Below are 54,006 nucleotides of genomic sequence, written 5' to 3' on the forward strand. Positions count from 1 at the left end.
AAAAATGGCGGTCCTTGCATAAGGACCGCCATTTTTGCTTTGTTACGTCTATTCTGTGCTGTGTCGGGTTTGGGTGTGCTTCTATAAAAGAAAAAGCCGGAAAACGCGAAATACTGCGTCTGCCGGCCTTAAACGTGATGAGTTTGGCGGAGGTACATGGGAATCGAACCCACCGAGGAGATTTCTCATCCCCTCCACCGGTTTTGAAGACCGGGCGGCCCACCAGCGACCGACGTACCTCCGTACGGAAAACGGGTCAGGAAGCATAACATCCTGACCCGTTTGTGTATGGCGCGCTTGGAGAGATTCGAACTCCCGACACCCAGATTCGTAGTCTGGTACTCTATCCAGCTGAGCTACAAGCGCATGGTGCAACAGTAAAACATATGGCGGAGAGAGAGGGATTCGAACCCTCGATACCGGTTGTCCCAGTATACTCGCTTAGCAGGCGAGCGCCTTCGGCCTCTCGGCCATCTCTCCTCTCTCTGAGCGAGGATTTTTATCTATACACAGTTTTAGTACTAAAAGCAAGCATTGTTTAGCGACGTCAATGTTGCCACGTCTCTGGCTAATATTAGTTAAGATTACTTGCCTTTTTTAAGGTCTACCAGGATAAGCTTGGCCACAGCCTTGAGTGTTTCAAATACGCCTTCGCCGGTTGAGGCGCAGGCCTCAAAATCAGGCACGTTGGTGGGGTTTAACTCTTTGCGAAGCTCATCAACAGAAACCGCATTGGGCAAATCTCGCTTGTTGTACTGTACGACGTAGGGAAGCTTGTCCAGGTCGTAGCCTTGTTCTTTAAGGTTATGCCTGAGGTTTTCAAGGGATTCGACGTTGGCATCCATCCGCTCTTCCTGGGAGTCGGCGACAAACACGATGCCGTCGACGCCCTTCAGGATGAGCTTGCGTGATGCGTCATAAAAGACCTGGCCCGGTACCGTGTAGAGGTGAAAGCGGGTCTTGAAACCGCGTATCTCGCCCAGGGCCAGTGGCAGGAAGTCGAAAAACAGGGTGCGCTCGGTTTCGGTTGCCAAGCTGATCATCTTGCCTTTGGCCTCAGGAGCCGTCTTGGAGTAAACATGCTGCAGGTTGGTCGTCTTGCCGCACAGTCCGGGGCCGTAGTACACAATCTTGCAGTTTATTTCACGGGATGCATAGTTGATGAAAGACATGCTGCGTACCTCGAGGGGGCTGGCTAACTGAACAGGTTATCGATGTCGTCATCGGTAATTTCGGCAAACGGGAACGACGAGTTGCCGGACTTGGCCTGTTCTTCTGACTTTTTCATCAGCTTTTCGAAGATGGTAGACAGTTCCTCGGAGGATTTTTTGACCCGTAAGCGAACCAGCCCCAGTGAGGAGCGGTTGTCAAACAGTACGACCAGGATGACGCGGCCGCCGACGATGGAGATATGCAGATTGTCCTTCTCGCCCTCGTGAAAGAGGATTGAAAATTCTTTTTCACCGATCAGTTTGGCAAGGCCGCCAGTGGCGGCAATGTTGCCTGCGGTCAGTGATGCCAGTGAAGTGGTGTCGAAACGCTCGGTTTCGCCAACGCCGGAGATCAGTTGGCCGTTTTTATCAACCAGAAAGATTACCTTTGAGTTTGAATCTTTGAGGAGCCGTTCAATGACGGCGTTAATTTCTTGAAACTCCTCATCATACATGACCATCTGGGATGTGGACATGCCATATCTCCTTGTTGTGGGGCCGCTTTTTCGGCAGGCTGCTTACTAATGCTTGTCTATAACAGAACCAGGCTGCAGATTCAAGCTGATTCATCCGCTGTGTGGTCCTCCAGTGCGGATATAGCCTTGAGTTTTAGGCTTGTTTCGCTTACGATACCGCTACTTGAGTTGGTACAGCTTTCAGGAGTTTTCATGACAACAGAGTATCTGCCGAAGTGGATCGCCTGGGAAACCACCCAGCGATGCAACTTGCGCTGTGTGCATTGCCGCTGTTCATCTGAGCTGACCTCGTCAGAAGGTGATTTTGCTACGCAGGAAGGTAAGGATCTGCTGGACGAGATTGCGGCCTTTTCCAAGCCTGTGGTGGTGCTTTCCGGTGGGGAGCCGCTGATGCGTCCCGACATCTTTGAATTGGCCCGCTACGGCACCTCGCTGGGGCTGCGGATGTGTATGGCTACCAATGGATCACTGGTAACGGATGAGGTCTGCGAGCAGATGAAGGCCGCCGATATCAAGATGGTCTCGCTGTCGCTTGACGGATCGACTGCCGCCATTCATGACAACTTCAGGCAGTGTCCCGGCGCCTTTGAGGGGGTTATACGGGCTGCCGAGCTGTTTCGTAAACATGGCCAGAAGTTTTTGATCAACTCGTCTTTTACCAAGCGTAATCAGCACGACATAGCGGCCACCTTCAAGCTGGCAAAATCGCTGGGGGCTACTGCCTGGTATATGTTCATGATTGTTCCCACTGGCCGTGGCGAGGAGATCATGAACGAACTGATCTCCAAGGAGGATTACGAGGAGATTCTGGATTGGCACTATCAGCAGGAAAAGCTGGAAGACGAGATCCTGATGCGGCCGACCTGTGCGCCGCACTATTATCGCATCGTGCCCCAGAAAGCCAAGGCTGAAGGGGTTGCGTTTCAGCGGCGCTCGCTGACCTTTTCGACAGGAGGCGGCAAAGGCTGTATCGCTGCCCAGAGCATCTGTCTGATCGACTGCTTTGGCAATGTCAAGCCATGCTCATACTTCCATCGGGTTGCGGGAAATGTTAAGCAGACGCCGTTTCGTGAGATCTGGGAGCATTCGGAGATATTTAAAGACCTGCGCAACTTCAAGGCCTATAAAGGCAAGTGCGGACAGTGTGAATACATCAATGTCTGCGGTGGTTGTCGTGCTCGGGCGGATGCGGTGCATGGTGACTACATGGCCGAAGAGCCGTTCTGCAACTATATCCCGATCAAGGCGGCCTAAGTGCTTTTTCGTGTTGACAGCAGGCAACAAGCTGTATATAAACAAAAGCTCTTCGCCCGGATAGCTCAGTTGGTAGAGCAGTGGACTGAAAATCCACGTGTCGCTGGTTCGACTCCGGCTCCGGGCACCATCTAACTTTAACAAGGCATCTGTCCGCTGGGCAGGTGCCTTTTGTGTCTCAAAGGGGGGGCTGATGATGAAGATCGTACTACTGGTTGCTGCTTTGCTGGCCTTTGGACTGCCTTCGGTCTGTCTGGCTGAGGAAGATCCCAAAAAACAGGCAGAGCTGTTGGAAAAGATCGAAAAGCTGGAGCGGCAGATCAACGAGTTGCGGGCGCTTAAGCTGCTTAAGCAGTCGCTGCCGGTTAAGCGCGATCAATGCATGAAGGTGGTCGGAGTGGAAGGCTACTGCACCTGCGTGGTTGAAAAGCTGCCTGCCAATGTTGATTATCGACAGTTTGTGCAGATCTTGCTGACCCCGGCCGCAGAGTTGGGGTATGACAAGATGAGCGGTGAGCAAAAGAAGGATGTGGATGATGCCTTGGTGGCGTGGGCCAAGTGTGTCGACTATAAAGCACCCAAGCCAGAAGGCGGCTTTGATAAGATCTTGCAGCGCGATACCTTGTTTTAGAAATCTCTGCCCATGAAAAAGCCGGCACGCTTAACCAGCGCACCGGCTTTTTTGCATTAAAAGGGGAGGTTACTTCTGGAAGCCCAGCTTGGCTGAGATCTCTTCGGCTGCACGGATCACCAGCGGGGTCAGCTCTTTTTTGATCCGCTCATCAGAGAAACGCATTGAGGGGCCGGAGATGCTGACTGCACCGATAATGCGGCGGGTGTAATCGCGAATCGGAGCGCCGACGCAGCGGACGCCCTCGTCCAGCTCCTCGTTGTCAATGGCGAATCCCTGCTCTGCAATGACACGCAGTTCCTTTTTCAGTGTCTCGCGGTCAGTGATGGTGTTAGCGGTGAACTGGTCCAGCTCGCGCTGTGGCATGAAGTGATCCAGCTCTTCATCGCTCATGTAGGCGATCTGGACCTTGCCGGCTGCTGTGCAGTAGGCCGGCAGGCGGGAGCCTACCCGTGGTACAACCCGCACCGTCATGTTGGTTTCTTCCGCATCCAGGTAGATGATGTGAAAGTCCTTGAGGATCGCCACATAGGTGGTTTCATTACATTCTTTCACCAGGGATTCCAACACCGGCTTCGACTGGCGCAGCAGACCCATCTGCTTGATGAAGGTCTGGCCCAGCTCCAAGGTTTTAAGCCCCAGCCGGTAGTTTTCGGTTACTTTGTTCTGCTCGATATAATCACGGGATTCAAGGGTGGCCAGCAGGCGGAAGACGTTGTTTTTGTGCAGCTTCAGCCGTTTTGAGAGTTCGGTTACGCCCAGTTCGTCGACCTCGTCGTGGAACTGCTCCAGCAGGTCGAGGGCGTGAGATACTGCTTGAATCAGATATTCTGATTTTTCTTTTTTGGCCATGAGTTCGGAATCCTGAAAAGCGGTGATATGGGTATGCCGACCTGAGAGTCGACAGTGCGATGAATATAGAAAAATGTTTTATAATTGTCAAGTGTGAACGATTGCATTATATTTTATGACGCATGCTGACCAATTTTTGTTCAGAAAATCAAAAAAATAAAACATCCTGGAGCGGTCATGCTGAATCTGAGAAAAAAGATACTGGTGGCCATAGATGGTTCCCCCTACTCGGATAAGGCTGCCGAAGAGGCGGTGCGGATGGCGGCCGGTAACCGCAGTCAGTTCAAGAGCAAGATTTATGCACTGTTGGTGGTGCCCAACGCCCAGAGTTCATCCTACTCTGACTTCGTACCGGTCAAGCCGTTGACTGAAAGCGAACAGTGGGAGGATATTCGCAAACGGATCTTTTATATCATCGAGAAGAGTGCTGCCGAGTATGACATCCCCTTGGAAATGATTGTCGAGGCTGGCGAGCCGGCCGAAAAGTTGGTGGAGTTTGCCAAGGAGGAAGGGGTTGACGTGATCGTGATCGGCAGCTCCGGCAAAGGTTTTCTCCAGCGCCGTCTCAAGGGAAGTGTCTCGCATCGGGTGGCAGAGCTGGCGCCCTGCTCGGTCTATCTGGTGCGAGCCTGATACGTCTTTTTACCTGAAAGGTCTGGTTTGATGTCACGTTTTGTTGCTGTGTTGTCCCTGGTGATCTCGCTGTGCTGCTCCTCGGTTGGGTTTGCCGCCGTTCCCCATGATGTCTCGGTACCGATCCTGCTCTACCACCGCTTTGGTGCCACTGTGGCCGATGGCATGACCGTCAAGACCTCGGTCTTTGAAGCCCAGATGAAGTACCTGCATGATAACGGTTACAAGGTGATTCCGTTGCGCCAGCTGGTGTTGTGGTACCAGGGCAAAGGAGCTGCCCCGGCCCCGAAGTCGGTGGTGATCGTGGAGGACGATGCCCACCGGTCGGTTTACAGCGATATGTTGCCTATTATACGCAGATACCGTTTTCCGGTTACGGTCTTTGTCTATCCTTCGGCCATCTCAAACGCCAAGTACGCCATGACCTGGGATCAGCTGCGTGAATTGAAAAAGACCGGCCTGTTCGATTTTCAATCCCATACCTACTGGCATCCCAACTTCAAACGGGAACGCAGAAAACTGCAGCCGGCCGCCTTGGACAAGCTGGTGATGGAACAATTGACCAAGTCGAAACGCAAGATCGAGCAGGAGTTGGGCGGATCGGTGGATCTGCTGGCCTGGCCCTTTGGCATCTATGATGATTATCTGTTGCGGCAGGCCCGGTCAGCCGGGTATGTCGGCACCTTTTCTATTGAGCGACGTCATGCCAACAGAAGCGAAAAACTGCAGATACTGCCGCGTTATCTGCTGGTGAATGCCGACCAGGGCAAAGCCTTTGAACAGTTGTTGACCGGCAATGCGGTCAAAAGGAATGTGGCATATTGAGCGATGCGAGTCCCCCCAAGAAGCACCCCTGTCCTGACTGCAGCTTTTGTCAGTGGTGCTCCGATGACCGTTGTCACCTCTGTCTCAAGAGGGGGTGTTGCAAGCGGCAGTTGTCGCAGGCTGAGCAGATCGCCTTGTACGAACAGCTGAACAGCAAACAGGGGACATGACAAAGCGGGTGCAGCCAAGGGGCTGCACCCGCTTTCACGTTGCTGAGGTTGTTCTGTTGCTACAGCAGTTTGATGCCGGCCAGTTCCTTGGATCGTTTAACTGCCGCATCCACCGCGTCCATGATCAGGCCGTGGAAGCGGCCATTTTCAAGGGCATGCAGGGCGGCGATGGTGGTGCCACCCGGCGAGCTGACCCGGTCGCGCAGCACCGCCGGATGCTCGCCACTCTCCTGCACCAGGCGTGCGGCCCCCAAAACGGTCTGCACGGCCAGTCCAACCGACACTTCCCGCGTCAGTCCGTTCTTGACACCGGCGTCTGCCAGCGCCTCGATGAAGGTAAAGGCGTAGGCCGGTCCACTGCCGGAAACCCCGGTTACGGCATCCATCTGTTTTTCAGCGACCTGATAGACGGTCCCCACCAGATGAAACAGTTCGCGAGCCGTCTCTATATCTTCGGCAGTTGCCCGCCGCCCGCCGCAGATGGCGGTGGCTCCGGTTTGTACCAGGGCGGGGGTGTTGGGCATGGCGCGAACGACGCGGCAGCCATTCAGGAGTGACTCTTCGATAAAGGTGGTGGAGATGCCGGCCATGATCGAGACCACCAGTTTTTGAGGCGTGACTGCCCCCTCGAGCGATGACAACACACTGGCCGCCAACTGCGGTTTGATGGCCAGCACGATCAGATCGGCCTCTTTGGCCACCTCGCTGTTGTCGTCGCTGGTGCGCACCTGCAGGCTGGTGGCCAGGTGGGCGCGGCGATCCAGCACCGGGTCGGAGACCACAATGTTGCGCGGCGCCATGCCGCCGGCCACCAGTCCTTTGATGATCGCCTCGGCCATGTTGCCGCCGCCGATGAAGCCGATGGTGTTGTTCTGAAGCATGCGTTATCCCCTTGTCTCTGATTCACTGCTGCTGACAGTCGCCAGCTCGGTTGCTGTTTGCTTGGTGTCGGCGCTGCTTTTGGTGATCAGCATCACCCCGATACAGACCAGGATGATGCCGGCCCAGCGTAGCGGTGAGACCTGTTCGTGCAGTAGATACTTGGCCAACAGTGCCACCAGTACGTAGTTGAGGGCCTGTAGCGGCAGTGCCACCGACAGATCTTCCCAGGAGAGCACCGCCAACCACAGAAAGAAGAACAGTGCCAGCATGGCGGTGCCCACCACGATCTTCCATTCAGTCATGGCCCGTAGCGCCACCTCCATGATGCCGCGCAGGTTCATGGTGGAGAGGTCGCCCAACTCCTTCATCCCCTTGGCCAGCAACAGGTCACCCACGGTGCCGGCGGTCACCGCCATCAGCATCAGTACGATGGTCTTAAGCATAGCTTTTTTCGTCTCCCCGATAGTTGCATAAGCGGATGTCCCGCTCTATAAGGCGCTGTTTGGCAGCCGGTGACAGCAGGGCCGACAGCTCCTGCTCATGCTGGTAGTCGGGCATGCGGCGGCTGATCTCGTCATCCGGCAGGCAGCCGGGGTGCAGGTAGAGCTCGGTGGTGCCGGAGCTCAGTTCGTCCAGCAGCGCCAGCAGGTACCCTTCCGTGATGTGGCCCGAATTGAGTATCCCTTTGACCTCGGCGGCATGCACGATGCCGTGCCACGTGAGGCTGGGGACAGCATGGGCGGACAGGGCGCCAAAGATCAGGCGCTCCATTGTCTTGCCGACGATCCGGGAACGGTCGTGCCGCAGGTTTCTCAACAGGCGTTCGCGGGTAATCCGGAAGCTGGTAATACCGTGCAGCGGCATCAGCTCGATCAAGAGGGCAAACACCGTGGGGTGCATCTGGATGTTGAGGTGGCCGTCGATATGGGAGAGCGGGATGCCGGCCTGTTTGATCTTGTTGATCTGGGCCTCGATCTCGGCCCGCAGTTGCAACCGTAGCGTCGGGTCAAAGAACAGCTTCATGCCAGCCGTCACCGGGTTGTCGGGAAAACAGCCGTTCGTTTCCACCAGGCCGGGAATCTGTTCCGGCGGCAGCACCGGCCGACCCTGCACCAGGGTCAGGTGCAGCCCCACCTGCAGGCCGGGGTTGCGTCTGGCGATCTCTACCGCCTCATCAAAGGCTGTGCCGCCCGCCATCAGCGAGGTCTGGGTCAGGATGCCCTGTTGCCAGGCCAGCTCTACGGCGCGGTTAACGACGCTTGACAGGCCGAAATCGTCGGCAGTGACGATCAGCCGTCTCAACAGTGCCCCGCACGGCGTTTCTGCATGTAGTTCAGATACTGCCGGCCTTCTTTGAGCAGCTTGTTACGTTCTTCGCTGTCCACGATCATCCTGCCGATACTGCGCAGGATGTAGCTGGGCCTGAAGTAGAACTTGTTGTAGAACTCCTCCACCGAGTTGAAGATTTCGGCGTTGGTCAGGTTGGGGTAGTTAATCACGCATTTCTGGTGGCCGGTGCTGTCGATGAAATCATCCGAAGTGATCCAGCCCTGCTCCTTGGCCAGGCGGTAAAACTCGGTGCCGGGGTAGGGCGAGGCCAGCGAGGCCTGGATCGAGTTCAGGTCCAGCTGTTTGGCAAATTCGATGGTCTCGCGGATCGTCTCGCGGCCCTCGCCCGGCAGGCCCATGATGAAGGCGCCATGGATCGATAGCCCCAGTTTCTTGCAGTCCTTGGTGAACTGGATCGCCTGCTCTTTGGTGATCCCCTTCTTGATGTTCTTCAGAATCTGCTCGTTACCGGTCTCATAGCCCACCACCACATGGCGCAGACCTGCCTCGCGCATGATCTTCAGGGTCTCATAGTCGCAGTTGGCGCGGGCGTTGATGGTCCAGGAGATGCCCAGCGGCTTGAGCAGGCCGGCAATCTCGCGGGCGTGTTGGCGATTGGCGGTGAAGGTGTCGTCGTCAAAGGACAGCTCCCGCATCTCCGGGATGTTGTCCACGATCCATTTGACCTCTTCAAAGACGTTCTGCGGCGAACGGGTGCGCATCCGCTGGCCGGAAAAGGTCTGGGGCCAGAGGCAGTAGATGCACCTGGACGGGCAGCCGCGGCTGGAGTAGATCGAGACGTAGGGGCTTTTGAAGTGGGGGATGACGTAGTCCTTGATCGGCAGATCGCGCTTATAGACCGGCGCCACAAAAGGCAGGGCGTCGAGGTCCTCGATCAGCGGGCGGTCCGGGGTGTGGATGGTTACTCCGTCCTTGATGAAGCTGATGCCGTCGACCTTTGCCCAGTCGCGCCCCTCGCACAACTCCTTGGTGGAGTAGTCGAACTCACCACGGCAGACGATGTCGATGGCCCCTTGGCCTGCCTTGAGCGATTCCTCCGGCAGGATGGTGACATGGGGGCCGGTCAGTACGGTGACGATGTCCGGCTTGACCTCCTTGATCCGTCGCGCGGTCTCGATATCGATCGCCAGGGTGGGGGTGGAGGTGTACAGCACCACCATATCGAACTCTTTGGCGATGTTAAGGCAGTCGTCTAGGCTGAGTTTTTGAACCGGGGCGTCCACCACCCGGCTACCGGCAATCATGCCGGCCGGGAAACAGAGCCAGGTGGGATACCAGAATGAGGTCACCTCGCGGGAGGCCTGATAGCGTGCGCCGGCGCCGCCATCAAAATCCTCAAAGGTGGGGGGGTTCAAAAAAAGCGGCTTCATTGCAACTCCCTGATAGTTCGTAGGAAATACACACAATAGGGGCCAGCTGGCGTAAAGTCAAGCAGACAAAAAGGGCAGCCGAGTGGCTGCCCTTACAGGTCAAATGGTGGCTTTTAAAGCGGACGCGGCGTCTATTTTTTCTTCGGGGCAGGCTGCTTGGCGATGAGGTGGTCTTTCACCTGATCGTAGGCCGGACCGGGCAGGATGTTGCGCGATTTGAGCTGATCCTTCTTGGCATAAGGACGGCCGGCAACGATCTTGGCGGCGTAGGCTTCGCCAATGCCGGGTATCGCCTTCAGCTCGGCCTCGCTGGCGTTGTTGATGTCGACCTGGGTCAGGCTGGCAGCCTTGGTCTTGGCAGCTGCTTTGGTATCTGCAGTCTTGGCTTTTGCGGCTGCCTTGGTGTCGCTTGCGCTGGCCTTGACAGCGTCTTTGGTTGCCGTCGCCTTGGCTGCTTCAGCCTTGGCAGCGGATTTTGATTCAGCTATTCGCGCCTTTGCCGCATCTTTAGGGTTCGGCAGCATCGGCTCAACAGCAAAGGCGCAGGTGGCGAACATGGTCAGTGTGATCAGCAGGCAAAGTGTCTTGGTCCAGAGTTGGTGCATGGTGTGAACCTCCTTGGGGTGACTGCTTGAGTGTAAAATGCTGCATCCGTTTGTAGCAGGGGGGGGAAAGGGTGTCAAGGATCGGGCTTGCCGAGCAAGACCTTGCCAGCAGAGTGGGGGATGTGCTATAGCAACAGGGCTTTTTGATAAAAAACGGAGAGGAATCAAGATCAATGAGTCATCAGCGCAAACCGGAGATCAACTTCAACTACATCTTTAACTACACCTACAACCCGACCTACACCAACGGCGTACAGGGCGGTTTCACCCCCCGTGGTGAGTTGGTCATGCATTTTTATCAGGAGCGTCCGGCCCTGCCCAAGGAAGTAACCCACGAGATCACCCCCGAAGGTGGCATCGGCGCCATGACCGAGGCCGACCCCAAAAACCTGAACGGCACCATGGTCCGTTTCATTGAGACCGGGGTCACCATGAACTTCCAGACCGCAGCCATGATTCACGCCTGGCTGGGTGAGCAGCTGGGCCAGATGCAGGCCGTGCTCAAGGCTCAGGCCGAGTTTATGCAGGGCGGTGCGCCTGAAACGGCCGCTGAAGGCCAGTAGTTCGATTGCTAGATAGCTTGAAGTATAAACGGCCTGCGGAAATCTCCGCAGGCCGTTTTGGTGTGTAGCATGCCGTCACGGCGCTAGCCGTTGAGCAGCTTCACCGTGGCCCGTCCGTCCGGATAGTAATCGATGATATTCAGGCAGCCGTAGTTTTGTTCAATGTTGAACATATTGGCCAACGGCGCACCGATGGCGTTCAGCAGGATGATCCGGTTCAGGCCGCCGTGACCCACCAGCAGTATCTCCTGGCCCTGGTGCCGTTCCAGCACTTCCTGTACCACCGGCATGGCCCGGTTGTGCAGATCCAGCAGGTTTTCCCCTTGCGGCACCCGATAGTTGACCAGATCGTTGAGGCGGGCCTGCCATTCCTCTGGCCAGCGGCCCTGAATCTCCTGCCAAGTCAGACTCTCCCAGATGCCGATGTTCAGTTCGCGCAGTTCGCTGCGATGCACCGGCTGAATGCCAAACTGCTGGCAGATGATGTCGGCGCCGATCCGGCAACGGGTTAGGTCGCTGGAGTAACAGGCCGAGATCCGTTTATCGGACAGGCGGTCCTTCAGTTGGTGGTACTGTTCGACCCCCAGGTCGGTCAGGGCCACATCATGGTGGCCGTTGTAACGGCGTTGTTCATGGCCAACCACTTGGCCGTGGCGGATCAGATAGATGCGGGTGAATGCGGTCATAAGTGGCTCAAATCCTGGTTAGAATGGCCGTTGTGGCAACAACGGCAAGCAGTGCAAGCAGTTCGGCTAGTTCAGAGGCGCAGCCAACGATGTCGCCGCTGATGCCCCCCAGACGGCGGGTGAAATACCAGCGGGTCAGCAGCGCCCACAGCGTTACGACCAGCCAGGCCACCAGTCCGGTAAACTGGAGGCTGAGCCAGGCCAGTGGCAGGATGGTGGCCGTTGCCAGCAGCAGCTGGTTGGGACCCAGCCCAGCTAAAAAGGCATTTCCCAGGCCGTCCGGACGGGCCGACCGGCTGCCGGCCAGCACCACCAGCTGGGCAAAGCGCGCCAGTGCCGGCACTGCCAGCAGGGCCGGCCGTTTAAGGTCCATCGGCACCGCCAGCAGGGCTGCGTACTTGACGAGCAATCCCAGCACCAACCCGGTCACGCCGATGGCGCCGACCCGCGAATCCTTCATGACCTCCAGGAAGCGCTGCTTGTCGCCCCGGGCTGCCAGGCCGTCGCAGACATCGGCCAGGCCGTCCAGGTGCAGACCGCCGGTGATCAGGGCCAGCAAGGTCACCAGCAGGGCATCGGTCAGCTGGCGCGGAAAGAGCGGGGTCAGGGCCAGGTCGGCCAGCCAGAGTAGCCCGCCAATCAAAAATCCGGCCAGCGGAAACCAGGCTGTGGAACGGCCTAGGTCGCCTGCCTCGCAACGCTTGGGCGATGGCAACGGCAGGATGGTCAGGAACTGCAGGGCGATCAAGAGGTGGCGCATGATGACCTTCAGTGTCCGGCCACGCCGGCCTGTTCAAAGGTGGCCATCTCAGCCAGGATCTTGACGCCGGCCTCGATCAGGGTCATGGCCAGCGCCCCGCCGGTCCCTTCACCCAGGCGTAGCCCAAGATCAAGGATCGGTTTCACGCCGATCCGTTCCAGCATGAAACGGTGCCCCACCTCCACTGATTCGTGGGCGGCAAACAGGTGATCACGCAGGTTGGGATGCAGCTCCGCAGCGATCAGGGCGCCGGCAGTGGAGATAAAGCCATCCATCACGACCGGGATCTTGTTGGCGGCGCAGCCCAGCACCAACCCGGCAATGGCGGCGATCTCCAGGCCACCTACCTTCTGCAGCACGTCCAGCGGGTCGCGGGGGTCGGGCTTGTTGATTGCCAGCCCCCTGGTGATGGCGGCCAGCTTGAGGGCCAACGCCTGGTCGCCAATGCCGGTGCCGCGGTGGGTAACCTGTTCCACCGAAAGGCCACTCAAGGCGGCGATGATGGCCGAGGAGGGGCTGGTGTTGCCGATCCCCATCTCGCCGGTGCCCACCAGGCCGACCCCTTCTGCCTTGCACTGATCGGCCAGCTCGATGCCCACCATAAGTGCCGCCAGCATCTGGTCGCGGCTCATGGCCGGTCCCTGGGCGAAGTTGGCGCTACCGCGGGCAACCTTCCGGTGAATCAGGCCGGGGCAGCCTCCGAAATCATGGTCTACCCCCACATCCACCACCCGAACCTCGGCCCCGGCATGGCGGGCCAAGACGTTTACACCGGCGCCGCCCTGCAGGAAATTAAAGACCATCTGGGCGGTCACCGCTTTGGGGTAGAGCGAGACCCCCTCCTCGGTGATGCCGTGGTCAGCGGCAAAGGTGAAGATCACCTTCTTTGTCAGGTCGGGTTGCTGCTGGCCACTGATGGCCACCAGCCGGCAGGCAAACTCTTCCAGTCTGCCCAGTGAGCCCAATGGCTTGGTCTTGCAGTCCAGTCGCGCCTGGGTGGCAGCCAGCAGGCCGGCATCGAGCGGGGTGATCCGGTTCAGAACGGTTTCGAGACGTTGCATGGAGTTCGGTTCCTTGGGTTATTTGAGCTTGAGCGGCAGGCCGCAGATCAGGGTGTAGACCTCGTCGCAGCTGGCGGCCAGAATCTGGTTGGTCTGACCGGCCAGGTCGCGGAACAGGCGGCCCAACCGGTGCTCCGGTACGATGCCCATGCCCACCTCGTTGGTCACCAGAATCACCGGTGTTTGCATGGCGCGCAGGGTGGTGGCCAGACGGTGGACAGTACCGACAATCTGTTCGTTACGTTCGGTGTCGTTCTGATCGCGGGCCAACAGCAGGTTGGTCAGCCAGAGGGTGACACAGTCAACCAGAATGGCGCCGTAGGTGCCGTCCAGCCGGGCCAGGGTCTGGGGCAAGGCCAGCGGCTCCTCCACGGTTTGCCAGTCGGCACCGCGCCGGGCCCGGTGCTGGGCGATCCGTTCCTCCATCTCGTCGTCGAGGGCCTGGGCGGTGGCCAGGTAGCAGAGCGGCGGTTGATAGCGCAGGGTCTGCTGCTCGGCAAAGCGGCTCTTGCCGCTGCGAACGCCGCCGGTAATCAGGGTGGTGGGTGCCATGGCCGCCTTTCAGAAACAAAAAAACCTGTCCGTTGGGGGACAGGTGGTGCGTCGCGCGTAAGCCGGCTTGGGTGCCTCTCTCCCCGGAGGCAGTTCAAGCAGGTGGCTGGCAGGTATTCTGGCTCCAGGGACAGGCCCTGTTACAGTTGCGGGACAGCGGGGGAGTCGCACCCCCTTCCCCTGATCCAGTCACACGAGCAATTTTTGTAACAGAACGCAGACCGCAATGTCAAACGGGATTACGGGTGGCTAGCAACCACGGGCGCAACGATCCGCCCGCCGCCCAGCACCTGGTCGTCCTGGTAGAAAACCACAAACTGCCCCGGCGTGACCGACTTCTGCTGGTGATCGAACAGCACCTTGCAGCGACCGTCGGCCTCAAGCGTAACCTGGCAGGGCACCGGCTGGTGACGGTAGCGTATCTTGCAGCTGGTTGCGAAGGTCGTCGCTTGCGGCGGGATGATCCAGCTCATCGCCTCCGCCAGCAGGCCGGCGGTCAGGACATGGGGCTGCTCACCCACCACCACCCGGTTGCTGGCGGCATCGATGGCAATCACATACAACGGTTCGCTCCAGCCGATCCCCAGCCCCTTGCGCTGGCCGATGGTGTAGCGGTGGGTGCCCTGGTGGCGGCCCAGCACCGTGCCGTCAACATGGACGATCTCCCCGCGGTGCGCCTTAACTCCATGGCCTTCCAGAAATGCAACGTAGTCATCACCGGGGATGAAGCAGACCTCCTGGCTGTCCCCTTTGTGGGCCACGTCCAGGCCGAATTGCTCAGCCAGCCGACGCACCTCGTCCTTGCTCTCGATAGCGCCCAGCGGAAAGAGCACCCGGGCCAGCTGCTGCTGGGTAAGGGTGTAGAGGAAGTAGGACTGGTCCTTGGCCCGGTTGGCGGCAACCCGCAGGTGGTAGGTGCCATCCGGGTCAACGGTTTTTTGCGCATAGTGCCCGGTGGCCAGCAGGTCGGCCCCCAGCGCGCGGGCCCTGTCCAGCAGCAGACCGAACTTGATCGAGCGGTTGCAGCAGACGCACGGGTTGGGAGTCTGTCCCTGACGGTACTGGCTGATAAAGTCGTCAATCACCTGCTCTTTGAACGGCAGTTCGAAGTCGGCAACATGGTGTTCGATACCCAACTGTTGCGCCACCCGCGCCGCATCGTCAACCGCTGAGTCAGCCCCGCAGCTTTGGGGCTCAAACAGGTGCATGGTGATGCCGATCAGTTCATGCCCCTGCTGTTTCAGCAGGGCGGCGGTGACCGATGAATCAACCCCGCCGCTCATGGCGACCGCAATCCGGCTCATAGTTCTTCCCCCAGGATCAGGCGCACCGCCTGGTTGGCCTGCTGGCAGGCGGCGATGCCGACCCGCGGCGCCATCAGCCCGTTGCCCGGCGCTGCCTCGGAGCTGCCATCCCCCACCAGGTAGAGCCGCCGGTTCAGGCGGCGGGTCTGGATGCTGTTGTTGCTGCCGTAGCCGGCCACCCCTGAGGCGGCGATGACGGTAACACCCGGCAGTCTTTCCATCGCCGTGTCCACCAGCATGGCCTTCATCTCGGCCCGGTCAAAGGCCTCGATCAGCACACTGCAGGGGGAGAAAATAAGGGGCAGGTTGCCCGGATCGAGTACGACGCAGTGGCTGGTCAGCTGCAGGTAGGGATTGATGCGACGCAGCGTCTCGACCAGGGCCTCCACCTTGGGCATCCCCAGCTGATCCACAAAGTACTGCTGGCGGTTCAGGTTGGAGGGCTCCACCAGGTCGAAATCAGCCAGTACCAGGTGCCCGACGCCGATCCGCGCCAGGGCTACGGCCACGGCGGAACCCAGGCCGCCCACCCCGGCAATGCCGACGCAGGCCGCCTTCAGGCGGGCATGGATACCAGGGGTGTGGCGGGCCGCCATCAGATACTCCAATTCATCCGCTGGTGGCATCTCGCCCCGCTTGATCAGAAACAGCTCGTCGTCCGGCGACAGCATGGTCTCCGCTGAGGCGGGGAAGCCGTTCAGGATCAGTACATCGGCCCCTGGCCGGTGTTGCTGCGCCAGCTGGCCGACGGTCAGCCCGCCGTCGATGGTGATTACCTGTTCATTGAGCCGGATCTGCATGCCGGCACTATACCTGAAAAAGGTCACTGATCGCAAAGCAGATTCATTGCTGCGTGCTTCTGGTTGACAAGCGGCTGGTGCTTTGACAAGCTCCACTGCGAGGAGTGTGTTGCAATGCACCACGGTGGTCTGCACGAAGATGCCATAGCCGGCAAGGCCTACGACAGCCGTCTGTTGGCCCGGTTCATGCGTTATGTCATGCCCTATCGGCTGAGCGTGGCGGGAATACTGCTGCTGCTGCCGCTGTTGGCGTTGTGTCGTCTGGCACAGCCGCTGATCCTGAAGCATGCCATTGACCGGGTGATCGTTCCGGGGCGGCTCGATCTGCTGCCTGGCCCGGCGGCCCTCTTTGTGGCCGTGCTGGCGCTGGAGGCGCTGTTGGTCTGGCTTGAGGTCTACGGTCTGCAATCGATCGGACAGCGGGTGATGCACGATCTGCGCACGGCGTTGTTCAGCCATGTGCTGCGGCTGCCGACCCGCTGGTTCGACCGCACCGCCACCGGGGCCACGGTGACCCGCCTGACCAGCGACGTGGAGGCGTTGGGGGAGATGTTTGCCGCCGGCATCATCACCATCGTTGGTGATCTGCTGCTTTTGGCCGGCATCATTGCGGCTATGCTCTGGATGGCGCCACAGCTGTCGCTGGTGACCTTCACGGTGTTGCCGCCGTTGATCTTCGTGGCCTGGTTGTTCCGACGCAATATGCGCCAGGCCTTTCGCGAGGTGCGGGCACGTCTGGGCAGGATGAACGGACACCTGGCCGAGGTGATCGGCGGCATGGCGGTGGTACAGTCCTATGGTCGCGAACAGGACGAGGCGAGCCGTTTTTCCGAGTTGAATGCGGCCCACCGTGATGCCAACCTGCCGGTGATCAGCTGGGATGCGTCGTTGTACGCCATCGTTGAGATGTTTTCCGCTCTGGCCATCGCCCTGATCGTCTGGTATGGCGGTGGGCAGATTGTGCAGGGGGCGCTGACCTTCGGTACCCTGGTGGCCTTTATCCAATACATCGAGAAATTCTTCGGTCCGATTCGAGATCTGTCGGCCAAGTATGGCGTGATGCAGGGGGCCATGGCAGCCCTTGAGCGGATATTTGCGGTGCTGGATGAGCCGGAAGAGTGTCCGGTGGGAGAGGTCCCGGCCCGGCAGGCCGATCGGTCTTTGACGCTGCCGGCCATGGTGGCGTTTCGTGATGTTTCCTTCGCCTACCGTCAAGGAGAACCATCACTCACGGCTATCAACCTGTCCGTGCAGCGGGGAGAGCGGGTGGCCCTGGTGGGGGGGAGCGGTGGCGGCAAGACTACGCTGGTGCGCCTTTTGGGGCGACAGTACGAGATCGACAGCGGCAGCATCCAGCTGGACGGCATCGACATCAGGACGATCCCGTTGACTGAGCTGCGGCAGCGGATGGCGGTGGTGCAGCAGGAACCGGTGATCTTCGCCGGTACGGTCGGCTTTAACATCGGCCTCGGTGACCCGGAGGCAGAAAAGCGGGTGCGGACTGCCGCTGCCACCGTGGGGGCCGACCGCTTCATTGAGCGGCTGCCCCAGGGCTATGAAACGGAGTTGGCCGAACGGGGCAGTGACCTCTCGCTGGGGGAGCGGCAATTGATCTCCTTTGCGCGGGCCGTGGCCTTTGATCCCGAATTGCTGATTCTGGATGAGGCCACCGCCAGTGTGGACAGCACCAGCGAAGAGTTGATCCAGGAAGGGGTACACCGTCTGCTGGTGGGGCGCACCGCCCTGGTGATCGCCCACCGTCTGTCCACCGTGCGGGATGCGGATCGAATCGTGGTCATCAGCCAGGGCAGGGTCGTGGAGCAGGGCAGCCATGACCAGCTGCTGGCCCAGGGGGGCGAATATGCCCGCCTGTACTGCCTGCAGTTTGATTGCGGGGCTGGTTGACACTCTGCTAGCCCGCTGCGCCGAGTATCACGCATAAAACGCAGTATGCATAAGGAGCCTGCTATGTGCACCACTTGTGGCTGCAGCCCCGCAGCCGCCCATCACCATGGGCACGATCATGACCACCAGCATGATGAGTCGCAGCGTACTACGCGGATCAGCATCGAAGAGGATGTGCTGGCCAAGAACAATCGGCTGGCAGCCTTCAACCGTTCGCTGTTCAAGGAAAAGCAGATCCTGGTACTGAATCTGGTTTCCTCTCCCGGTTCCGGCAAGACCAGCCTGCTGGAGCGAACCCTACGCGATCTGTCCGGCCGTTACCGCTGCGCCGTGATCGAGGGCGACCAGCAGACCGACAACGACGCCCGTCGCATCGCCGCCACCGGCGTGCCGGTCAGGCAGATCAACACCGGGGCCGGCTGCCATCTGGATGCCCATATGGTGATGCATGCCACAGAAGCATTCGATCTGGACAATCTTGACCTCCTGTTCATCGAAAACGTCGGTAACCTGGTCTGCCCGGCCGCCTTCGATCTGGGGGAGGCCCACAAGGTGGTGGTGCTCTCGGTGACCGAAGGCGAGGACAAGCCGCTCAAGTACCCGCAGATGTTCCACAACTCCGGCCTGATGCTGCTGAATAAGGTGGACCTGCTGCCGCACCTCTCCTTTGATCTGGCCCAGTGCAAGGAATACGCAGCACGGGTGAGCCACCAGCTGGCCATTCTTGAGGTGTCCGCCAGCACCGGTCAGGGGCTGGGAGCCTGGTACGAGTGGCTGGCCAAGGAGCTGGGGCGATAGCCCGCCAGGCATATCAGATCAGCGGTACGGTCCAGGGGGTGGGGTTCCGCCCCTTTGTCTACCGGCTGGCAACAGAACTGAATCTTTCCGGCTGGGTGCGTAATACCCCCGCTGGGGTGGAATTGGAGCTGCAGGGGACTCCGGCGGCGTTGGAGCTGTTTGGCCGGCGTCTGCCGGCTGAAGTGCCACCACTGGCGGTTATCAATGGGCTCGAGCAGCGTGACTTGGCTGAGCAGCCCGAAGAGAACGAATTTAGCATCCTGCCCAGCGGTGATGGCCGGCGTGAGGTGCAGATTGCGCCGGATACGGCCCTCTGTCCTGACTGCCGACGGGAACTGTTCGACCCTGCTGACCGTCGTTTTCGTCATCCCTTCATCAGCTGCACCAACTGCGGTCCCCGTTTTACCATCGTGACCGCTACCCCCTACGACCGTCCCCTGACCACCATGGCCGGGTTCCCGCTCTGCCCGGCCTGTCAGGCTGAGTACGACAATCCGGCTGATCGCCGCTTCCACGCCCAGCCGATCGCCTGTCCGGACTGCGGTCCCCGCCTGTCCCTGATCCCCGATGATCCGCAGCCGGTGTCCCGCGCAGCGGCACTGCTGCTGCAGGGATTGATCGTGGCCGTGAAAGGGCTGGGCGGTTTTCACCTGGCGGTAGATGCGGCCAGCAACGATGCGGTTGCCCGGCTGCGGCAGCGTAAGCAGCGCGACGAAAAGCCGTTTGCCGTGATGGTGCCCGATCTGGCCACTGCCCGCATGCTGGCACAACTGTCACCGATGGAGGAACGGCTGCTGAGCGGACCGGAGGCCCCGATCGTGATTGTGCGCCGTCGTCCCGATACTGCCGTATCGCCGCTGGTGGCACCGGGTAGCCAATGGATCGGCCTGGTGCTAGCCTATACGCCGCTGCACCAGTTGCTGTTTGCCGAAACGAAACTGGCTGCGCTGGTGATGACCAGCGCCAACCCTGCTGATCAGCCGATGATCTCTGACGATGAAACGGCGGTTCAGCAATTGGCCGGCATTGCCGATGCCCTGTTGACCCATGATCGGCCGATCCAGACCCGCACCGATGATTCGGTGCTGCGGGCCTTTCGGGATATGCCGCTCTTTTACCGTCGTTCACGGGGCTATGTGCCCCGGCCGGTGCCGCTCTGCTTCGATGCCGGGCAGCTACTGGCGGTGGGGGCGGAGCTGAAGAACACCATCTGTGTCAGCCGGGGTGATCAGGCCTTGCTCAGCCAGCATATCGGCGACCTCAAAAACGAGCAGACCTTCGATACCTTCCGTCAGACCATCGACCAGCTGCGGGATATCCTGGCGCTACAGCCGACCATGGTGGTTTGCGACCTGCATCCCGATTATCTCTCCACCCGGTATGCGCAGTCCTGCGGCCTGCCGCTGCAGACCGTCCAGCACCATCATGCCCATCTGGCTGCCTGTATGGCTGAAAACGGGCTTGGAGGAGAGCTGATTGGCGTGATCTTCGACGGCACCGGCCTGGGTGACGACGGCTCGGTCTGGGGGGGCGAGTTTCTGGTGGGGGGCTACGCAACGGTGCGACGGGCCGGGCATCTCAAATCGGTGCGGTTGCCTGGCGGCGATGCTGCCGCCCGAGAACCGTGGCGGATGGCGGTGGCCTGGCTGTATGAGCGGCTTGGTGATCAGGTCTGGCGGTTGCCCGGGATGCCGCTGCTGGCTACAAGTGAGCGGCAGGTACTGCTGGCGATGCTGTCCCGCGGGGTTAGCGCGCCGCTTACTTCTAGCATGGGCCGCCTGTTCGATGCCGCTGCCGTAGTGGTGGGAGCCGCTGATCGTAACCGTTTTGACGGACAGGCGGCAATGGCCCTTGAGGCGCTGGCCGAGCAGGCGGCTGACGCTGCCCCCCTGCCTGGGCTCGATCTGTGTGATCACGGGAATGAGCCGTTTCAGCTGGACGCCGTCCGGTTACTGCTGGCCCTGAGCGATGGCTGTCGTATGGGCGTTGCCGCTGCTGAGCTGGCATTGGGCTTTCACCGTGCCCTGGCAGAAGCGGTGTTGGCAGGCTGTATCCGGCTGCGGGCAAGCACTGGCCTTGAGCGGGTGGTGCTGTCGGGCGGCGTGTTTCAGAATCGCCTTTTGTCTGAGATGGTGTATACTCGCCTGGCCCAGGCAGGCTTTGCCGTCTTTATGCATCGCCTGACGCCTCCCAATGACGGTGGCATCGCCTTGGGGCAGGTGGCGGTGGCCGCGCATCGCAGGGACCTGTCGGGCATACTGTAAATTGTTTTGTAAACTCAATTTGTGTGTGATGGTGACGTGTCAGAAGGGGCAGGCTATGTGCCTTGGTGTGCCGATGCAGGTAGTCAGTGTGGGAGATGATTCCGCCATTGCTGAAATTGATGGTGTGCGTCGTGAGGCCAGCCTTTTGATGCTGTCCGAACCGGTGGCAGTGGGAGAATACCTGCTGGTGCATGCCGGCTTTGCGATTGCCCGGATCGATGCGGATGAGGCCGAGGAGACACTGCGCCTGATGCGGGAGGCCTTTGACAGTGGGGATACTGCCTAGTGCGGTTTCAGCAGGAATACTGCGCCCCTGATCTGGTGCAGGGGTTGGCTGCGGCACTTGATCGTGAGGCTGGTGGCCTGACCGCGCCGCTCCGCTTGATGGAGGTTTGCGGCACCCACACCATGGCCATCGCACGTTTTGGCCTCAAAAGCCTGTTGCCGCCGCAGATCAGGTTGGTATCCGGCCCTGGCTGCCCGGTCTGTGTGACGCCGGTGGGCTATCTGGACCACGCCCTGGCCCTGGCTGCAGATCCTGACCATCTGGTGGCCACCTTCGGTGACCTGCTGCGGGTGCCCGGTTCTGCCTCGTCACTGATGGAACAGCGGGCCCATGGTGCCGATGTGCGGGTGGTCTGGTCGGCGCTCGATGCGGTTGCGCTGGCCGCCCGACACCCTGAGCGGCGGGTGATTTTTCTGGGTGTCGGTTTCGAGACCACGGCTCCCACGGTGGCGGCTGCCATCCTGCAGGCAGAACAACAGGGGCTACAGAATTTCTTTGTGCTGTGTGGCCACAAGACCATGCCGCAGGCGATGGCGCTGCTCTCTGCCGATCCTGAATTGCCGATCGATGGCTATCTCTGCCCGGCCCATGTCAGTACGGTGGTCGGCGCTAGGGTCTATCAGCCGCTGGCTGAGCAGTACGGCATTCCTTGCGTGGTGACCGGTTTTGAGGCGGCCGATCTGTTGCAGGGCATCCTGCTGCTGGTGCGGCAGCACCTGGAGCGGCAAGCCCGGGTTGAGATTCAGTATCGTCGCGCTGTCAGCTGGCAGGGCAACCAGCGGGCCCAGCTGCTGCTGAGCCAGGTCTTCGAACCGTGCGATGCCGAGTGGCGCGGTCTGGGAACGATTGCCGGCAGTGGTTTGCAGCTCCAAGAGCGGTATAGCTGTTTTGACGCGGCTCGTCAGCTTTCGGTTGCGGTGCCGGCGCCCCGTGAGCCGGATGGTTGCTGCTGCGGCAAAGTGCTGACCGGCCGGATAGAGCCGCAGGACTGTCCGCTGTTTGGAACTGCCTGTCAACCAGAGACCCCGGTGGGGGCCTGCATGGTCTCCGGCGAGGGAAGTTGCGCCGCAGCCTGGCGTTACGGCATACAGTATTAGGCATCAGGAGGTATGGCGAGTATGGCAAATTCGATGGATGTGCTGAAACGGCATTATTTTTTTAGCGAAGCCGATGAGCAGCGGTTGCAGGAACTGTTGCCCCTGGCGGAACAACACCAGCAGCAGATGGTGGACCAGTTTTACGACTATATCGTCTCTCAGCCGGAGACGGCCAGCATCCTGGCCAAACAGTCCACCCGCGAGAAGATGAGCCATTATCACCGCCTGTGGTTCCTGTCCCTGTTCCAGGGCAGCTATGATGAGCTCTATCTGCAAAATCTGAAACGGATCGGTCATGCCCATGTGCGGGTGGGGCTGCCGGTCAATTTCGTCAACGCCGCCATGCACCGGGTACGCCACTTTCTGCATCACCTGATCCATGACAGCTTCACTGACCGCGATCAGCGGCGTAATTATCGCGAGGCAGCCGACAAGATCCTGGATATGAATCTCTCGGTGATGACCTCCTCCTATCGCGATGAAGAGATGAAGAAGGTCTTTGTGTCGCGGCGTCTTGAGTCGGGTCTGATCAAGCTTGCCGAACGCTTCACCTACGGTCTTAATCTGGTGCTGGTGTTGGCCCTGGCCGGGCTTTCGATCGGTGTGGTGGGCTTGTTCATAAACGACCTGACGCTGTTCTTTATCGGCGGTAACCCGGAAAAGGCCATTTTTTCGGCCTTGGGTGAGATGCTGATCCTTTGGATGATGATTGAGCTGCTGGACAATGAGATCAAGAACCTCAAAGGGGGCAGTTTCAACATCCTGGTGTTTATTGGCGTGATCGTGGTTGCCATGGTGCGTGAGATCCTGATCTCGACCCTGCGCCATGACGATCTGAAGACCCAGGCCTTTCTGACGGTGACCCTGCTGGTGCTGGGGGTGGTCTATTATCTGGTCAGCAAGGCCCAGAAGGTACGGGAGTAACGGTGCATCACATCCTGCTGGGCATGGTGGAGGGCTGGCGGCAACGCCGCGCATTGCGTTTGTTGCTGGGGCAGACGCCTGCGACCGCCCGTCTGCTCGACCTGTCGCCCGCCGAGTTCAGCAGGCAGGGCATTGCCGCCCTGGCACTTGACTTCGACGGTGTGCTGGCGCCCCACGGTGCCGACCGGCCGCTGCCGGAGGTGGAGGCCTGGCTGCGACAGGCAGTGGCGGTCTGCGGGGCAGAACGGGTCGTTGTGCTTTCCAACCGTCCCTATGGCCCACGTGTCGATTGGTTTCATGACCAGCTGCCGGGGGTGCGGTTCATCAGTGGTGTCCGCAAGAAACCGTATTGCGATGGTCTGCACAAAACAGGGGAACTGGCTTCAGTTCCCCTGTCTGCAATCCTGATGGCCGACGACCGGCTGCTGACCGGCTGTTTGGCTGCCATCCGCGCCGGCTGCATGCCGTTTTACGTCCGCTCGCCCTATGTGGCGCTGCGTTCCAGCCCCCGCAAGGAACTGTTTTTCATGCTGCTGCGCTGGGCAGAACGCCAGGCAGTACGTCTGCTGCCCTAGTCCGCATCCAGCAGTACGCTGACCATCAGCCATTCCTCATCCAGGTCGAACAAAAGGTTCAGCGAACCGGCCTCCTTGCAACTGATCAGGTACTCGTGGCCGGTCACCACCGATGGCGTTGACAGGCGGATGTCGCTGCCTCCTTTGGATAGATGTTGCTTGAAGTTGCCGGCCACCATGTTAGCCACCTCGCCCAGGGCGTCCAGGATGTCCTGATCCCCCTCTTCCAGGTCCGTATCCAACATGACACTGGCCAGTCTGGTGCCCAGCGAGATCGGCTGGTGTACCGAAACCAGACCGTTATAGGTGCCGGCCAGCCCCACCATGGCTGAGATACAGTCGGTGAAGTGCTTAAGCGGGTCGACTTCCAGCGGCAGATGCATCAGCTCCAGCCCCAGCATGGTTGAAAAGACGGAGCGGGTGTCGTCGATCAGGTTTTTTACCAGCGCCTCTTGGGTCGTGTTGAGGCTGGCCAGGATGGTAGGGTTGATGCCCATAGTGGTCACCTTTGGTGTATAAAATGTAAACTGATTTACAGTTTTTCCAGCGCCTGTTCGATCCGGTTGCAGACGGTCTTCAGTATCTTGATACGCGCGTAGTTTTTGTCATTGGCCTCCACCAGTGTCCAGGGAGCGATCTCGGTGCTGGTGCGGTCGATCATGTCGCAGACTGCCTGTTCGTACAGATCCCATTTGTCGCGGTTGCGCCAGTCTTCTTCCGTGATCTTAAAGCGTTTGAAACCGATCTTTTCCCGCTCCTTAAACCGCTTGAGCTGTTCCTGTTTTGAGATGGCCAGCCAGAATTTGACCACCACCGTGCGGTTACGTACCAACTGTTCTTCGAAGTCGTTGATCTCACCATAGGCGCGCATCCAGTAGGCGTGGGAGCAGTAGCCTTCCACCCGCTCCACCAGGACCCGGCCATACCAGGAACGATCAAAGATCGCCACCCGTCCGCGACGGGGCAGGTGGCGCCAGAACCGCCACATGTAGGGCTGGGCCCGTTCCTCCTCGGTGGGGGCTGCCACCGGAATGATCCGGTACGAACGGGCATCCAGGGCCTGGGTGATGCGGCGGATGCTGCCGCCCTTGCCGGCTGCGTCATTGCCTTCAAATAATGCCACCACCGAGAGCTTGTTGAAGTTCTTGTGGCGTGAAAGCTGGTTAAGCCGTCCCTGCAACGCTGCCAGCTCGGCCTTGTAGTTCTGCTTGGAGAGTTTGTGGGTTAAATCGAGCGTCTGCAAGATATGCAGGCCATCAATGGAGGTTAGCATTGGCGGCAGCGGTTCTTCTTGCTTGGGGGGCTCAGGGGCATCGAGCCGGTTGCGTATCGCCTCCAGCAGCACCTTGCCGATGGTCAGGGAGCGGTAACGCTCGTCGGCCCCTTCCACGATGGTCCAGGGGGCCTCGGGGGTGCTGGTGGTACGCAGCATCCGTTCCGACACGGTCCGAAAGCGATCGTAAAGCTTGAAGTTTTTCCAGTCGCTTTCCTTGATGCGCCAGCGGGTCTTGGGGTCTGACTCCAGTTTTTTAAGCCGCTTTTTCTGCTGTTTTTCCGAAAGGTGCAGCCAGAATTTGAGGATCAACGCCCCTTCATTGCAGAGCATGGTCTCAAAGCGGATGATACGATCCAGTTGTTGATCCAGCTCGGCATTTTTGGTTGTTCCGTAGACGTTGTCCACCAGAGGGGCGGAATACCATGAGCCGATGAAGATGCCGATCTTGCCCTGAGGCGGCAGGTCGCGCCAGTAGCGCCACATCGGTGGACGCTCCCGTTCCTCGTCGGTCAGTTCCCGCAGTGCGTGGGATTCTATGTGGCGCGGGTCCATCCATTCATGCAGCAGGTTCATGGTTTCACCCTTGCCGGCACAATCAACACCGGCGAGCAGGATGATCACCGGGAATTTTTTGGACTGCAGTAGGTCCAGCTGAGCATCAAGCAAGGCCTCGCGCAGGGGTGGTACCTCACGTTTGTAGACCTCTTTGGCAATGTTATGCCCCAATTCGGCTGATTCAAACATGGTCTGCCTCCTGCTGCTGGACTGGTTAACGTCTTTCAGAGGGGTATACCACAAAATAGCCGCCTGACAATCTTGGTAGCCGGTAAGCGACGTTTTGCTTTGTCTTGTCTTGTTATGGGCAGGTGTGGTAGCTTACGAACATTACTTTTTTACACAAATGAGGAGGAAACAGGTGAAAACAACAGTTGTTGCGATGATGATTGCTGCTTTGGCCCTGGCAGGTTGCCAGGACAAACCAAAGACCGAAGCCCCCACCAACCAACAGACGGCTGGTGCCCTGCCGGCTGGCCATCCCCCGGTGGGTGGTATGCCTGCTGCTGACGGTAAAGCTGCCATGCCGTCTGATGCTGCCAAGGGTGACCCCCATGCCGGTCTGAAACCGATGGCAATTCCGGCAGGCGTGCCCACCAAGAGCGGCAAGGTGCTGGAGATGCTGGACGGCGGTCAGTACATCTATATGGAAGTGCAGCATGACGACGGCAAGAAGGTCTGGGTGGCTGCCCTGCCGATGAAGGTGGCTAAGGGCGACAAGGTCAAGTATGCCGATGCTCCGGCCCTGCCCAATTTTCCCAGCAAGACCCTGAACCGCACCTTTGATGCCCTGGTGTTGACCTCGGCAGTTGAGGTGGTCAAGTAGTTCCCTGGTACAGAGGTGTCCACAAAAAGGCGGCAACCATCAGGTTGTCGTCTTTTTTTATTCAATCTAGTCAGCAAGGGCCTTGAGCGATTGACGGTGGCGCGGCATCAGCTGAACAACTTTGTGGTAGCAAGAGCGGGCTTGCGTCTGGTGGCCGGTCTGGTCGTACAGCTCCGCCAGCAGCAGCCAGCCCCAGGGGTGCTCGGGTTCATGAGCGGTAATCTCTCGATATTCCTGTTCGGCGTGCTGCCAGTCGCCCCGTTGCAGATGATAATCGCCCGCCTGCAGACAGGTTACGGCACAGTAGCCCATTCGTTCTTTCTGTTGCTTGATGGTGCGCATCGTTGTCGTTGGAGCCAGGCCACTTCCAACACGAAGCAGTCGCGCTGCCCACTGGTTACCGTCCGGCAGCGCCAGCAGGGCGTCACTCTGCCGACGTTCAAACAGATCGGGCCCAACCTGCTGGTGACGTAAAGCGTCGCTATAGAGTGACGTGCCTGGGTAATAGGCCAGCGGGGCCACCTGCAGGTCGTGGGGTTTGATCCGCTGTAAAAGCTGTCGGGTCGCCTGCCGGTCCTGGTCCGTCTCACCAGGTACGCCGGCGATCAGGTAGACCGATAACTGTAGTCCCACACGATGCACCGCGTCGCAAGCCGCCACCACCTGCTGCGGAGTGATCCGCTTGCCAAGTTGCTGCAGGATGCGGGGCGAGCCTGACTCGACCCCCAGTTGAACACACTCGCAGCCCGCCCGCTTCATCCAGCTTAATACCTCTTCATCCACCGCCTCAACCCTGGTCTGACAGTTCCAGAACATGCCTGCCTTCCGTTCAAGCAGCAGTTGGCAGAGCTCAATGGTGCGCCGGCGGTCGGCCGTGAAGGTGTCGTCGCGCAGCGAGAGGTACAGCATGCCAAACCGGTCTTTCAGGAACAGAAACTCATCCACCACTGAGGCCGGTGAGCGGGTGCGGACAGCCCGTCCCCAGAAGCTTGGTGAGGCGCAGAAGTGGCAGGCTGAAGGGCAGCCCCGTGAGGTGCTGATGAATTGCGGCTGCAGGTCGAGATCCACCCCGATCGCCTCATGCAGATAGCGACTGGGGTAGGGCAGGCTGTCCAGGTCCCTGATGCGGCTACGGGGCGCTGTCCTGATAACCGTCTGTCCATGCCGTAGTACCAGGCCGGGTATCTCGCTGAGTGGGCGTCCGGAGTCCCGGGCCTCAATCAGTTCCAGCAGGGTTGTTTCACCTTCCCCGGCCACAATCAGATCCAGTTCAGGATGTGACGCCAACAGTAATTCGGCCTGATGGGTGGCATGACCGCCGCCTGCAATCACCAGCGATTGCGGATGGCGTTGCTTCGCCAGCCGGGCCAGCTGCAGCGTGGTGTGACGATTATGGGTCCACTGGGAGAAGCCGAACAGATCCGGGGATAGTCGTTTGAATAGCTCGGTTATCTGCGCCTCGTCCATGCCTGATAGATTGGCCAGATGGGCATCTATGCCCTTGTCGCGCAGCACGGCATGCAGTGAGCAAAGACCGATCGGCAGCAGATCGGTGAAGGTGGTTGATTCATCCGCTAAGGTGGTTCCGGAGCTATAGGCGAGCAGGATTCACATGGTGGTGGGCAAAAAAAATCCGGGCTCGTACAGGAGCCCGGACGGGTTAGGGGCGAAACATGCGGTTAGTTAAGGCGCGCTGCCGGCAGGCCCACGCCCAGGTGGTCGTTGGTCAGGGAATCGGCATCCAGCTCTTCGTCAGCTTCCAGGATCAGGCTGTCGAGGTCCAGGCTTGCCGGTGACACTTTGTCAAAACGACGGGCACCCAGGTAACGCGACAGGTAATAGGGCGTATCCATGGAAGAGATCACGACACGGCGGTGGCTGGAGGAGGCGTGGATCATCTTGCGATTGCCCAGGTAGATGCCAACATGGGAGGCGTAACGGGCGTACGTCCTGAAAAAGACCAAGTCGCCGCGCCGCAGATCGCCCTGACCCACCTCGTCACCAACCCGGAACTGTTCGCGGGCGGTGCGCGGCAGGTTAATGTCCTGTAGACGGAATACCTGTTGGGTGAAGCTGGAGCAGTCCAGGGCCGTCGGGCTGTTGCCGCCGAAGCGGTAGCGGGCGCCCAGAAAGCTGAAGGCTGATTTTTGCAGATCGGCGAAGGCCTGTGAGCTTTCCAGGTTTTTGGCCAGATCCACCGGCTGATCGGTGTCGATATCCGTCAGTTCTGCTAGGGTGTCTGATAGTTCTTGGTCGTTGAGCAGATCTTTGTTAATCAGGCGTAGACGCTGTGCAGAGGCAGTTTTGGTGGGCAGTTCGCACTGATTGCTGTCGTCGGTGACACCCAGGGCCAGAATCTGTCCCGGCTTGATCCGGTTGCCCTTCAGGCGGTTAGTCTTGCGTAGTACGGCTACTTTAACACCGGTCTTGCGAGCAATGGAAAACAGGGTGTCGCCCTTGGCCACCTTGTAGGTGCTGCAGTTTTCGATGGGCTTGGAGACGGTAGCGGCCTGAGTGGGTATAATCAGGCTGTCGCCCTTACGCAGTTTGCTGCTGCTCAGGGAGTTGACTGATTTCAGTTCATTGACCGAGACGTGATATTTGCGAGCAATGCTCTGCAACGTTTCGCCGGAGCGGGTGACAACGTGGGTCTTCGAGGCGAACGCAGCGAGCGGAAGAGTCAGGTTTAGCAGGCATACAGCGACTATCAGGCGTACAGTATGCTTCATTGTTCCTCCTTTCCGTCTTGCGTTTTTTTAAAACAACAGTTTGTCTAATACAACAATATGCGGTTATGGGTCAAGCAAAAAACAGGCTTTCTGTAAGCACTAAATGTGCCAATATTAATAAATTTTATTTTTTCTTGGGGGCGGAGCGGATAGTCACCCTGACGCTGGAGGGTTCGACGCCTACTACGGCCACGCCGGATGGCGCACGGACCTGGGCAACGGTGAGCCGTAGCGTATTGTTCCCAACTGCAACGTCGGAAAGGTCCAGGTCGGCGGTCAGGTCCAGTTGTCGGGGGGAGGGCGCCAGCCCTGAGCTGGAACGGACGCGGACGGTTACTTCTTCGGGGTGGGAACGGACCAGCGCCATGCCGTCCGGCAGGCCATGGAAGGTGAGCGTGGCGGGTACGATGGCCACTTCTCCCGGCCGTGCGGCAAGTACCAGCCAGATGGCGGTGACCCCCAGCAGGGTGACAGTTTTTGGCACCAGGTCGCCGAACAGGCGCCTGCCAAGCGGAATCCGCTGGCGCGCGGACTGGGGAGTCAAAAGCTGCTCAAGGCGTTTTTTTAGGACTTCGGGGCTGCGTATCGGTTGCAACTGATCGCCGATGGCCAGCGAAACCTGGCCCCGCTCTTCAGACACTACCAGCACGAGGGCATCGCTCCGTTCAGTCACCCCCAGGGCCGCACGATGGCGCGTGCCGTACTGCTGAGGCAGGTTGGAGGAGTCAGACAGCGGCAGTAGGCAGGCGGCCTGCACGATCCGTTCGTCACGGATCAGCACGGCGCCGTCGTGGAGCGGGCTGCCGTTGTGGAACAGGTTGCGCAGCAGCGGCACTGAGATTTGTGCATCAAGGGTTGTGCCGTGCAGCAGATGCTCGTCCAGTCGGTCCTGACGTTCGAAGACCAGCAGAGCGCCGGTCCGTGCTGCGGCGAGTTCAAAGACCGCTTCGCTGATCAGGGCGGGGCTGCTGCTGGGGGGCTGGGTGCTGTTACCGAGCAGCTCCCGTAACAGGCTGAAGCGGTACAGTGCCTGGCGGATCTCGTTTTGGAATACCACCACCACAAGCACAATCATCACCGTTTCCAGCTGCTGCAGTACCCAGCTGGTCATCTGGAGGCCGGTCTGGCGCGTCACAAAAAAGAAGGCGATCACTACACCGAGGCCGGCCAGTACCTGAATGGCACGGCTACGTCGGAACCAGCTGTAGAGCTGGTAGACCAGGACGCTCATGATCAGGATGTCGAGTATGTCTTTGAGGCCGATTGAGGGCATGGCAGCTGGAATTCTGTTGGCGTGACGCAGGATCTGTGCTAGGAAAACAAGGCTGATTATATAGCAGTAATTCATGTTCAAGGATAGTGAAAAACCATGTTCAGACTTTCCGAAAAGGGCGAGCAGATTCAGCAGATGTTCGGCGCCATTGCGCCGCGGTACGATTTTCTCAACCACCTGCTGAGTCTCGGCATAGATAAGCGCTGGCGTAAGGCCGCTGTCCGGCTGATCAAAGCAACGGAAAACGGGCGGGTGCTGGATGTGGCCACCGGCACCGGCGACCTGGCGCTGGAGATTGCCAAGGCAACCCCTGCCTCGGTCAGGATCACCGGCGCCGATTTCAGCCCCGAGATGGTGCGGCTGGGCGAAGAGAAGGTGGCTGCCTCCCCCTTCAACAAGCGGATTGACCTGCGGGTGGCCCCCTGCGAAGACCTGCCGTTTCCCTCCGACACCTTCGATTCGGTAACCATCGCCTTTGGTATTCGTAATGTCGTTGACCGTCGTTTGGGGCTGGCCGAGATGTGGCGGGTGCTGAAGCCGGCTGGCCGGATGGTGATCCTTGAGTTTTCCGTACCCCGCTCGGCCCTGTTCCGCGCCCTGTATCATTTTTACTTCCTGCGGGTGCTGCCGGTGATCGGTGGCCTGTTTTCCAAGTACAACGCCTATAAGTACCTGCCTGATTCAGTGCTGGAGTTTCCTTCCAGCGAAGAGTTTTGCCGCACCATGACCGAGATCGGCTTGAAAAACGTACGCTGCCAGCCGCTGACCTTCGGTATCGCCTCCATCTACACCGGAACCAAGGACTAGTGCAGCAGGCCGACCTTGAGCAGATACAGGCCTGGTTTGATGGGTATCTGAACGGTTACCTCGATCTGGACCCGGAAGGATTGAAGAATATCCGCCTCAAGCAGGAACACACCGCCAAGGTGGTGGAGGTGATGGGGCTGCTGGCCGTTGGTGAGCGGTTGACAGCATCCGAGACCTGTCTGGCCCGTGCCGTAGCGCTCTTGCACGACGTTGGCCGCTTTCCCCAGTACCGCCGTTGGCGCACCTTCCGCGACAGCGAGTCAGATAATCACGCCCGCCTGGGGTTGGAAGTGATCCGCCAACAGCAGGTGTTACAAAGGCTTGGCCCTGAAGATCAGCTGTTGATTGAAGAGGCGGTTCGCTTTCACAATCTGCTGGCTGTGCCGTCGCAGTTCAAATCGCCCACCGACCGTTACATCCGTCTGATTCGTGACGCCGATAAGCTCGACATCTGGCGGGTTTTTGAGGAGTATTTCCAGCAGCCACCGGCTGAGCGGGCCTCTGCGGTTGGCTTGGGCTTGCCGGATCAGGCTGATGAGATTACCGCCGAGTGCCTGGCCGCCCTGCAGGCCGGCGAGGTGGTACGACTGGATACGGTACGCGTTCTGAACGACTTCATTCTTTTGCAGATATCCTGGGCTTATGACCTGAACGTCCCCAGCGCCTTCCGCCTGCTGCAGCAGCGGTGCTATCTGACCAAGCTCGCGGCACTGCTGCCTCCCGCTGCCGGTCTCGACGAGGCGATCCATCGCGCTGTACAACATGTCAGGCTGATGGCCGAGCGATAGCCATTCCCTGACCGTAGATTCTGTGGTAAGGTTTGCCCTCCATGCTCCGAGCCATCTCACCACTTGGTATTCCGAGTCTCATCCTGGTAGCCGCCTGGTGGCTGCTGCCACGCGCCCCTTTGCTGACGCCAACCCGTCAGGACCTGCTGATGCTGTCCCCCTATCTGTTGACAGCGGGCGGCCTGCTGCTCAGTTTTCACTTCCGCCGTGGCCGTATCTGTCTGCTGTTGTTGCTGACTGCCCTCAGCTACTACCTGCTGACCACCTATCTGGACGGTGCCGCCGATACCCCGCAGGCCTACCTGGTAACCAGCGCCCTGGCGGTACTACTGCCGTTTAACCTGCTGCTGGTGGTCTTGATGCGGGAAAAGGGGATCTTCAGTAACGCCAGCAGGATGCGTTTTTTCTTCCTGGGGGTGCAGCTGTTTGTGCTCTGGCTGACCCTGAAGGAACAGAGTCAGACCCTTTGGCTGGAGCTGACCCGGCCGCTGGTAAGCTGGCCGCTGCACGACTATCTGGCCGTTCCCCAGGCCAGCCTGCTGCTGCTGCTGGCAGCCACCCTGCTGTCATGCATTCGTGGCATCACACGCCGGTCGCCGATTGAGGGGGGGCTGTTTGGCGTTGGAGTGGCCTTCTTTGTGCTGCTCAACTGGTCCGGGGCGCCCTATGTGCCGGCCCTGTTCAGCGGGGCAGCGCTGTTGATCATGCAGCTGGCGGTAGTGCAGGAGTCCCATAACATGGCCTTCCGTGACGATCTGACCGGTCTGCCGTCCCGTCGTGCCCTGAACGAGCAACTGCCCGGTCTGGGTAGCCGTTATGCCATCGCCATGGTTGATGTTGACCATTTTAAGCGTTTCAACGACACCTACGGTCACGATGTGGGCGACCAGGTGCTGAAGATGGTGGCCCAGCGTATGATGTACGTCACCGGAGGCGGTCGTTCGTTTCGCTATGGCGGTGAAGAGTTCACCGTGTTGTTTCCCGGCAAAACCGCCAAGGATGCCGCTCCCCACCTGGAGCGGCTGCGGCAGAACATTGCCGACTACGTGATGAGCCTGCGCGGCGATGATCGTCCCAAAAACGACCAGGCAGGAGAGGGCCGTCGCAGCAATGTCCGCTCGCAACGTGATGTATCGGTCACGGTCAGCATCGGCGTGGCGGAGTCAAGCCCCAACCTCAGCACGCCGACCGAGGTGATCAAGGCAGCCGACCAGGCACTCTACAAGGCCAAGAACAGTGGCCGCAACCAGGTCAGCTTGCATGGCCGACGCTAGCGTGACGGCTGCTGCTTGATACATGAGACGTTTACGATAGTAGCTACGACCCAAGGAGGGGCCATGCCCGTACACCACGAGTGCCGGCTAGCGGTTGAAAAACTACGCTGGAGCTGTGATCCGAAACAGTTCACCTTCAAGACCACCAAGGAACTGCCGGACTTGGTGGACGCGGTGGGGCAGGAGCGTGCACTGCGGTCGATCGAATTTGGTCTGGGGGTACAGGAAACCGGCTTCAACCTCTATATCTCCGGACAGACCGGCACCGGTCGCACCTCCACCATCCGGAACCTGCTCAGGCAGCGGGCCAAACATGAGGCAACGCCCTGCGATTGGGTCTATGTCTTTAACTTCAAGGATGCCGACGCCCCGCTGTCATTGTCCCTGCCAGCCGGCCAGGGCGCTGAACTGGCTGCCGACATGCAGGAGTTGGTGGAGGCCTTTCGCAAGGATATACCCAAGGCGTTGGAGAGCCGCGAGTACGAGACCCGGCGCAGCGAAATCCTGGAGCAGTACCAGATCAATAACAATGACCTGTTTCAGGGGCTGGAAAAGGATGCCGAGGAGAAGGGCTTTGCCCTGCAGCGGACCGTTTCCGGCCTGGTGATCGTGCCCCAGAAGGACGACCACAACTTTTCCCAGGAAGAGTACGAGGCCCTTGCCGAGGAAGAGCGGGAAAAGATCGAGGAGTTGGGCAAACAGCTGACCGAGCGCCTCAATGAGGTGCTGCGTCAGGTGCGCGAGAACGAAAAGGCCACCAAGGACGCCCTCTCCCAGGCTGACCGCGACCTGGGAATGTCTTGCTTGGGGCATCGCCTGGACCCGCTGCGGGAGAAATACGCCGGACAGTCCAAGGTGCTGGAGTACCTTGATGCGGTGCAGGAGGATATCCTCAAGAATCTTGAGGATTTCAAACCTCAGCCAGTACAGCCCCAGATCCCCGGCCTGCGCATCCCTCGCCAGGAGCCCAGCTTCGAGCGGTACCAGGTCAATCTGCTGGTGGACAATAAAGAGACCGCCGGCGCACCAATCGTCTTTGAGCCCAACCCCACCTACAACAACCTGTTTGGCCGGATCGAGCATGTCATGCAGTATGGTGGTGTGGCTGCCACTGATTTCACTATGATCAAGGCCGGCGCCCTGCACCGGGCCAATGGCGGCTACCTAGTGATCGACGCCCGCGAGGTGCTGATCAATCCCTTTGTCTGGGACGCGCTGAAACGCTGCATCCGCACCGCCGAGATCCGGATCGAGGATGTGCTGGAGCAGTACCGTTTCATGACCATGGTCACCCAAAAGCCCGAGCCGGTGCCGCTCTCGGCCAAGATCGTCCTGGTGGGCACTCCCTGGATCTACTACCTGCTCTACTACCAGGACCCGGATTATCGCAAGTTCTTTAAGGTCAAGGCTGAGTTCGACAGTCGGGTGGCCCGCACGCCGGAGGTAATGCACGAGTACGCCCTGTTTGTGGCCACCCTCTGCCGTGACAAAAAACTGCTGCACTTCGACCGCAGCGCCGTGGCCTGTCTGCTGGAATACACCGCCCGCATGGTGGACGATCAGGAGAAGCTCTCCTCCCGCTTCATGGAGATCGCCGATTTCGTGCAGGAAGCCAGCTTCTGGGCCAAGCGGGATGGCCACAAGGTGGTTAAATGCGCTGATGTGCGGCGAGCCGCCGAGGAACAGCTCTACCGGGTCAACCGGATTGAGGAACGGATGCAGGAGCTGTTCGACGACGGCACGATCATGGTGGACACCGACGGCGCCGTGGTGGGCCAGATCAATGGTCTGTCGGTGATTTCGCTGGGGGATCACACCTTTGGCCGCCCGTCACGGATCACGGCCCGTACCTACCTGGGGCAGGCCGGCATGGTCAATATCGAGCGCGAGGTCAAGCTGTCTGGCCCGATCCACGACAAAGGGGTCATGATTCTGACCGGCTGGCTGGGGGGGCTCTTCGCCCAGCAGCACCCGCTGTCACTCTCTGCGTCGATCTGTTTCGAGCAGAATTACGAGGGGGTCGAGGGGGACAGCGCCTCCTCCACCGAGCTGTATGCCCTGCTGTCGGCCCTGTCCGGGGTGCCGATCCGCCAGGGGATCGCCGTCACCGGCAGCGTCAACCAGCGTGGTAGGATCCAGCCGATCGGTGGGGTGAATCATAAGATTGAGGGCTTCTACGCCGTCTGCAAGGCCAAAGGGCTGACCGGCACCCAGGGGGTGATGATCCCCAAGGCCAACGAGCGCCACCTGATGCTGAAGGAAGAGGTGCTGGAGGCGGTAAAAAAAGGTCAGTTCCATGTCTGGAGCATCGAAACCATTGAGCAGGGGATCGAGTTGCTGACCGGCATGCCGGCTGGTGAGCCGGACAAGAACGGGCGCTTCCCCAAGGGAACGGTCTACCACCAGGTGGCCCAGGCGCTGCGTAAGATGTTCAGTCGCATGCACCGTGATGAGGAAAAGCAGGACGCCAAGCACAAAAAAGGCGCTGCCAAGCAAAAGGGCGGCAAGCCGGGGAGAAAACAGGATGAGTATTAGTTGGCGCGAAGAGTTGGCTATCGGCAATCAGCGGATTGATGAACAGCATCGCGAGCTTTTGCAACGTTTCGACACCCTGCTGGCCGCCTGCCGGCGCGGCGAGGGGCGGGCCGAGCTGGCGCGGCTGCTCGATTTTTTGGATGAGTATGTGGTCAAACATTTCGGCGATGAAGAACAGTTGCAGCAGACCAGTGGCTTTCCCGATTTTCAGAGCCATCAGCTGCTGCACCTCGGTTTTGTCAAGCGGCTGGCCGATCTGAAAGCTTCGATCCGGGCTGAGGGAGAGGTGCAACTGGACCATGTGCTCACCACCAACAAGCTCTTGCTGGATTGGCTGGTGCAGCATATCTCCACCCGTGACCGCGAGGTGGGGCGGTTCTTAAACGAAAAGGGGATACACTGACCAACGTGGTGTCAGTGTTGTCTGCTACATGGTAATGGCCCGCTGACAGAGTCGGCGGGCCATTTGTTTGTAGAACCTCTGAACACGAGGTGCCGGTAGAGTAATCATTCACAGTCATCGCGCCAGCAACAATCGAGCTGGCCACATTGCTCCACCTGACCGGTATCGTAGCAGGGCAGGTTGCCCTCGGCCTGCTGGATGGCCCTGATCAGGTCCGCCTTGCGCTGCTTGCCTGGTTTAATGCCATGCTGCTCCGCTATTTTTTTGACCTCGTCGAGTTTCATGGGAGACTCCTTTGTGCGCTAAAATGCTAGAAATTAACTATAGCGCATGATCGGTTGCAGTCAAATGGCAGCCACGAAAAAATCCCGCCGATATGCCGGCGGGATTTTTAGTGCTGGAACACAGACTGCTAGAGGCTGATACCGGCCAGGCGGAACAGCGCCTCCTTATACTTCTCGCCGGTCTTGCGCACGATCTCCTCCGGCAGGGGCGGCGCCGGAGCGGTCTTGCCCCAATCCAGGGTCTCCAGGTAATCCCGCAGGAACTGCTTGTCGAAGCTGGGCTGGGGACCGCCGGGCTGGTACTGGTCGGCAGGCCAGAAACGGCTTGAATCAGGGGTCAGGCACTCGTCGATGATGATCAGCTTGCCCTCAAACACGCCGAACTCGAACTTGGTGTCGGCGATGATGATCCCCTTCTGGGCAGCGATGTCGCGGGCCCGGCAGTAGATCTTGATGGTGGCCTCGCGAGCCTGCTCAGCCAGCTCCTTGCCGCAGATCGTGGCCATCTCGTCAAAGGAGATGTTTTCGTCGTGGGTCCCCAGTTCGGCCTTGGTGGAAGGGGTGAAGATCGGCTCTGCCAGGCGGTCCGATTCCTTCAGCCCTTCCGGCAACTTGATGCCGCAGATGGAACCGGTAGCCTTGTAATCTTTCCAGCCCGAGCCGGAGACATAGCCGCGCACGATGCACTCGGCGGCCAAGGGTTGAGCCTTCTTGACCCACATCGAGCGACCGGCCAGCACGTCGGCGTAGGGTTGGCACTCAGCTGGGTAGTCGGCCACATCGGTGGAGATGATATGGTTGGGGATGATGTCTTCCATCTGTGCGAACCAGAACTTGGAGATCTGGGTCAGCACCGCACCCTTGTCAGGGATCGGCTCGTTCATGATCACGTCAAAGGCAGAGATCCGGTCGGAGGTGACCATCAACAGGGTCTCTCCCAGATCATAGATGTCACGTACCTTGCCGCGGCTGATCAGTTTCAGGCCAGGGAAATCGGTCTGCTTTACGGGTTGTGTCATGGCGCTTCTCCTTAACAAGACAATAAACGTGGTCTGAAAATCTAAGTAGGTGAATTACTGCTCCAGCAGGGCCTGGTTTATGACGATCTTGGCCTTGTCGCGACGCTCTTTTAGCCAGCTCTTGAGTGCCTCTTCCTGGCGCTGGGGCAGCATGCGCTGTTTGAGGGCCTCCTTCTGGGCGGCGAAATCAGCTTCAGGCGCAGCAATACGCTGCTTAAGCCGCACCGCGTACCAGCGGTTGCCGATCAGCATCGGCTCGCTCAAGGCCGGAGCGGCTGTGGTCAGTTTAAAGGCATCTTCCATCAGTGTTTGTGAGGTGCCGATACCGGGCAGATCGCCCTTGGCGTTGTAACCGAAGGCCGTTGTGGATTGTAGCTTCAGGCCGGAAAGGTTGCTGGTGGCCAGTTGCTTCTGGGCATCCACCGCCTTTTGCTTGGCTAGCTCAGCCGCCTTGGCGGCACGCACCTGCTGCTCCACCGTGCCGCGCACCTGGGACAGCGGCAGCAGCGCAGCCGGTTGTTTTTCCTTTACCTTGAAGATGTAGATCCCTTTGGCGGTTTCCAGCGGTCCGCCCAGTTCGCCGGCCTTCAGTTCAAAGGCCTTCTGCAGCAGCGCCTGTTCTCCGGCCAGGGCCTGGGGTGGTGCAGCGGCGGTGAACAGGCCGGTATCGCGGGTCGTGGTGCCCAGTTTGCTGGCCACCAGCTGCAGATCAGCGCTCTTGATGTTCTGGAAAAGGGTGTCGGCCGCCTTTTCAAAGGTCGCCTTGCTGGCCTTGCTGCGCTTGGCGTCGGCCAGTACGCGCTGCTTGACCTGTTCAAAGGGGATCGGGCTGTTGTCGTTGCCCAGGTAGCGATCCAGGTTCTTGCGGTAGAAGCTCTCCTGTTCTTCGGTTGTCACCTGCTGGCTGGCAACTTGAGAGGAAGGGTCCAGCAGCAGATAGCTGATGGCCACCTTTTCCGGGCTCTTGAATTTGTCTGCGTTGTTTTTGAGGTAGTCGTCCAGCTCTGCTTCGCTCGGTTTGACGCCGGCAGCCAGTTCGGCAGCACTGAACGAGACGTAGTTCAGTTCAATCCGGTCGCGTTCCTTGTGATACTGGGCCTTGGCGTCGTCGTCGCTGACCTGGGCCTTATCCATGATCGCCTTGCGTGTCTTGGCGATCAGCAGGTCGGCCTTCTGCGAATCTTCGAAGTCGCTGGGGGTGATGCGGGACATCTTGAGAGTTTGTTGATACAGGGCCAGGTCGAAGGCGCCGTTGTTCTGGAAGGCCGGCATGGCGGCGATTGCCGCAGCCACCTCATCCTTGCTGACCTTTACGCCCAGCTCCTTGGCTCCCTTGGTCAGCAGAACGCTGTCGATCAGGCGGTCCAGGGCTGCCTGGCGGATGTTGAGCTGCTTTTCCAGTTCCGGGGTCAGGCCGCCGGCGGCCTGGCCGAACAGCTGCAGATAGATGTCACGCAGCCGTTGGTACGAGTTTTGGTACTGCTCCAGCGAGATGGTGGTACGGTCCACCTTGGCGGCATAGCCGGCGCCTCCGGTGCTGAAGCCTTCCTCACCCTTGCCCCAGACCAGGAAGATCGTGCCGATGAACGATAGTACAATAACCGCGAAAACCACCTTGATGATGATCGATTCCTTCTTTTTGCGAATCAGGTCAAGCATGGATAACAGGCTCCTTTGGACGGGACTCCGGCAGTGCCGGAAAGGTATGCATACTACTACGGACACAGGCAAAATTGCAAGCTGTGAATCCGGCCGACCAGCGGTTTACAGCACCTTTGAACTGTGGTAGGGTGCGCCCCACACAACCTTGCCGCAGTCTGCGTCCGGAGGGACCATGGATCTCAGTTTTTCCCACACCAACGAAGAAGTTGACCGCCTGATCGATCGCCTGCTGGCTGCCAGCGGTGACATCTATCATCCAGAACTGGTGCGGGAGTTGTTGATTGCGGCCCTCAAGATCGGTCAGGAGACCGATTACATCCCCGATCTCAAGCTGATCAACCGCACCCTGCGCGAGATGCGCTACACCACCCGGGTCTTTGCACCTTACCGCGACCGGAAAAAAATCACCATCTTCGGCTCGGCCCGCACTAAGCCGGAGGAGCCGATTTACCAGACCTGCGTCCGTTTCGCCCGTCTGTTGGCCGATAAGGGCTGGATGGCGATTACCGGCGGCGGCGGCGGCATCATGCAGGCCGGCAACGAAGGGGCAGGCAGCGAGAACTCCTTTGCGGTCAATATCCGCTTGCCGTTCGAACAACATGCCAACCCGATCATGCAGCGCAACCCCCGTCTGGTTACCTACAAGTACTTCTTCAACCGCAAGGTGGCCTTTGTCAAGGAGGCCGACGCAGTGGCGGTTTTCCCTGGCGGTTTCGGCACCCTGGACGAGGCGATGGAGGTCTTTACCCTGGTGCAGACCGGCAAGACCTCGCCCAAGCCGCTGGTGTTGGTGGACGATGCCGACGGTTTCTGGGAGCAGTTCTTCGAGTTTGTTAAGGAACAGCTCTTGATCAAGGGGTTGATCTCCGGCGAGGATTTCTCGATCTTCACCATCACCAAGGACGAACACGAGGCGGCCCAGGTGATCGAGAACTTCTACCGTGTCTACCATTCGGTCCGCTTCCATGATGAGCTGGTCATCATCCGTCTCAACAACCCCTTGACCGATGAGCAGATCCGTACCCTGGAACAGGAGTTTCCCGAACTGATCCTCGAAGGTGGACGGATTGAGTGTTGCGGGCCACTGGAGTGCGAGGATGACCAGCCCGACCTGGCCCAGCTGCCACGGTTGCGTTTCCCGTTCAATCACTTTCATTACGGCCTGCTGATCGCCTTTATCCACCGTATAAACACGTTTTGACATTTTCCGGGTGGCATGGTAAATAATTCCAATTTTACTATACGTTACGGTTTTCAACGGATTAGATCGTTATTTTGTGGTGCGGCTGGTCAGATGAAGCCTGTGCTTGGCTTTGCAATGCTGCTGGTGCTGGTCACTGTGACTCCGGCCCTGGCGGTCACCGAACGGCTTTTCCCGGTGCTGCCCGGCGCGGTGATCGAGCTGTGCCGACCGGGTGAGGACGACACCCCCTGCATCGAATCGCCCAACCTGCGGATGCGCTACAGCAGTACACGCCCGCAAAAGCAGGTCCAACGGGAACTGCTGGCCGCCTCCCGGCGGCTGGGCTGGCGGATGTACCCGCTCAAGGGGGAGCCGGGTCGTTTTCAGAGCGCCAATCCCAAGCGACAATGGGATCTGCTGTGGGAGCTGCGTCCGGCCCCGGTTGACGAGCATGGGCCGGGCTTTCATATCTACTACTGGAAGATTTCAGACTAGTTCTGCGTGTGCATATTCTCGTGTCTAAGGGGAGGCAGTCATGTTCAAGGGGAGTATTGTTGCAATCGTTACACCGTTCAGCAATGGTGCGGTTGACGAAGAGAAACTGCGGGAACTGGTCGAGTTCCAGATCGAGGACGGCACCGATGCCATCGTGCCCTGCGGCACCACCGGTGAGTCGTCTACTCTGGATTACGAAGAGCACGACCGCGTGATCCAGATCGTGGTGGAGCAGGTCAAGAAGCGGGTTCCGGTGATCGCCGGCACTGGCTCCAACTCGACCCGCGAGGCGATCGAGATGACCGAGCATGCCAAGCAGCTGGGCGCCGATGGTTGCCTGCTGGTGACCCCCTACTACAACAAGCCGACCCAGGAAGGCCTGTACCTGCACTACAAGGCGGTGGCCGAGGCCGTTGCCATCCCGCAGATCCTCTACAACGTACCGGGTCGCACCGGGGTTAACCTGCTGCCCGAGACCGTGGCCCGTCTGTCCGCCATCAAGAATATCGTGGCCATCAAGGAAGCCACCGGCTCGCTGCAACAGGCCTCCGAGATACTGGCGCTGTGCGGCGACCAGATCGACGTGCTGTCCGGCGACGACTTCATCACCTTCCCGATGATGGCCTGCGGCGCCAAGGGGGTCATCTCGGTGCTGGCCAACATCATGCCCAAGGCGGTGGGTGACCTGACCGACGCCTACTTCGCCGGCGATCTGGCCACGGCCCGCCAACTGCACCTGGACACCCTGAAGATCAGCAACGCCATGTTCATCGAAAGCAACCCGGTGCCGGTCAAGACCGCCCTGGGGCTGATGGGCAAGTGTTCCGACGAGGTGCGCCTGCCGCTGGCACCTATGTCTGAGGCGAATAAGAATAAACTTGCCGCGATTATGAAAGAGTACAAGCTGATATAGCATTACATCTTAGCTAACGGCACAGCCAAAGGCTCCAGATGCCAGGCGCACGAGGAGCGGGACGCGAGGCGTACTCGGGTAGTACGTTGAGCGTTGCGCGACGAGAGCAACGAAGCAGATGGACCTTTGGCGAAGCCGTCGAGGTTGCCATGATTAAGATAGCCGTCTGCGGCGCCGCAGGCCGCATGGGACAGAGAATCATTGTCGCCGCTGTTGAGGCGGGCTGCACCGTTTCGGGAGCGTTGGAACGTCCCGGCCACCCTCTGGTTGGCCATGATGCAGGCCTTCTGGCTGGTTGCGGCCAGTTGGGTGTTGCCATCTCCGATGACTTGAATGCAGTTGTTGAGGGGTGTGATGTGCTGATTGACTTCACCACCCCCAAGGTTTCGCTCAAGAACCTGGAGGTCTGCGGCCTGAAGAAGAAGTCAATCGTGATCGGCTCCACCGGTTTCACCCCTGAAGAGCGGGCCCTGGCCGCCGAGCTGGCCAAGGATATCCCGGCCGTGCTGGCCCCCAACATGTCGGTGGGCGTCAACGTCTGTTTCAAGGTGCTCAAAGATGTCGCCAAGACCTTGGGCGATGACTTCGACGTGGAGATCGTGGAGCTGCACCACAACAAGAAGAAGGATTCCCCCAGCGGCACCGCCGTGCGGATGGGCGAGGTGGTGGCCGAGGCCCTGGGGCGTGATTACAACAAGGTGGCCAACTATCACCGCGAGGGGATCTGTGGCGAGCGCACCAAGGAAGAGATCGGCATGCAGACCGTGCGGGGCGGTGACATCATCGGCGAGCACACCGTCTACTTCATCGGACAGGGTGAGCGGATCGAGATCTCCCACCGCGCCATGACCCGCGACATGTTCTCCCGTGGTTCGGTGCGGGCTGCCAAGTGGGTGGTATCCCAAAAACCTGGACTGTACGATATGCAGGACGTTTTAGGACTAAAATAGGCGTTTAACGCCCGCTCGCTTCTCTCGCTCAAGGCGCAAAGTCGCAAAGTCGCAAAGAAATTTGAAACGTAAGCTTCCTGATTTCTTAGCGCCTTCGCGTCTTTGCGTTAAATAAGGATCATTCATATCTCATATTTTGGAGGATTTCAGTAATGGCAAAGATTAACGACAACTACCTGAAATTAAAGGCTGGCTACCTGTTCCCCGAGATCGGCCGCCGCGTGCGTGAGTTTGCCGCCGCCAACCCGGATGCCAAGGTGATCCGCTTAGGGATCGGCGACGTGACCCGTCCCCTGGCCCCGGCCGTGCTGAAGGCCTTTCACGACGCCGTGGACGATCTGGCCACCACCGACAAGTTCGCCGGCTACGGCCCGGAGCAGGGCTACGACTGGCTGATCAACGCCATCATTGAGAAGTCCTACAAGCCGCTGGGGGTAAGTCTCAAGACCGAGGAGATGTTCATCTCCGACGGTTCCAAGTGCGACTGCGCCAACATCCTGGATATCTTTGCCTTGGACAACGTGGTGGCCATCGGCGATCCGGTGTATCCTGTGTACAACGACACCAACGTGATGATTGGCCGCACCGGCGAGGCCGATGACAAGGGCTACTATAAGAACATCGTCTATATGCCCTGCAACGAGGCCAACAACTTCATCCCCTCGCTGCCCACCCAAAAAGTGGACATCATCTACCTCTGCTTCCCCAACAACCCCACCGGCACCGTGGCGACGAAAGCAGAACTGAAGAAGTGGGTCGACTACGCCAACGCCAACGACGCCGTGATCTTCTTCGACGCGGCCTACGAGGCCTTCATCACCAACCCGGAGATCCCCCACTCGATCTACGAGGTGGAAGGGGCCAAGAAGTGCGCCATCGAGTTCCGCTCCTTCTCCAAGACCGCCGGCTTCACCGGCGTGCGTTGCGGCCTGGTGGTGGTGCCGGAAGAGGTGATGGGCACAACGAGCACAGGTGAGAGGTACAGCTTCAACAAGCTCTGGCTGCGCCGCACCACCACCAAGTTCAACGGCGCCTCCTACCCGGTGCAGAAGGCTGCTGCCGCCGTGTACTCTGATGAGGGCTGGAAGCAGACCAAGGAGATCATCGACTACTACATGGAGAACGCCCGCATCATCCGTGAAGGTCTGACCGCGGCCGGCGTCACCTGCTACGGCGGGGTGGATGCTCCCTACATCTGGCTCAAGACCCCGGGCGGCATGAGCAGCTGGGATTTCTTCGACAAGCTCTTGAATGAGTGCAACGTGGTCGGTACCCCCGGCTCCGGCTTCGGCCCATCAGGGGAAGGGTTCTTCCGGCTGTCGGCCTTCGGCCATCGCGAGAATGTGATTGAGGCGGTGGAGAGGATCAAGAAGAATTTGAAGTAACAAACAACTTGTTTTGACCATGAATAAAGGCTGCCGATTGGCCGCCTTTATTGTTTTTCAGTGAAGGAATGGGTAAACTATCCAAGAATTCATTTTGGGCTGGAGCGTATCATGATAAAAATATTCTTCATGGCTCTGATTGGTTGTTCGTTGCCACTCTTTAGCGGATGTGCGACACCTTTGTATACTGCGGTAGCTAAAGGGGATGTTAAAGCTGTCAAAGAGCTTATTGATAAAGGTGCTGATGTAAATGAGAGTTTTGGTCCGGCGAGCTCCAACCCGTTAAGCGCAGCAAGCTCTGTTGGCCACCTTGATGTTGTAAAGCTTTTACTCGCCAAGGGCGCTAACTTGGAAATAACTTCTGGTAATATGGGGTGGACACCACTGAGTAATGCTGCCTATCATGGAAACATAGAGGTAGTAAATCTTCTGCTAGATAAAGGTGCCAATGTAAGCAAGGCCATTGCTGGGCTACGTCAGGGAATCGGTACTCAAAGCGCCATTGACCTGCTTGTGCAGATACAGAAAGAAAGGGCTTTCGGGCAGCCTGTGGCCGTAACAGTACCCACTGCAAATCAGCCAGCCTCGCTTATGGTAACGTCAGATATCGACGAGGTTCCCGTTGCAAAAGCACCACCAAACAAGGCTGCGTATGCCATTGTCATTGGCATTGAACAATATCGGCTAAAGTTGCCTAAAGCAGATTTTGCCGTTTCTGACGCTACGCTGGTCAGCAAGTATCTGGTAAATGTCTTGGGGTACCCGGAAGAAAATGTTGTCCTGTTGACAAACGACCAGGCGCTGCAGAGTGATCTTTCAAAATATATTGAAAAATGGTTGCCTAATAATGTTGAGCAAAGTTCTAATGTCTTTGTATACTATTCTGGTCATGGGGCACCAAATCCGGTGACTGGTGATGCATATCTGGTTCCATATGATGGCGATCCTTCATTCATTGATGAGACCGGATACTCGTTGAGCCGGCTGTACTTGGCCTTAGGTAAGCTAAGGGTGCAGAGTGTTATTGTTGCTCTTGATTCCTGTTTCTCTGGCGCAGGTGGCCGCTCTGTTATCGCAAAAGGGGCGCGGTCATTGGTTGCCAAAATGAAAATGCCCTCGGCAACTCATAATATCACTGTTCTTTCGGCCTCATCTGAAACGCAAATAAGCTCAACCTATGACGAAAAGGGACACGGGCTTTTCACCTATTTCATGCTTAAGGGCCTTAAAAATGAAGAGGTTATAAACCAGAATGGGTCGTTACGTATTAAAGATCTCTATAACTACATAAAACCTCAGGTTGAGCTGATAGCCCGCAAGAAATACAATAATGAACAGGTGCCACAACTCGCTGAAAGTTCAGAAAATTAAATAGGTTGTGCAAGAGGATTCCAAGAGGATTCCGTGGACAGCATACTTAATTCACAAGGCGGCCAATTGGCCGCCTTGTCAGTTTTTGAAAATGTAGTGGTAACTTGCCACGCGACATGGCATGATATGGATACTTTATTAAGTACCAGAAGAGGTGCCGAAATGAATACCGTCCCTGCGCAAGAGCTAAAACGCCGCGGCCTTGCCGCGCTTGACGATCTGATCGTCAATGGTGACGTGCATCTGATCCGCAACAACCGGCCCGAGTACGTGGTGCTGACCGAGGCACGTTACCAGGAGCTGGTGGCCGACGCTGAGGAGGCCTACGTGGCGCGGGTAAAGGCATCACTGGCGGAGGTTAAGGCCGGGCGAGTGCGGCGGTTTGCCTCGGCCGAGGAGCTGTTGCAGGCAATTGACGCGGCCGGAGAGTGACCCGTGTTCACTGTTGCCACTCCTGAACCGTTCCTCCGCCAGGCGCGAAAGTTTTTCAAAAAGCACCCTGACCTGCGACCCCGCTTTGCCGTTGTCTTCGAGGCGCTTAAGCTGGACCCTTTTCAACCGAGTCTTGGGCTGCATCCACTCACGGGCAAGCTGGCCGGCTGCCATGCCGTCAGATTGACCTATTCTTATCGCATTACCCTCACCGTCATGGTAACCGAACAAGAGATTATCCTGCTCGACATCGGCAGCCATGACAAAGTGTACCGTTAGGACACCATGAAGATCTGGATTGATGCCGATGCCTGCCCGCGGGTGGTGAAGGAGATACTGTTCCGGGCCTCAAGCCGGCTGCAGGTGCCGCTCTGCCTGGTGGCCAACAAGAGTCTTGCCAAACACAACGGCCCGCTGGTGGAGACGATTGTGGTGGCTGACGGTTTTGATGTGGCCGACGACTACATCGCTGAGCATGCCGCCCCCACCGACCTGGTGGTGACCGCCGATGTGCCGCTGGCGGCCCGGATCGTGGCCAAGGGGGGCATCGCCCTGGACCCGCGCGGCGAGCAGTACACTGAAGAATCCATCGGCGACCGGCTGGCCTTTCGCGATCTGATGAGTGAGTTGCGTGATAGTGGCATGCTGCAGGGGGGCGGGCCGCCACCGTTCAGCATGAGCGACCGCAACCGTTTTGCATCGGCCCTGGACAGCCTGCTGCACAAACTGCTGCGGGGCCAGCGGCCAAACTGAAAAGGACTAGCTATGGCACTGCCTGCCACCATCTATAAAGCCACCATCTCGCTGTCGGACCTTGATCGCGGCGTCTATGAAACCCTGACCGCCACCGTGGCCCAGCACCCCTCCGAGACTGAGGAACGTCTGGTGGCGCGGCTACTGGCCTATGCCCTCTTTTACGAAGAGGGCTTAAGCTTTACCAAGGGGCTCTGTGCCGGCGACGAACCTGAGCTATGGCTGAAAAACGGCGATGGCCGGGTGCGGCTGTGGGTGGAGGTGGGGCTGCCGGATAACGAACGGATCACCAAGGCCAGCCGCCATAGCGAACAGGTGCGGCTGTTGGCCTGCGGCCGGGCCATGCCCAGCTGGGAGCAGCAGCATCTGCCCAAGTTGGCGCGTTGTGCCAACCTGAGCATCATCACCATCGACCAGCCGTTTGTTGCTGCCATCGTGCAGCGCCTGGAGCGTTCCCTGACCTGGGGGCTTACCATTACCGAAGGGGTCTGCTACCTGACCATCGGCAACGAGACCCTGGAGACGGCGCTGCAGGTAGTTGGATGAGTACGGCCATGACCAAACAGCAGCTTGTTGCCACCATTATTGCCCGTCTGGAGGCCGACCTGGCCCTGTTCACCGCTGCGGCCCTGCATGCCCACCGTGCCGCCACCCACGAGGAGTGCCAGCCGGACAACAAGTACGACACCACCGCGCTGGAGGCTTCCTACATCGCCCAGGGGCAGGCCAACCGGGCCCAGGAGATCCGCCAGGGACTTGAGGCCTACCGTAGCCTGGAGCTGCAGCAGTTTGACGACGATACGCCGCTACGCCTGGGGGCCCTGGTAACGCTGGAGGATGGAGCAGGCAGCCTGCGGCGGCTGTTTATCGGCCCTCAGGCCGGCGGCATGAAGCTGGCCGACCCTGCCGGTGAGATCGTGGTGATTACTCCTGCCGCTCCGCTGGGGAAGCAACTTATCGGGCTTACTGTGGGGGATGAGCTGCAGCAGAGTGATGCCGGCAAGCGGTCGACCTACACCATCGTGGCGGTGGTCTGATAAAGATTTTGTTGGATAGCGTATAAACGACAACAGGCGGCCAATCGGCCGCCTGTTGTCGTTTCAGTAAGGTGAGAACGAGATCTACAACTGCACATCCAGCTCGTTCTGGGTAAGCTGAGCACGGACCTGCTTCTTGCGGATCAGCACCAGTTCGCCGTTCTTGGTCTTCATAATGGCTCCCGGCTTGCGGTGGGAGTTGTAGTTCTCTGGTGACATGCTCTCGGAGTAGGCCCCGGTGCCGCCGATGACCACATAGTCGCCGATCTCGGGCTCGGCAATCAGCACCGGCACGATATTGCCATCATTGTCCAGGCGCACCGAGTCGCCGCTCTCGCAGCAGCGGCCCACGATGCCGAAGGACTTGAGTCCCTCAGCCGGGCACTGGTCGTACTCGCTGGAGAGCAGGGTGCCGTCCTGGCGCACGATGGCGATCGGGTGCTCGGAGCCGTACAGCAGCGGCCGGGTCAAGAGCTCCATGCCGCCGTCCACGATCAGGAAGTTCAGCTCGTTGGTCAGTTTCTTGTCGATGATGCGGGTGATGATATGGCCGGAGTTGGCCACCACAAAGGTGCCCGGCTCGATCTCCATCTCCAGTTCGCGGCCGGTTTCGGCCTTGAACTCTTCGATGCGCTGTTTGGCATAGGCGCCCAGGCTGGTGATGTCGGCCTGCTTCTCGCCCGGCATGCGGGCCACCTTCAGGCCGCCGCCAAAGCTGACCGTGACGGCATCCGGGAAGTAGGTCTTCACAAAGCCCAGCTCGCGGTCGATGTTCTGGCGCCACTTTTCCGGATCGCCGCCGGAGCCGATATGCACGTGCACCTGGGTGAAGCGCAGGCCCATCTCGTCGGCCATGGCCTTGACCTTGGGCACATCCCTCAGGTGTACGCCGAAGCAGGAGTACTCGCTGCCGGTATCGCGGGTGGCGCTCTCGCCGCCGCCGGACGCGCCGGGGTGCACTCGCATTGAGAGGTCGACGCTGTTGGCCTTGGCAAAGTCGGCAATCAGCTTGAACTGCAGCATGGAGCAGACGTTGTACTTGAGCCCCGCTTTGATCATCTGCTCCAGCTCGGTCCGTTCCTCGCCGGTGGGCACTTCCTGGGTGGTCAGCATCATCCGGCTGTAGGGGATGCCGGCGCTATGAGCGCGGGCTGCTTCGTCCAGCGACGAGCAGTCCAGATCAAGCCCCTGGTTGGTGACCACCCGCAGCACGGTGCGGTCGGAGTTGGCCTTCATGGCGTAGCGCACATGCAGGCCGAAGGCATTGGGCATGCCCAGCAGTTGCTGGCAGCTGTTTTCAATGTATGCCTGGTCGTGCAGGTAGATCGGGGTGCCCCACTGACGGGCTATGTTCGGGATCAACGCTGCGTCAAGCTTGGTTGGACCAAAGTGTGTCATCGTTTCAACCTCGTATCGTAGAGATATGGATTAATCTATGTAACATTTTCATGCGCTTCGGCGCAACACCTCTCTGTAAATGGATCGTGTAACCTGTTGCTATTGTATTGTCAGGACAGCCCGCTTGCGTTAGCATTTGCGTCATGACCTGCGACAGCCCCTACCGCTATTGCCCGATCGGCATCTTACGTTCTCCCTACAGCCGCCGCATCGACGCCCCCCACCAGAGTACGGTGGTGGCGGGGACCGAGAGCGGTGAGGCTGCCCTTGCCACCCTGGAGCTGGCCGATTGGCTGGATGAGCAGGTGTTGCAGGACCTGCAAGGCTTTGATCGGGTCTGGCTGATCTTTGCCTTTCACCTGAGCCAGGGTTGGAAGAACACGGTCAAGCCGCCCCGGGGCGGCCCCAAGCGCGGCGTGCTGGCCACCCGTTCGCCCCACCGTCCCAATGCCATCGGCCTGTCGGCGGTGGAGTTGCTGACGATCGAAGGCCGCACCCTGCAGCTGCGGGGGGTGGACCTGCTGGACGGCACCCCGGTGCTGGATATCAAGCCGTACGTGCCCTACGCCGATGCCTTTCCCGACGCCAAGGCCGGTTGGATCGACGAGCTGGATGCCCGGCTGGGCCGCAACTCGGCCCCGGGGCCGAAAAAATCCCGCTAACGACCAATCCGGGCAGGCCACTCAGTATAGAGTGAAAGCAGCATACTTTCAGTTTGACACACCTCCGGCAGGTGGGGTATATGGGTCGCTCCGCACGCGGCAGTCCGGCTCTACCTGTTTCCCTTCGAACCTGCACCGTTTCCCGTGCCAACATCCTGCTTACATCAGCACCCGCCAGGCCGCCAGGCTCAACGGCGTACTTTACCTATGAAACGAGACGAACGATGCTGAACCTGAAACCTGACGTTGTTGCCCGATTGGAGCGTGTACTCAGCTCGGTGGAGATGCTGCTGCCCCGCACGGTCAAGCCGGTGGACTGGTCCGCCTGTTACGCCGCCAACTGGCGTCGCCATTCATTTTCCGGCTACCTGGAGCCGGTGCGGGTGACCGACACCACCCGGCTCTCGGAGCTGCTGGGGGTGGAAAAGCAGATCGAGGTGATGGAGCACAATACCCGTCAGTTTTTGGCTGGCCTGCCGGCCAACAACGCCCTGTTGTGGGGCTCCCGTGGCACCGGCAAGTCCTCGATCATCAAGGCGCTGCTTAACGAGTATGCCCCCCAAGGGCTGCGGGTGATCCAGATCGAGAAGGAAGACCTGATCTACCTGTCGGAGATCTTCAGCGTGGTGGAGGATCAGCCGTACCGTTTCATCCTGCTGTGCGACGACCTGACCTTTGAGCCGGGGGAGTTGAGTTACAAGATGCTGAAAAGCGCCCTGGACGGATCGGTCTACTCACCGCCGGAGAACGTGCTGATCTACGTTACCTCCAACCGGCGGCATCTGCTGCCGGAATACGAGACGGATCAACGGGGCGGCATGTTTGTGAATGGTGAGCTGCAGCAGAGCGAGGTGATGGAGGAGAAGATTTCGTTGTCCGATCGTTTCGGTCTGTGGGTCGCCTTTTACGCCTTTTCGCAGGATCGCTACCTGGATGCGGTCCGGCTGGCCATTACCCGCGAGGCGCGGGAGCGGCAGGTGGAGATCCCGCTTACCAAGGAGCTGGAGCAGGAGGCGATCAAGTGGTCCCATGACAAGAGCAAGCGTTGCGGCCGCACCGCCTACCAGTTTTCCAAGAACTATGTTGGCCGCTATCTGCTGGCCAAGCAGCAGGGCTGATCAGCACTTTCAGATCAATAAAAAAAGGCGGCCAATTGGCCGCCTTTTTCGTATCCGCAGTCGCCGACTGCGTCGTCTAGTGACCTCAGCCTGCCGGCTGACCGGCTCCGGACTGGTTGCACTGCTCCACCACCTCGCGCAGCCAGGCGATCTCATCGGGCAGGAACTGCTTGGAGTAATTGGTGCCCACGTTCATGGCCATATGCAGTGGCGGCATGGTGGTGGCGGCTAGCACATGGCCCGGTACGCCGATCCAGGTGGTCTCCTTGCCGGTCCAGTTTTTCAGGCGCTCCGGGCTGTCAAAGATCATCAGGTAATCGTTGCCGTCGGATTCAACGATCAGCGGCAGCACCTGTCCCTCTTCAAGGGTGACATCACCGCTCAGTTCCTTTGGATCGAGGGTCGGCACGCAGAAGGTGGTGTTCAGGAACAGGTCGTAGAATTTTGATTGGCTGGCGGCGTTGGTCATGTCCTGCCGCAACAGCTCCAGCGCCTGATCAAGGGTGTCCGCTGCCTGGGGTTCGGCCTTGGGGGTCTCCCAGCGCTTGGTCACCTCGATCAGGTGGTAGCCGAACTGGGTCTGCACGGGGCCGATCAGCGTGTTGACCTCGCTGCTGAACACGGCCTGGTCGAACTCTGGCACCATCTGGCCGGGATTGAAGGTGCCGAGATCGCCCCCCTGCTGACCGGAGGGACAGGATGAGGCACGTTTGGCAACCTCGGCGAAATCGGCGCCGGCCTCGATTTCGGTCTTAAGCTGCAGGCACTGGGCTTCGGTAGCCACAAGAATATGGCGGGCATTAGCGGGCATAGGGGCTCCTTGTTGGGTGAAAACTGGCGCGATAGTAGCTGAATCGCCGGAATATGGCAACTGAAGGTAGCAAATGTATGGTTTTACATGCCCTGGGACGCCGATTGTGCTACATACCTGAACAGCGTCACCACGCCACCGGAGTAATGGAACCATGAAGATTCAGAAGGTAACCAGCGAACACCGCCCCAAGGTCTACGCCCTGCTGCAGCGGGCCTTTCCCGGCAGCGCCTACGAGACGGCCCTGGTGCAGCAGCTGCACGAACACAACAAGCCGCTGCAGGAGTGGGTCTGCATCCATATCAACAAGGTCATCGGCTACGTCGCCTTTTCCAACGCCTTCCATGGCAGACAGGTCTGCGGTCTGCACCTGGCGCCGATGGTGGTGGCGCCGGATTTTCAGCGCCAGGGAGTCGGCACGGAACTGCTCAACTTCGCCCTGCGTCAGGAGTCGATCAAGAGCCAGACGTTGTTTGTGCTGGGTGAGCCGGCCTACTACCAACGTTTCGGTTTTGAGCCCTGTAGCCAGCCGATCTGTCCCTTCGATACCAACAATGCCCATTTCATGAGTATGCGCAACGACGGCGCACTATCGTTCACGGTGGGTTATGAATCTGAATTCAAATCAGTACCGGCAGCACCCAAAAAGCGTAAGAGCCGGCGCTGATCGTATGAACATCCTGCAACCTGAGCCGGGACTGTACCGACACTACAAGGGGGGCCAGTACCGGGTGCTGGGTACGGCTCGCCACAGCGAAACCGACGAATTGCTGGTGGTCTATCGCTGCCTGTACGACAACAATTCACTCTGGGTACGCCCCGTGGTGATGTTTATGGAGAACGTTGAACTGGACGGTCAGCAGGTGCCGCGCTTTCAGCGGATCGGCGCATAGGGGCGGTGAGTGCGGCAGCTAGTCGAGGTCTGTTGTGGCAAAGATGGTGCCTCGCTGTTCCGGGCGGCGGTAAATCTGAAGAGATGGAGGAGCGTACTGTATGAGTGCACAAACACAGACGGTTTTAAAGGCTGCTGGTCTGGTACTGCTGGTGGTTGGTGTCGGTCTGGTGTTTTGGGGCTATCAGATGTCCGGGGCGGTTACGGCTCAATTGACCCGCGCCATCACCGGGGCTGCCCCTGACGGTGTGATGTACCGTTACATCGGTGGCGCAGCAGGTATCGTCGCCGGAGTTTTTCTGCTGTTCAAACGCTGATCCGTAGGGGTCTGAGCAGCTGGCAGCTTGCATTTCAGTTCACAGGCGGCCAATCGGCCGCCTGTGCTGTTTCGGGGATCAGAAAACCTCAGCGCAGCGAGACTGTGGCCCGCTGCAGGTTAATTGGTAACGGCTGCCACGGCCCCTTTAAGGCTGCAACCTCGCGGCGTAGCCAGTCCAGCCGTTCGCCGCTGGCCGGGTGAGTGGAGAGCAGGGCCGGCGGCGTGGGTCGCTGCTCCGCAGCCAGTCGCTCGTAAAAACGGACCATGCCGTGGGGGGAGATGCGGGCGGCCACCAGTCGTTGCAGGCCGTTGGCGTCAGCCTCCCGCTCGGCGTCGCGGGAGAAGCGCAGTTCAGTCAGACGGGTGGCGGCGCCGGTCAGCACGTTGTCGGAGATGTCCCCCGCTAACAGCGCCACCAGGGCCCGCAGCCCCAGCCCCTTGACCATGCCCCGCAGGCTGTGGCGCAGTTCGGCATGGGCCACCTCGTGGGCCAGAACGCCGGCCAGTTCTTCGGCTGTTGCGGCAGAGGTAAGCAGGCCGCTGAAGACCACCACGACGCCGCCTGGTGCGGCAAAGGCATTCACCTCGGGGCGTTCGGCCACGAACCAGCGGTAGCGGTGGACCGAGCCTTCGGTGAGCCTGCCGCCGATGTCGGCCAGCGCCTCCACTGCCGGGCCGCGGTCGATCAGCTTCATCTGCAGGCGGGTCTGGGCCAGCACCAGCTCACCCAACCGGGCCTCCTGAGCTACCGGAATTTTATCCACCACCCAGTCGGCCACGCGGTCGGCGTTCAGCAGGAACAGGACCAACCCCAAAAGTGGCATCAGCAGTACCAGGGCCAGCAGGCCCCAGCCCAGCCTGAAGCGGCGTTCCAGCGTGTCTGGCTGACGAACGGCAGCGGCCAGTTGACGGTTGCAGTGTTCAGGCGCCGTGGCTGCACACCGGCTGCGGTCGTCAACGCCATCGACCACCAGGGCGTAGGCGCCTTCTGGCTGCTGCCAGCTGAGTCGCAGGCTGGCGTT

The 54,006-nt window shown here is 59.3% G+C and carries 59 protein-coding genes, 4 tRNA genes, 1 pseudogene and 1 riboswitch (1 of these 65 only partly in view); of the genes and pseudogenes, 35 read left to right on the top strand and 29 right to left on the bottom strand.

Going from position 1 to position 54,006, the window contains the following annotated elements; translation table 11 throughout:
- Positions 1-144: 144 nt before the first annotated feature.
- The 5 genes from RBQ93_RS01095 to RBQ93_RS01115 all read right to left on the bottom strand — a co-directional run bounded on the left by RBQ93_RS01095 (position 145) and on the right by RBQ93_RS01115 (position 1,687).
- Positions 145-242, bottom strand: a tRNA-Sec gene (locus RBQ93_RS01095).
- Between the two features lie 47 nt (positions 243-289).
- Positions 290-366 (bottom strand) — tRNA-Arg (locus RBQ93_RS01100).
- A gap of 21 nt (positions 367-387) precedes the next feature.
- Positions 388-480: transfer RNA gene (locus tag RBQ93_RS01105), tRNA-Ser, on the bottom strand.
- A gap of 104 nt (positions 481-584) precedes the next feature.
- A complete protein-coding gene (locus tag RBQ93_RS01110) occupies positions 585-1,172 on the bottom strand; it encodes a GTP-binding protein (RefSeq protein WP_320370150.1) in 588 nt (195 codons plus the stop codon).
- Positions 1,173-1,195: 23 nt separating this feature from the next.
- Positions 1,196-1,687: a roadblock/LC7 domain-containing protein gene (locus RBQ93_RS01115; RefSeq protein ID WP_320370151.1), complete on the bottom strand. Its 492-nt coding sequence runs from the start codon at positions 1,685-1,687 to the stop codon at positions 1,196-1,198.
- Positions 1,688-1,879: 192 nt separating this feature from the next.
- On the opposite strand from RBQ93_RS01115, the gene RBQ93_RS01120 reads away from it, so the two are divergent.
- The 3 genes from RBQ93_RS01120 to RBQ93_RS01130 all read left to right on the top strand — a co-directional run bounded on the left by RBQ93_RS01120 (position 1,880) and on the right by RBQ93_RS01130 (position 3,572).
- Positions 1,880-2,941: a radical SAM/SPASM domain-containing protein gene (locus tag RBQ93_RS01120; protein WP_320370152.1), complete on the top strand. Its 1,062-nt coding sequence runs from the start codon at positions 1,880-1,882 to the stop codon at positions 2,939-2,941.
- A gap of 54 nt (positions 2,942-2,995) precedes the next feature.
- Positions 2,996-3,071: transfer RNA gene (locus RBQ93_RS01125), tRNA-Phe, on the top strand.
- Positions 3,072-3,134: 63 nt separating this feature from the next.
- A complete protein-coding gene (locus tag RBQ93_RS01130) occupies positions 3,135-3,572 on the top strand; it encodes a hypothetical protein (RefSeq protein WP_320370153.1) in 438 nt (145 codons plus the stop codon).
- 69 nt (positions 3,573-3,641) lie between these two features.
- Here the strand turns inward: RBQ93_RS01130 and RBQ93_RS01135 are convergent, their stop codons facing one another.
- A complete protein-coding gene (locus RBQ93_RS01135) occupies positions 3,642-4,424 on the bottom strand; it encodes an IclR family transcriptional regulator (RefSeq protein ID WP_320370154.1) in 783 nt (260 codons plus the stop codon).
- A 177-nt stretch (positions 4,425-4,601) separates the two neighbouring features.
- On the opposite strand from RBQ93_RS01135, the gene RBQ93_RS01140 reads away from it, so the two are divergent.
- On the top strand, positions 4,602-5,057 hold the full coding sequence (locus RBQ93_RS01140; RefSeq protein ID WP_320370155.1) for a universal stress protein: 456 nt from the start codon (positions 4,602-4,604) through the stop codon (positions 5,055-5,057).
- Between the two features lie 30 nt (positions 5,058-5,087).
- The gene (locus RBQ93_RS01145; RefSeq protein ID WP_320370156.1) at positions 5,088-5,882 is read left to right on the top strand and encodes a polysaccharide deacetylase family protein; all 795 of its coding nucleotides are present in this window, start codon (positions 5,088-5,090) and stop codon (positions 5,880-5,882) included.
- 229 nt (positions 5,883-6,111) lie between these two features.
- Here RBQ93_RS01145 and proC read toward each other — a convergent pair whose 3' ends face one another.
- The 5 genes from proC to RBQ93_RS01170 form a co-directional block, all read right to left on the bottom strand.
- A complete protein-coding gene (proC, locus tag RBQ93_RS01150; RefSeq protein ID WP_320370157.1) occupies positions 6,112-6,933 on the bottom strand; it encodes a pyrroline-5-carboxylate reductase in 822 nt (273 codons plus the stop codon).
- A 3-nt stretch (positions 6,934-6,936) separates the two neighbouring features.
- Positions 6,937-7,377: an EamA family transporter gene (locus tag RBQ93_RS01155; RefSeq protein ID WP_320370158.1), complete on the bottom strand. Its 441-nt coding sequence runs from the start codon at positions 7,375-7,377 to the stop codon at positions 6,937-6,939.
- Positions 7,370-8,236 carry a hopanoid biosynthesis-associated protein HpnK gene (hpnK, locus tag RBQ93_RS01160; RefSeq protein ID WP_320370159.1) on the bottom strand — a complete coding sequence of 289 codons (867 nt, stop codon included), beginning with the start codon at positions 8,234-8,236 and terminating at the stop codon, positions 7,370-7,372. The genes RBQ93_RS01155 and hpnK overlap by 8 nt, the downstream gene beginning before the upstream one ends.
- Positions 8,233-9,654 (bottom strand): hopanoid biosynthesis associated radical SAM protein HpnJ, encoded by a 1,422-nt coding sequence (gene hpnJ / locus RBQ93_RS01165; protein ID WP_320370160.1) that lies wholly within the window; start codon positions 9,652-9,654, stop codon positions 8,233-8,235. The genes hpnK and hpnJ overlap by 4 nt, the downstream gene beginning before the upstream one ends.
- Before the next feature lie 131 nt (positions 9,655-9,785).
- Positions 9,786-10,259 carry a helix-hairpin-helix domain-containing protein gene (locus tag RBQ93_RS01170; protein WP_320370161.1) on the bottom strand — a complete coding sequence of 158 codons (474 nt, stop codon included), beginning with the start codon at positions 10,257-10,259 and terminating at the stop codon, positions 9,786-9,788.
- Positions 10,260-10,432: 173 nt separating this feature from the next.
- Between RBQ93_RS01170 and RBQ93_RS01175 the strand changes: the two genes are divergently transcribed.
- Positions 10,433-10,822 carry a hypothetical protein gene (locus tag RBQ93_RS01175; protein ID WP_320370162.1) on the top strand — a complete coding sequence of 130 codons (390 nt, stop codon included), beginning with the start codon at positions 10,433-10,435 and terminating at the stop codon, positions 10,820-10,822.
- An 83-nt stretch (positions 10,823-10,905) separates the two neighbouring features.
- Here the strand turns inward: RBQ93_RS01175 and cobC are convergent, their stop codons facing one another.
- The 6 genes from cobC to thiF form a co-directional block, all read right to left on the bottom strand.
- Positions 10,906-11,508, bottom strand: coding sequence for an alpha-ribazole phosphatase (gene cobC / locus RBQ93_RS01180; protein ID WP_320370163.1), 603 nt, complete (start codon positions 11,506-11,508; stop codon positions 10,906-10,908).
- A 7-nt stretch (positions 11,509-11,515) separates the two neighbouring features.
- Positions 11,516-12,268, bottom strand: coding sequence for an adenosylcobinamide-GDP ribazoletransferase (gene cobS / locus RBQ93_RS01185; RefSeq protein ID WP_320370164.1), 753 nt, complete (start codon positions 12,266-12,268; stop codon positions 11,516-11,518).
- An 8-nt stretch (positions 12,269-12,276) separates the two neighbouring features.
- Positions 12,277-13,329 (bottom strand): nicotinate-nucleotide--dimethylbenzimidazole phosphoribosyltransferase, encoded by a 1,053-nt coding sequence (cobT, locus tag RBQ93_RS01190; RefSeq protein ID WP_320370165.1) that lies wholly within the window; start codon positions 13,327-13,329, stop codon positions 12,277-12,279.
- A gap of 18 nt (positions 13,330-13,347) precedes the next feature.
- Positions 13,348-13,881, bottom strand: a complete 534-nt coding sequence (cobU, locus tag RBQ93_RS01195; protein WP_320370166.1) for a bifunctional adenosylcobinamide kinase/adenosylcobinamide-phosphate guanylyltransferase — start codon at positions 13,879-13,881, stop codon at positions 13,348-13,350.
- Positions 13,882-13,971: 90 nt separating this feature from the next.
- Positions 13,972-14,095: riboswitch (cobalamin riboswitch) on the bottom strand.
- A 25-nt stretch (positions 14,096-14,120) separates the two neighbouring features.
- Positions 14,121-15,185 (bottom strand): tRNA 2-thiouridine(34) synthase MnmA, encoded by a 1,065-nt coding sequence (gene mnmA / locus RBQ93_RS01200; RefSeq protein WP_320370167.1) that lies wholly within the window; start codon positions 15,183-15,185, stop codon positions 14,121-14,123.
- On the bottom strand, positions 15,182-15,985 hold the full coding sequence (thiF, locus tag RBQ93_RS01205; protein ID WP_320370168.1) for a sulfur carrier protein ThiS adenylyltransferase ThiF: 804 nt from the start codon (positions 15,983-15,985) through the stop codon (positions 15,182-15,184). Before thiF ends, mnmA begins: the two co-directional genes overlap by 4 nt.
- A gap of 114 nt (positions 15,986-16,099) precedes the next feature.
- Between thiF and RBQ93_RS01210 the strand changes: the two genes are divergently transcribed.
- From RBQ93_RS01210 to RBQ93_RS01240, 7 genes are all read left to right on the top strand, one after another.
- The gene (locus RBQ93_RS01210; protein WP_320370169.1) at positions 16,100-17,890 is read left to right on the top strand and encodes an ABC transporter ATP-binding protein; all 1,791 of its coding nucleotides are present in this window, start codon (positions 16,100-16,102) and stop codon (positions 17,888-17,890) included.
- 63 nt (positions 17,891-17,953) lie between these two features.
- On the top strand, positions 17,954-18,688 hold the full coding sequence (gene hypB, locus RBQ93_RS01215; RefSeq protein WP_320370170.1) for a hydrogenase nickel incorporation protein HypB: 735 nt from the start codon (positions 17,954-17,956) through the stop codon (positions 18,686-18,688).
- Positions 18,661-20,952, top strand: coding sequence for a carbamoyltransferase HypF (gene hypF, locus RBQ93_RS01220; protein WP_320370171.1), 2,292 nt, complete (start codon positions 18,661-18,663; stop codon positions 20,950-20,952). Before hypB ends, hypF begins: the two co-directional genes overlap by 28 nt.
- Before the next feature lie 55 nt (positions 20,953-21,007).
- Positions 21,008-21,238 carry a HypC/HybG/HupF family hydrogenase formation chaperone gene (locus tag RBQ93_RS01225; RefSeq protein WP_320370172.1) on the top strand — a complete coding sequence of 77 codons (231 nt, stop codon included), beginning with the start codon at positions 21,008-21,010 and terminating at the stop codon, positions 21,236-21,238.
- The gene (gene hypD, locus RBQ93_RS01230) at positions 21,238-22,335 is read left to right on the top strand and encodes a hydrogenase formation protein HypD (RefSeq protein WP_320370173.1); all 1,098 of its coding nucleotides are present in this window, start codon (positions 21,238-21,240) and stop codon (positions 22,333-22,335) included. The genes RBQ93_RS01225 and hypD overlap by 1 nt, the downstream gene beginning before the upstream one ends.
- A gap of 21 nt (positions 22,336-22,356) precedes the next feature.
- Entirely contained in the window at positions 22,357-23,259 is a 903-nt protein-coding gene (locus RBQ93_RS01235) for a protoglobin domain-containing protein (protein ID WP_320370174.1), read from the top strand.
- Between the two features lie 2 nt (positions 23,260-23,261).
- Complete coding sequence (locus RBQ93_RS01240; RefSeq protein WP_320370175.1) at positions 23,262-23,834, top strand: hypothetical protein; 573 nt, start codon at positions 23,262-23,264, stop codon at positions 23,832-23,834.
- On the opposite strand, the gene RBQ93_RS01245 is transcribed toward RBQ93_RS01240, so the two are convergent.
- Positions 23,831-24,331, bottom strand: a complete 501-nt coding sequence (locus RBQ93_RS01245; RefSeq protein WP_320370176.1) for a chemotaxis protein CheX — start codon at positions 24,329-24,331, stop codon at positions 23,831-23,833. The genes RBQ93_RS01240 and RBQ93_RS01245 overlap by 4 nt on opposite strands.
- A 35-nt stretch (positions 24,332-24,366) precedes the next feature.
- A complete protein-coding gene (gene pap / locus RBQ93_RS01250) occupies positions 24,367-25,854 on the bottom strand; it encodes a polyphosphate:AMP phosphotransferase (protein WP_320370177.1) in 1,488 nt (495 codons plus the stop codon).
- A gap of 172 nt (positions 25,855-26,026) precedes the next feature.
- Here pap and RBQ93_RS01255 point away from each other — a divergent pair, with 172 nt between their 5' ends.
- Complete coding sequence (locus RBQ93_RS01255; RefSeq protein ID WP_320370178.1) at positions 26,027-26,491, top strand: hypothetical protein; 465 nt, start codon at positions 26,027-26,029, stop codon at positions 26,489-26,491.
- 66 nt (positions 26,492-26,557) lie between these two features.
- Here the strand turns inward: RBQ93_RS01255 and RBQ93_RS01260 are convergent, their stop codons facing one another.
- The 3 genes from RBQ93_RS01260 to cdaA form a co-directional block, all read right to left on the bottom strand.
- Complete coding sequence (locus RBQ93_RS01260) at positions 26,558-28,099, bottom strand: B12-binding domain-containing radical SAM protein (protein ID WP_320370243.1); 1,542 nt, start codon at positions 28,097-28,099, stop codon at positions 26,558-26,560.
- A 71-nt stretch (positions 28,100-28,170) separates the two neighbouring features.
- Positions 28,171-29,220: a C40 family peptidase gene (locus RBQ93_RS01265; protein WP_320370179.1), complete on the bottom strand. Its 1,050-nt coding sequence runs from the start codon at positions 29,218-29,220 to the stop codon at positions 28,171-28,173.
- A 124-nt stretch (positions 29,221-29,344) separates the two neighbouring features.
- The gene (cdaA, locus tag RBQ93_RS01270; protein ID WP_320370180.1) at positions 29,345-30,493 is read right to left on the bottom strand and encodes a diadenylate cyclase CdaA; all 1,149 of its coding nucleotides are present in this window, start codon (positions 30,491-30,493) and stop codon (positions 29,345-29,347) included.
- 96 nt (positions 30,494-30,589) lie between these two features.
- On the opposite strand from cdaA, the gene ubiE reads away from it, so the two are divergent.
- The 5 genes from ubiE (at position 30,590) to RBQ93_RS01295 (ending at position 36,300) form a co-directional block, all read left to right on the top strand.
- The gene (gene ubiE / locus RBQ93_RS01275; RefSeq protein WP_320370181.1) at positions 30,590-31,300 is read left to right on the top strand and encodes a bifunctional demethylmenaquinone methyltransferase/2-methoxy-6-polyprenyl-1,4-benzoquinol methylase UbiE; all 711 of its coding nucleotides are present in this window, start codon (positions 30,590-30,592) and stop codon (positions 31,298-31,300) included.
- The gene (locus RBQ93_RS01280; protein WP_320370182.1) at positions 31,300-32,088 is read left to right on the top strand and encodes an HD domain-containing protein; all 789 of its coding nucleotides are present in this window, start codon (positions 31,300-31,302) and stop codon (positions 32,086-32,088) included. The genes ubiE and RBQ93_RS01280 overlap by 1 nt, the downstream gene beginning before the upstream one ends.
- A 41-nt stretch (positions 32,089-32,129) precedes the next feature.
- On the top strand, positions 32,130-33,362 hold the full coding sequence (locus tag RBQ93_RS01285) for a GGDEF domain-containing protein (protein WP_320370183.1): 1,233 nt from the start codon (positions 32,130-32,132) through the stop codon (positions 33,360-33,362).
- Between the two features lie 63 nt (positions 33,363-33,425).
- Positions 33,426-35,897, top strand: coding sequence for an ATP-binding protein (locus tag RBQ93_RS01290; RefSeq protein WP_320370184.1), 2,472 nt, complete (start codon positions 33,426-33,428; stop codon positions 35,895-35,897).
- Positions 35,887-36,300 carry a hemerythrin family protein gene (locus tag RBQ93_RS01295; RefSeq protein WP_320370185.1) on the top strand — a complete coding sequence of 138 codons (414 nt, stop codon included), beginning with the start codon at positions 35,887-35,889 and terminating at the stop codon, positions 36,298-36,300. Before RBQ93_RS01290 ends, RBQ93_RS01295 begins: the two co-directional genes overlap by 11 nt.
- Before the next feature lie 104 nt (positions 36,301-36,404).
- On the opposite strand, the gene RBQ93_RS01300 is transcribed toward RBQ93_RS01295, so the two are convergent.
- From RBQ93_RS01300 to RBQ93_RS01310, 3 genes are all read right to left on the bottom strand, one after another.
- A complete protein-coding gene (locus RBQ93_RS01300) occupies positions 36,405-36,584 on the bottom strand; it encodes a Rho termination factor N-terminal domain-containing protein (protein ID WP_320370186.1) in 180 nt (59 codons plus the stop codon).
- Positions 36,585-36,712: 128 nt separating this feature from the next.
- Positions 36,713-37,603 (bottom strand): phosphoribosylaminoimidazolesuccinocarboxamide synthase, encoded by an 891-nt coding sequence (locus RBQ93_RS01305; protein WP_320370187.1) that lies wholly within the window; start codon positions 37,601-37,603, stop codon positions 36,713-36,715.
- Between the two features lie 54 nt (positions 37,604-37,657).
- Positions 37,658-39,262, bottom strand: a complete 1,605-nt coding sequence (locus RBQ93_RS01310) for a SurA N-terminal domain-containing protein (RefSeq protein ID WP_320370188.1) — start codon at positions 39,260-39,262, stop codon at positions 37,658-37,660.
- A gap of 175 nt (positions 39,263-39,437) precedes the next feature.
- On the opposite strand from RBQ93_RS01310, the gene RBQ93_RS01315 reads away from it, so the two are divergent.
- From RBQ93_RS01315 to RBQ93_RS01365, 11 genes are all read left to right on the top strand, one after another.
- Positions 39,438-40,466: a TIGR00730 family Rossman fold protein gene (locus RBQ93_RS01315; RefSeq protein ID WP_320370189.1), complete on the top strand. Its 1,029-nt coding sequence runs from the start codon at positions 39,438-39,440 to the stop codon at positions 40,464-40,466.
- A 93-nt stretch (positions 40,467-40,559) separates the two neighbouring features.
- A complete protein-coding gene (locus RBQ93_RS01320) occupies positions 40,560-40,943 on the top strand; it encodes a hypothetical protein (protein ID WP_320370190.1) in 384 nt (127 codons plus the stop codon).
- A 40-nt stretch (positions 40,944-40,983) separates the two neighbouring features.
- Positions 40,984-41,856: a 4-hydroxy-tetrahydrodipicolinate synthase gene (gene dapA / locus RBQ93_RS01325; RefSeq protein ID WP_320370191.1), complete on the top strand. Its 873-nt coding sequence runs from the start codon at positions 40,984-40,986 to the stop codon at positions 41,854-41,856.
- A gap of 149 nt (positions 41,857-42,005) precedes the next feature.
- Complete coding sequence (gene dapB / locus RBQ93_RS01330) at positions 42,006-42,806, top strand: 4-hydroxy-tetrahydrodipicolinate reductase (RefSeq protein ID WP_320370192.1); 801 nt, start codon at positions 42,006-42,008, stop codon at positions 42,804-42,806.
- A gap of 152 nt (positions 42,807-42,958) precedes the next feature.
- Positions 42,959-44,191: an LL-diaminopimelate aminotransferase gene (locus RBQ93_RS01335; protein WP_320370193.1), complete on the top strand. Its 1,233-nt coding sequence runs from the start codon at positions 42,959-42,961 to the stop codon at positions 44,189-44,191.
- Between the two features lie 111 nt (positions 44,192-44,302).
- Complete coding sequence (locus RBQ93_RS01340) at positions 44,303-45,562, top strand: ankyrin repeat domain-containing protein (RefSeq protein ID WP_320370194.1); 1,260 nt, start codon at positions 44,303-44,305, stop codon at positions 45,560-45,562.
- A gap of 162 nt (positions 45,563-45,724) precedes the next feature.
- Positions 45,725-45,994: a prevent-host-death protein gene (locus tag RBQ93_RS01345; RefSeq protein ID WP_320370195.1), complete on the top strand. Its 270-nt coding sequence runs from the start codon at positions 45,725-45,727 to the stop codon at positions 45,992-45,994.
- A gap of 3 nt (positions 45,995-45,997) precedes the next feature.
- A complete protein-coding gene (locus tag RBQ93_RS01350) occupies positions 45,998-46,273 on the top strand; it encodes a plasmid stabilization protein (protein ID WP_320370196.1) in 276 nt (91 codons plus the stop codon).
- Between the two features lie 6 nt (positions 46,274-46,279).
- On the top strand, positions 46,280-46,747 hold the full coding sequence (locus tag RBQ93_RS01355) for a YaiI/YqxD family protein (RefSeq protein WP_320370197.1): 468 nt from the start codon (positions 46,280-46,282) through the stop codon (positions 46,745-46,747).
- A gap of 12 nt (positions 46,748-46,759) precedes the next feature.
- Complete coding sequence (locus RBQ93_RS01360) at positions 46,760-47,293, top strand: YaeQ family protein (RefSeq protein WP_320370198.1); 534 nt, start codon at positions 46,760-46,762, stop codon at positions 47,291-47,293.
- A gap of 8 nt (positions 47,294-47,301) precedes the next feature.
- A complete protein-coding gene (locus tag RBQ93_RS01365; RefSeq protein WP_320370199.1) occupies positions 47,302-47,784 on the top strand; it encodes a transcription elongation factor GreAB in 483 nt (160 codons plus the stop codon).
- Positions 47,785-47,868: 84 nt separating this feature from the next.
- Here the strand turns inward: RBQ93_RS01365 and RBQ93_RS01370 are convergent, their stop codons facing one another.
- The gene (locus RBQ93_RS01370; protein ID WP_320370200.1) at positions 47,869-49,182 is read right to left on the bottom strand and encodes a diaminopimelate decarboxylase; all 1,314 of its coding nucleotides are present in this window, start codon (positions 49,180-49,182) and stop codon (positions 47,869-47,871) included.
- A 143-nt stretch (positions 49,183-49,325) separates the two neighbouring features.
- Between RBQ93_RS01370 and tsaA the strand changes: the two genes are divergently transcribed.
- Together tsaA and RBQ93_RS01380 are read left to right on the top strand one after the other, a co-directional pair.
- A complete protein-coding gene (gene tsaA, locus RBQ93_RS01375) occupies positions 49,326-49,844 on the top strand; it encodes a tRNA (N6-threonylcarbamoyladenosine(37)-N6)-methyltransferase TrmO (protein WP_320370201.1) in 519 nt (172 codons plus the stop codon).
- Positions 49,845-50,068: 224 nt separating this feature from the next.
- Positions 50,069-50,962, top strand: coding sequence for an ATP-binding protein (locus RBQ93_RS01380; protein WP_320370202.1), 894 nt, complete (start codon positions 50,069-50,071; stop codon positions 50,960-50,962).
- Positions 50,963-51,047: 85 nt separating this feature from the next.
- Here RBQ93_RS01380 and RBQ93_RS12410 read toward each other — a convergent pair whose 3' ends face one another.
- Positions 51,048-51,515: an SseB family protein gene (locus RBQ93_RS12410; RefSeq protein ID WP_413818346.1), complete on the bottom strand. Its 468-nt coding sequence runs from the start codon at positions 51,513-51,515 to the stop codon at positions 51,048-51,050.
- Positions 51,504-51,773 (bottom strand): annotated as a pseudogene (locus tag RBQ93_RS12415) (peptidylprolyl isomerase); the annotation flags it as partial. The gene RBQ93_RS12410 and the pseudogene RBQ93_RS12415, both read right to left, overlap by 12 nt.
- 154 nt (positions 51,774-51,927) lie before the next feature.
- Between RBQ93_RS12415 and RBQ93_RS01390 the strand changes: the two are divergent.
- The 3 genes from RBQ93_RS01390 (at position 51,928) to RBQ93_RS01400 (ending at position 52,982) form a co-directional block, all read left to right on the top strand.
- The gene (locus RBQ93_RS01390) at positions 51,928-52,440 is read left to right on the top strand and encodes an N-acetyltransferase (RefSeq protein WP_320370204.1); all 513 of its coding nucleotides are present in this window, start codon (positions 51,928-51,930) and stop codon (positions 52,438-52,440) included.
- Positions 52,441-52,444: 4 nt separating this feature from the next.
- Positions 52,445-52,666: a DUF1653 domain-containing protein gene (locus RBQ93_RS01395; protein WP_320370205.1), complete on the top strand. Its 222-nt coding sequence runs from the start codon at positions 52,445-52,447 to the stop codon at positions 52,664-52,666.
- Positions 52,667-52,766: 100 nt separating this feature from the next.
- Complete coding sequence (locus RBQ93_RS01400) at positions 52,767-52,982, top strand: DUF3185 family protein (protein ID WP_320370206.1); 216 nt, start codon at positions 52,767-52,769, stop codon at positions 52,980-52,982.
- Positions 52,983-53,070: 88 nt separating this feature from the next.
- On the opposite strand, the gene RBQ93_RS01405 is transcribed toward RBQ93_RS01400, so the two are convergent.
- Positions 53,071-54,006, bottom strand: partial view of a M48 family metallopeptidase gene (locus RBQ93_RS01405; RefSeq protein ID WP_320370207.1) — the 3' portion only. The gene runs 171 nt beyond the window's last position; only the last 936 of its 1,107 coding nucleotides appear in the window; its start codon lies beyond the right edge, outside the window; it ends in the stop codon at positions 53,071-53,073.

It is taken from the genome of Trichlorobacter sp., from assembly GCF_034008105.1.
Classification (GTDB): Bacteria; Desulfobacterota; Desulfuromonadia; order Geobacterales; family Pseudopelobacteraceae; genus Trichlorobacter.

Bases quoted from the DNA above. Each gene is read 5' to 3' on its own strand.
- RBQ93_RS01110 (WP_320370150.1), bottom strand. From the start codon at position 1,172: ATGTCTTTCATCAACTATGCATCCCGTGAAATAAACTGCAAGATTGTG.
- RBQ93_RS01115 (WP_320370151.1), bottom strand. From the start codon at position 1,687: ATGTCCACATCCCAGATGGTCATGTATGATGAGGAGTTTCAAGAAATT.
- RBQ93_RS01120 (WP_320370152.1), top strand. From the start codon at position 1,880: ATGACAACAGAGTATCTGCCGAAGTGGATCGCCTGGGAAACCACCCAG.
- RBQ93_RS01130 (WP_320370153.1), top strand. From the start codon at position 3,135: ATGATGAAGATCGTACTACTGGTTGCTGCTTTGCTGGCCTTTGGACTG.
- RBQ93_RS01135 (WP_320370154.1), bottom strand. From the start codon at position 4,424: ATGGCCAAAAAAGAAAAATCAGAATATCTGATTCAAGCAGTATCTCAC.
- RBQ93_RS01140 (WP_320370155.1), top strand. From the start codon at position 4,602: ATGCTGAATCTGAGAAAAAAGATACTGGTGGCCATAGATGGTTCCCCC.
- RBQ93_RS01145 (WP_320370156.1), top strand. From the start codon at position 5,088: ATGTCACGTTTTGTTGCTGTGTTGTCCCTGGTGATCTCGCTGTGCTGC.
- proC (WP_320370157.1), bottom strand. From the start codon at position 6,933: ATGCTTCAGAACAACACCATCGGCTTCATCGGCGGCGGCAACATGGCC.
- RBQ93_RS01155 (WP_320370158.1), bottom strand. From the start codon at position 7,377: ATGCTTAAGACCATCGTACTGATGCTGATGGCGGTGACCGCCGGCACC.
- hpnJ (WP_320370160.1), bottom strand. From the start codon at position 9,654: ATGAAGCCGCTTTTTTTGAACCCCCCCACCTTTGAGGATTTTGATGGC.
- RBQ93_RS01170 (WP_320370161.1), bottom strand. From the start codon at position 10,259: ATGCACCAACTCTGGACCAAGACACTTTGCCTGCTGATCACACTGACC.
- RBQ93_RS01175 (WP_320370162.1), top strand. From the start codon at position 10,433: ATGAGTCATCAGCGCAAACCGGAGATCAACTTCAACTACATCTTTAAC.
- cobC (WP_320370163.1), bottom strand. From the start codon at position 11,508: ATGACCGCATTCACCCGCATCTATCTGATCCGCCACGGCCAAGTGGTT.
- cobS (WP_320370164.1), bottom strand. From the start codon at position 12,268: ATGCGCCACCTCTTGATCGCCCTGCAGTTCCTGACCATCCTGCCGTTG.
- cobT (WP_320370165.1), bottom strand. From the start codon at position 13,329: ATGCAACGTCTCGAAACCGTTCTGAACCGGATCACCCCGCTCGATGCC.
- cobU (WP_320370166.1), bottom strand. From the start codon at position 13,881: ATGGCACCCACCACCCTGATTACCGGCGGCGTTCGCAGCGGCAAGAGC.
- mnmA (WP_320370167.1), bottom strand. From the start codon at position 15,185: ATGAGCCGGATTGCGGTCGCCATGAGCGGCGGGGTTGATTCATCGGTC.
- thiF (WP_320370168.1), bottom strand. From the start codon at position 15,985: ATGCAGATCCGGCTCAATGAACAGGTAATCACCATCGACGGCGGGCTG.
- RBQ93_RS01210 (WP_320370169.1), top strand. From the start codon at position 16,100: ATGCACCACGGTGGTCTGCACGAAGATGCCATAGCCGGCAAGGCCTAC.
- hypB (WP_320370170.1), top strand. From the start codon at position 17,954: ATGTGCACCACTTGTGGCTGCAGCCCCGCAGCCGCCCATCACCATGGG.
- RBQ93_RS01225 (WP_320370172.1), top strand. From the start codon at position 21,008: ATGTGCCTTGGTGTGCCGATGCAGGTAGTCAGTGTGGGAGATGATTCC.
- RBQ93_RS01235 (WP_320370174.1), top strand. From the start codon at position 22,357: ATGGCAAATTCGATGGATGTGCTGAAACGGCATTATTTTTTTAGCGAA.
- RBQ93_RS01245 (WP_320370176.1), bottom strand. From the start codon at position 24,331: ATGGGCATCAACCCTACCATCCTGGCCAGCCTCAACACGACCCAAGAG.
- pap (WP_320370177.1), bottom strand. From the start codon at position 25,854: ATGTTTGAATCAGCCGAATTGGGGCATAACATTGCCAAAGAGGTCTAC.
- RBQ93_RS01265 (WP_320370179.1), bottom strand. From the start codon at position 29,220: ATGAAGCATACTGTACGCCTGATAGTCGCTGTATGCCTGCTAAACCTG.
- cdaA (WP_320370180.1), bottom strand. From the start codon at position 30,493: ATGCCCTCAATCGGCCTCAAAGACATACTCGACATCCTGATCATGAGC.
- ubiE (WP_320370181.1), top strand. From the start codon at position 30,590: ATGTTCAGACTTTCCGAAAAGGGCGAGCAGATTCAGCAGATGTTCGGC.
- RBQ93_RS01285 (WP_320370183.1), top strand. From the start codon at position 32,130: ATGCTCCGAGCCATCTCACCACTTGGTATTCCGAGTCTCATCCTGGTA.
- RBQ93_RS01290 (WP_320370184.1), top strand. From the start codon at position 33,426: ATGCCCGTACACCACGAGTGCCGGCTAGCGGTTGAAAAACTACGCTGG.
- RBQ93_RS01295 (WP_320370185.1), top strand. From the start codon at position 35,887: ATGAGTATTAGTTGGCGCGAAGAGTTGGCTATCGGCAATCAGCGGATT.
- RBQ93_RS01300 (WP_320370186.1), bottom strand. From the start codon at position 36,584: ATGAAACTCGACGAGGTCAAAAAAATAGCGGAGCAGCATGGCATTAAA.
- RBQ93_RS01305 (WP_320370187.1), bottom strand. From the start codon at position 37,603: ATGACACAACCCGTAAAGCAGACCGATTTCCCTGGCCTGAAACTGATC.
- RBQ93_RS01310 (WP_320370188.1), bottom strand. From the start codon at position 39,262: ATGCTTGACCTGATTCGCAAAAAGAAGGAATCGATCATCATCAAGGTG.
- RBQ93_RS01315 (WP_320370189.1), top strand. From the start codon at position 39,438: ATGGATCTCAGTTTTTCCCACACCAACGAAGAAGTTGACCGCCTGATC.
- RBQ93_RS01320 (WP_320370190.1), top strand. From the start codon at position 40,560: ATGAAGCCTGTGCTTGGCTTTGCAATGCTGCTGGTGCTGGTCACTGTG.
- dapA (WP_320370191.1), top strand. From the start codon at position 40,984: ATGTTCAAGGGGAGTATTGTTGCAATCGTTACACCGTTCAGCAATGGT.
- dapB (WP_320370192.1), top strand. From the start codon at position 42,006: ATGATTAAGATAGCCGTCTGCGGCGCCGCAGGCCGCATGGGACAGAGA.
- RBQ93_RS01335 (WP_320370193.1), top strand. From the start codon at position 42,959: ATGGCAAAGATTAACGACAACTACCTGAAATTAAAGGCTGGCTACCTG.
- RBQ93_RS01340 (WP_320370194.1), top strand. From the start codon at position 44,303: ATGATAAAAATATTCTTCATGGCTCTGATTGGTTGTTCGTTGCCACTC.
- RBQ93_RS01345 (WP_320370195.1), top strand. From the start codon at position 45,725: ATGAATACCGTCCCTGCGCAAGAGCTAAAACGCCGCGGCCTTGCCGCG.
- RBQ93_RS01355 (WP_320370197.1), top strand. From the start codon at position 46,280: ATGAAGATCTGGATTGATGCCGATGCCTGCCCGCGGGTGGTGAAGGAG.
- RBQ93_RS01360 (WP_320370198.1), top strand. From the start codon at position 46,760: ATGGCACTGCCTGCCACCATCTATAAAGCCACCATCTCGCTGTCGGAC.
- RBQ93_RS01365 (WP_320370199.1), top strand. From the start codon at position 47,302: ATGACCAAACAGCAGCTTGTTGCCACCATTATTGCCCGTCTGGAGGCC.
- RBQ93_RS01370 (WP_320370200.1), bottom strand. From the start codon at position 49,182: ATGACACACTTTGGTCCAACCAAGCTTGACGCAGCGTTGATCCCGAAC.
- tsaA (WP_320370201.1), top strand. From the start codon at position 49,326: ATGACCTGCGACAGCCCCTACCGCTATTGCCCGATCGGCATCTTACGT.
- RBQ93_RS01380 (WP_320370202.1), top strand. From the start codon at position 50,069: ATGCTGAACCTGAAACCTGACGTTGTTGCCCGATTGGAGCGTGTACTC.
- RBQ93_RS01390 (WP_320370204.1), top strand. From the start codon at position 51,928: ATGAAGATTCAGAAGGTAACCAGCGAACACCGCCCCAAGGTCTACGCC.
- RBQ93_RS01395 (WP_320370205.1), top strand. From the start codon at position 52,445: ATGAACATCCTGCAACCTGAGCCGGGACTGTACCGACACTACAAGGGG.
- RBQ93_RS01400 (WP_320370206.1), top strand. From the start codon at position 52,767: ATGAGTGCACAAACACAGACGGTTTTAAAGGCTGCTGGTCTGGTACTG.